Source organism: Pseudomonas sp. NFX15 (genome assembly GCF_049132105.1).
GTDB lineage: Bacteria > Pseudomonadota > Gammaproteobacteria > Pseudomonadales > Pseudomonadaceae > Aquipseudomonas.
In genome coordinates, this window is the sequence record NZ_JAFMPV010000029.1 from 1 (window position 1) to 56,591 (window position 56,591).

51 protein-coding genes and 2 pseudogenes are annotated in these 56,591 nt (G+C 61.4%); 21 read left to right on the forward strand and 32 right to left on the reverse strand.

The genetic code is table 11. The features are described from left to right. Positions 1–597: 597 nt before the first annotated feature. The gene (locus J1D76_RS23395; protein ID WP_421140701.1) at positions 598–1,458 is read right to left on the reverse strand and encodes a CAP domain-containing protein; all 861 of its coding nucleotides are present in this window, start codon (positions 1,456–1,458) and stop codon (positions 598–600) included. Positions 1,459–1,669: 211 nt separating this feature from the next. Further along, a complete protein-coding gene (locus J1D76_RS23400; RefSeq protein WP_421140702.1) occupies positions 1,670–2,458 on the reverse strand; it encodes an alpha/beta hydrolase in 789 nt (262 codons plus the stop codon). A gap of 108 nt (positions 2,459–2,566) precedes the next feature. On the opposite strand from J1D76_RS23400, the gene J1D76_RS23405 reads away from it, so the two are divergent. After that, positions 2,567–3,511, forward strand: a complete 945-nt coding sequence (locus tag J1D76_RS23405; RefSeq protein WP_421140703.1) for an aldo/keto reductase — start codon at positions 2,567–2,569, stop codon at positions 3,509–3,511. A 121-nt stretch (positions 3,512–3,632) separates the two neighbouring features. Next, positions 3,633–4,286, forward strand: a complete 654-nt coding sequence (locus J1D76_RS23410; protein ID WP_421140704.1) for a peroxiredoxin — start codon at positions 3,633–3,635, stop codon at positions 4,284–4,286. A 199-nt stretch (positions 4,287–4,485) separates the two neighbouring features. Here J1D76_RS23410 and J1D76_RS23415 read toward each other — a convergent pair whose 3' ends face one another. From J1D76_RS23415 to J1D76_RS23435, 5 genes are read right to left on the reverse strand one after another with little or no spacing between them, the layout of a single operon-like run. Continuing rightward, complete coding sequence (locus J1D76_RS23415) at positions 4,486–4,887, reverse strand: heme-binding protein (protein WP_421140705.1); 402 nt, start codon at positions 4,885–4,887, stop codon at positions 4,486–4,488. Positions 4,888–4,906: 19 nt separating this feature from the next. Then, positions 4,907–6,124, reverse strand: coding sequence for a glycolate oxidase subunit GlcF (gene glcF / locus J1D76_RS23420; RefSeq protein WP_421140706.1), 1,218 nt, complete (start codon positions 6,122–6,124; stop codon positions 4,907–4,909). Between the two features lie 3 nt (positions 6,125–6,127). Further along, positions 6,128–7,192, reverse strand: coding sequence for a glycolate oxidase subunit GlcE (gene glcE / locus J1D76_RS23425; protein WP_421140707.1), 1,065 nt, complete (start codon positions 7,190–7,192; stop codon positions 6,128–6,130). After that, entirely contained in the window at positions 7,192–8,691 is a 1,500-nt protein-coding gene (gene glcD, locus J1D76_RS23430) for a glycolate oxidase subunit GlcD (RefSeq protein ID WP_421140708.1), read from the reverse strand. Before glcD ends, glcE begins: the two co-directional genes overlap by 1 nt. Positions 8,692–8,696: 5 nt before the next feature. Then, positions 8,697–10,460 carry an L-lactate permease gene (locus tag J1D76_RS23435; protein WP_421140709.1) on the reverse strand — a complete coding sequence of 588 codons (1,764 nt, stop codon included), beginning with the start codon at positions 10,458–10,460 and terminating at the stop codon, positions 8,697–8,699. Positions 10,461–10,639: 179 nt separating this feature from the next. Here J1D76_RS23435 and J1D76_RS23440 point away from each other — a divergent pair, with 179 nt between their 5' ends. After that, positions 10,640–10,876, forward strand: a complete 237-nt coding sequence (locus J1D76_RS23440; RefSeq protein WP_160388183.1) for a hypothetical protein — start codon at positions 10,640–10,642, stop codon at positions 10,874–10,876. Positions 10,877–10,904: 28 nt separating this feature from the next. Here J1D76_RS23440 and J1D76_RS23445 read toward each other — a convergent pair whose 3' ends face one another. Beyond that, positions 10,905–11,165 carry a hypothetical protein gene (locus J1D76_RS23445; protein ID WP_421140710.1) on the reverse strand — a complete coding sequence of 87 codons (261 nt, stop codon included), beginning with the start codon at positions 11,163–11,165 and terminating at the stop codon, positions 10,905–10,907. Positions 11,166–11,580: 415 nt separating this feature from the next. Here J1D76_RS23445 and J1D76_RS23450 point away from each other — a divergent pair, with 415 nt between their 5' ends. Then, positions 11,581–12,645 (forward strand): hypothetical protein, encoded by a 1,065-nt coding sequence (locus J1D76_RS23450; RefSeq protein WP_421140711.1) that lies wholly within the window; start codon positions 11,581–11,583, stop codon positions 12,643–12,645. 17 nt (positions 12,646–12,662) lie between these two features. After that, positions 12,663–13,016: a DUF1428 domain-containing protein gene (locus tag J1D76_RS23455; protein ID WP_421140712.1), complete on the forward strand. Its 354-nt coding sequence runs from the start codon at positions 12,663–12,665 to the stop codon at positions 13,014–13,016. 14 nt (positions 13,017–13,030) lie between these two features. On the opposite strand, the gene J1D76_RS23460 is transcribed toward J1D76_RS23455, so the two are convergent. After that, positions 13,031–13,225, reverse strand: coding sequence for a hypothetical protein (locus J1D76_RS23460; RefSeq protein WP_421140713.1), 195 nt, complete (start codon positions 13,223–13,225; stop codon positions 13,031–13,033). Between the two features lie 123 nt (positions 13,226–13,348). Between J1D76_RS23460 and thpR the strand changes: the two genes are divergently transcribed. Next, entirely contained in the window at positions 13,349–13,891 is a 543-nt protein-coding gene (gene thpR / locus J1D76_RS23465; RefSeq protein WP_421140714.1) for an RNA 2',3'-cyclic phosphodiesterase, read from the forward strand. A gap of 223 nt (positions 13,892–14,114) precedes the next feature. On the opposite strand, the gene J1D76_RS23470 is transcribed toward thpR, so the two are convergent. The 5 genes from J1D76_RS23470 to J1D76_RS23490 all read right to left on the reverse strand — a co-directional run bounded on the left by J1D76_RS23470 (position 14,115) and on the right by J1D76_RS23490 (position 19,454). After that, positions 14,115–15,212 (reverse strand): polyamine ABC transporter substrate-binding protein, encoded by a 1,098-nt coding sequence (locus J1D76_RS23470; protein ID WP_421140715.1) that lies wholly within the window; start codon positions 15,210–15,212, stop codon positions 14,115–14,117. 209 nt (positions 15,213–15,421) lie between these two features. Continuing rightward, positions 15,422–16,306 (reverse strand): ABC transporter permease subunit, encoded by an 885-nt coding sequence (locus tag J1D76_RS23475; protein ID WP_421140716.1) that lies wholly within the window; start codon positions 16,304–16,306, stop codon positions 15,422–15,424. Continuing rightward, positions 16,303–17,217, reverse strand: coding sequence for an ABC transporter permease subunit (locus tag J1D76_RS23480; RefSeq protein ID WP_421140717.1), 915 nt, complete (start codon positions 17,215–17,217; stop codon positions 16,303–16,305). Before J1D76_RS23480 ends, J1D76_RS23475 begins: the two co-directional genes overlap by 4 nt. Continuing rightward, positions 17,214–18,356, reverse strand: coding sequence for a polyamine ABC transporter ATP-binding protein (potA, locus tag J1D76_RS23485; RefSeq protein WP_421140718.1), 1,143 nt, complete (start codon positions 18,354–18,356; stop codon positions 17,214–17,216). Before potA ends, J1D76_RS23480 begins: the two co-directional genes overlap by 4 nt. Positions 18,357–18,692: 336 nt before the next feature. Then, positions 18,693–19,454, reverse strand: a complete 762-nt coding sequence (locus J1D76_RS23490) for a gamma-glutamyl-gamma-aminobutyrate hydrolase family protein (RefSeq protein ID WP_421140719.1) — start codon at positions 19,452–19,454, stop codon at positions 18,693–18,695. Between the two features lie 283 nt (positions 19,455–19,737). Here J1D76_RS23490 and J1D76_RS23495 point away from each other — a divergent pair, with 283 nt between their 5' ends. The 5 genes from J1D76_RS23495 to J1D76_RS23515 all read left to right on the forward strand — a co-directional run bounded on the left by J1D76_RS23495 (position 19,738) and on the right by J1D76_RS23515 (position 25,606). After that, positions 19,738–21,114, forward strand: a complete 1,377-nt coding sequence (locus J1D76_RS23495) for a glutamine synthetase family protein (protein ID WP_421140720.1) — start codon at positions 19,738–19,740, stop codon at positions 21,112–21,114. A gap of 210 nt (positions 21,115–21,324) precedes the next feature. Then, positions 21,325–22,815 carry an aldehyde dehydrogenase gene (locus J1D76_RS23500; protein ID WP_421140721.1) on the forward strand — a complete coding sequence of 497 codons (1,491 nt, stop codon included), beginning with the start codon at positions 21,325–21,327 and terminating at the stop codon, positions 22,813–22,815. 53 nt (positions 22,816–22,868) lie between these two features. Next, entirely contained in the window at positions 22,869–24,167 is a 1,299-nt protein-coding gene (locus tag J1D76_RS23505; protein WP_421140722.1) for an NAD(P)/FAD-dependent oxidoreductase, read from the forward strand. A 399-nt stretch (positions 24,168–24,566) separates the two neighbouring features. After that, a complete protein-coding gene (locus J1D76_RS23510) occupies positions 24,567–25,115 on the forward strand; it encodes a cupin domain-containing protein (protein WP_421140723.1) in 549 nt (182 codons plus the stop codon). A 203-nt stretch (positions 25,116–25,318) separates the two neighbouring features. Then, a complete protein-coding gene (locus tag J1D76_RS23515) occupies positions 25,319–25,606 on the forward strand; it encodes a hypothetical protein (protein ID WP_421140724.1) in 288 nt (95 codons plus the stop codon). A 183-nt stretch (positions 25,607–25,789) separates the two neighbouring features. Here J1D76_RS23515 and J1D76_RS23520 read toward each other — a convergent pair whose 3' ends face one another. Further along, the gene (locus tag J1D76_RS23520; protein ID WP_421140725.1) at positions 25,790–26,008 is read right to left on the reverse strand and encodes a PLD nuclease N-terminal domain-containing protein; all 219 of its coding nucleotides are present in this window, start codon (positions 26,006–26,008) and stop codon (positions 25,790–25,792) included. Positions 26,009–26,087: 79 nt separating this feature from the next. Next, positions 26,088–26,996 carry an alpha/beta fold hydrolase gene (locus tag J1D76_RS23525; RefSeq protein ID WP_421140726.1) on the reverse strand — a complete coding sequence of 303 codons (909 nt, stop codon included), beginning with the start codon at positions 26,994–26,996 and terminating at the stop codon, positions 26,088–26,090. Between the two features lie 238 nt (positions 26,997–27,234). Between J1D76_RS23525 and J1D76_RS23530 the strand changes: the two genes are divergently transcribed. Beyond that, a complete protein-coding gene (locus J1D76_RS23530) occupies positions 27,235–29,154 on the forward strand; it encodes a tyrosine-protein phosphatase (protein ID WP_421140727.1) in 1,920 nt (639 codons plus the stop codon). Between the two features lie 482 nt (positions 29,155–29,636). On the opposite strand, the gene J1D76_RS23535 is transcribed toward J1D76_RS23530, so the two are convergent. Together J1D76_RS23535 and J1D76_RS23540 are read right to left on the reverse strand one after the other, a co-directional pair. After that, positions 29,637–30,581, reverse strand: a complete 945-nt coding sequence (locus J1D76_RS23535; RefSeq protein ID WP_421140755.1) for a helix-turn-helix transcriptional regulator — start codon at positions 30,579–30,581, stop codon at positions 29,637–29,639. 241 nt (positions 30,582–30,822) lie between these two features. Beyond that, the gene (locus J1D76_RS23540; RefSeq protein WP_421140728.1) at positions 30,823–31,275 is read right to left on the reverse strand and encodes a hypothetical protein; all 453 of its coding nucleotides are present in this window, start codon (positions 31,273–31,275) and stop codon (positions 30,823–30,825) included. A 298-nt stretch (positions 31,276–31,573) separates the two neighbouring features. Here J1D76_RS23540 and J1D76_RS23545 point away from each other — a divergent pair, with 298 nt between their 5' ends. Further along, positions 31,574–33,292, forward strand: a complete 1,719-nt coding sequence (locus J1D76_RS23545) for a SulP family inorganic anion transporter (protein ID WP_421140729.1) — start codon at positions 31,574–31,576, stop codon at positions 33,290–33,292. A 58-nt stretch (positions 33,293–33,350) separates the two neighbouring features. Continuing rightward, a complete protein-coding gene (gene ppk2, locus J1D76_RS23550; RefSeq protein ID WP_421140730.1) occupies positions 33,351–34,166 on the forward strand; it encodes a polyphosphate kinase 2 in 816 nt (271 codons plus the stop codon). Positions 34,167–34,209: 43 nt separating this feature from the next. Here the strand turns inward: ppk2 and speF are convergent, their stop codons facing one another. Together speF and J1D76_RS23560 are read right to left on the reverse strand one after the other, a co-directional pair. Then, positions 34,210–36,393, reverse strand: coding sequence for an ornithine decarboxylase SpeF (gene speF, locus J1D76_RS23555; protein WP_421140731.1), 2,184 nt, complete (start codon positions 36,391–36,393; stop codon positions 34,210–34,212). A 184-nt stretch (positions 36,394–36,577) separates the two neighbouring features. Next, on the reverse strand, positions 36,578–36,826 hold the full coding sequence (locus tag J1D76_RS23560) for a hypothetical protein (protein ID WP_421140732.1): 249 nt from the start codon (positions 36,824–36,826) through the stop codon (positions 36,578–36,580). A 14-nt stretch (positions 36,827–36,840) separates the two neighbouring features. On the opposite strand from J1D76_RS23560, the gene J1D76_RS23565 reads away from it, so the two are divergent. Further along, positions 36,841–37,611, forward strand: coding sequence for a DeoR/GlpR family DNA-binding transcription regulator (locus J1D76_RS23565; protein WP_421140733.1), 771 nt, complete (start codon positions 36,841–36,843; stop codon positions 37,609–37,611). Between the two features lie 165 nt (positions 37,612–37,776). Here the strand turns inward: J1D76_RS23565 and J1D76_RS23570 are convergent, their stop codons facing one another. The 4 genes and pseudogenes from J1D76_RS23570 to J1D76_RS23585 form a co-directional block, all read right to left on the reverse strand. Next, on the reverse strand, positions 37,777–39,060 hold the full coding sequence (locus tag J1D76_RS23570; protein WP_421140734.1) for an NAD(P)/FAD-dependent oxidoreductase: 1,284 nt from the start codon (positions 39,058–39,060) through the stop codon (positions 37,777–37,779). A gap of 471 nt (positions 39,061–39,531) precedes the next feature. Then, positions 39,532–40,890, reverse strand: a complete 1,359-nt coding sequence (chrA, locus tag J1D76_RS23575; RefSeq protein WP_421140735.1) for a chromate efflux transporter — start codon at positions 40,888–40,890, stop codon at positions 39,532–39,534. 194 nt (positions 40,891–41,084) lie between these two features. Continuing rightward, a pseudogene (locus J1D76_RS23580) lies at positions 41,085–41,180 on the reverse strand (bestrophin); the annotation flags it as partial. Between the two features lie 150 nt (positions 41,181–41,330). Continuing rightward, positions 41,331–42,182 (reverse strand): CAP domain-containing protein, encoded by an 852-nt coding sequence (locus J1D76_RS23585; RefSeq protein WP_421140736.1) that lies wholly within the window; start codon positions 42,180–42,182, stop codon positions 41,331–41,333. 142 nt (positions 42,183–42,324) lie between these two features. Between J1D76_RS23585 and J1D76_RS23590 the strand changes: the two genes are divergently transcribed. The 5 genes from J1D76_RS23590 (at position 42,325) to J1D76_RS23610 (ending at position 46,738) form a co-directional block, all read left to right on the forward strand. Continuing rightward, positions 42,325–42,945: a cell wall hydrolase gene (locus J1D76_RS23590; protein ID WP_421140737.1), complete on the forward strand. Its 621-nt coding sequence runs from the start codon at positions 42,325–42,327 to the stop codon at positions 42,943–42,945. Positions 42,946–43,143: 198 nt separating this feature from the next. Then, entirely contained in the window at positions 43,144–44,121 is a 978-nt protein-coding gene (locus J1D76_RS23595) for an NAD-dependent epimerase (RefSeq protein ID WP_421140738.1), read from the forward strand. A gap of 48 nt (positions 44,122–44,169) precedes the next feature. Continuing rightward, entirely contained in the window at positions 44,170–44,910 is a 741-nt protein-coding gene (locus tag J1D76_RS23600) for a glycosyltransferase family 2 protein (protein WP_421140739.1), read from the forward strand. After that, on the forward strand, positions 44,907–45,185 hold the full coding sequence (locus tag J1D76_RS23605; protein ID WP_421140740.1) for a lipid-A-disaccharide synthase N-terminal domain-containing protein: 279 nt from the start codon (positions 44,907–44,909) through the stop codon (positions 45,183–45,185). Before J1D76_RS23600 ends, J1D76_RS23605 begins: the two co-directional genes overlap by 4 nt. A gap of 2 nt (positions 45,186–45,187) precedes the next feature. Beyond that, the gene (locus J1D76_RS23610) at positions 45,188–46,738 is read left to right on the forward strand and encodes an ArnT family glycosyltransferase (protein WP_421140741.1); all 1,551 of its coding nucleotides are present in this window, start codon (positions 45,188–45,190) and stop codon (positions 46,736–46,738) included. Positions 46,739–46,793: 55 nt separating this feature from the next. On the opposite strand, the gene ahr is transcribed toward J1D76_RS23610, so the two are convergent. The 6 genes from ahr to J1D76_RS23640 all read right to left on the reverse strand — a co-directional run bounded on the left by ahr (position 46,794) and on the right by J1D76_RS23640 (position 53,781). Further along, positions 46,794–47,825, reverse strand: coding sequence for an NADPH-dependent aldehyde reductase Ahr (gene ahr / locus J1D76_RS23615; protein WP_421140742.1), 1,032 nt, complete (start codon positions 47,823–47,825; stop codon positions 46,794–46,796). Between the two features lie 418 nt (positions 47,826–48,243). Beyond that, positions 48,244–49,713 carry an aldehyde dehydrogenase family protein gene (locus tag J1D76_RS23620; RefSeq protein WP_421140743.1) on the reverse strand — a complete coding sequence of 490 codons (1,470 nt, stop codon included), beginning with the start codon at positions 49,711–49,713 and terminating at the stop codon, positions 48,244–48,246. Then, positions 49,706–50,533, reverse strand: a complete 828-nt coding sequence (locus tag J1D76_RS23625) for an ABC transporter permease (protein WP_421140744.1) — start codon at positions 50,531–50,533, stop codon at positions 49,706–49,708. The genes J1D76_RS23620 and J1D76_RS23625 overlap by 8 nt, the downstream gene beginning before the upstream one ends. Before the next feature lies 1 nt (position 50,534). Beyond that, on the reverse strand, positions 50,535–51,452 hold the full coding sequence (locus J1D76_RS23630) for an ABC transporter permease (protein WP_421140745.1): 918 nt from the start codon (positions 51,450–51,452) through the stop codon (positions 50,535–50,537). Positions 51,453–51,483: 31 nt separating this feature from the next. Further along, the gene (locus J1D76_RS23635; RefSeq protein WP_421140746.1) at positions 51,484–52,626 is read right to left on the reverse strand and encodes an ABC transporter substrate-binding protein; all 1,143 of its coding nucleotides are present in this window, start codon (positions 52,624–52,626) and stop codon (positions 51,484–51,486) included. 39 nt (positions 52,627–52,665) lie between these two features. Next, a complete protein-coding gene (locus tag J1D76_RS23640; protein WP_421140747.1) occupies positions 52,666–53,781 on the reverse strand; it encodes an ABC transporter ATP-binding protein in 1,116 nt (371 codons plus the stop codon). A gap of 254 nt (positions 53,782–54,035) precedes the next feature. Here J1D76_RS23640 and J1D76_RS23645 point away from each other — a divergent pair. After that, a pseudogene (locus J1D76_RS23645) lies at positions 54,036–54,200 on the forward strand (DUF6124 family protein); the annotation flags it as partial. 125 nt (positions 54,201–54,325) lie between these two features. Here J1D76_RS23645 and J1D76_RS23650 read toward each other — a convergent pair. Then, positions 54,326–55,150, reverse strand: a complete 825-nt coding sequence (locus tag J1D76_RS23650; protein WP_421140748.1) for a response regulator transcription factor — start codon at positions 55,148–55,150, stop codon at positions 54,326–54,328. A gap of 171 nt (positions 55,151–55,321) precedes the next feature. Further along, positions 55,322–56,542: an MFS transporter gene (locus J1D76_RS23655; protein ID WP_421140749.1), complete on the reverse strand. Its 1,221-nt coding sequence runs from the start codon at positions 56,540–56,542 to the stop codon at positions 55,322–55,324. Between the last annotated feature and the right edge of the window lie 49 nt (positions 56,543–56,591).

Consider the following 56,591-nt stretch of genomic DNA (forward strand, 5'->3'; position numbering starts at 1 on the left):
ATTACAACCACAGACGCTGTCACACCGCCTCGAACAACCTGCCGCCAGCCATCTTTGAAAAGCTAGCGGCGTAATACTCCTACAGAATGGTCTAAAAAAACTGGACCACTTCAAGCCAGCTCCTACAAGGTCATGTGGTGTTTCCGACTACGCGATCCCCTGTAGGAGCGGGCTTGCCCGCGAAGGCGGTGTGTCAGACGCTATCGATGCTGGATTTGGACCACGCTGCAGGCTTAGTTTTTTTCCGTCCTGCCAGATTTTTTGCTGGTCGAAATTGGTCTAAAAGCGCGGTTGGCATTTGCCTCTGTTTTGCTATCCTCAAACCTGTAGGTGAAGACGCAGACTGATGCGCAAAAGGATAGCTAGGAGACGTGGGGCGCGTTCCGAAGGGTACACGGTTAGAAAGATCCCCGCGCTGGGATCCAGCCCTTATGCCGTGTGAAGCAGAAGAGTTCCATTACAGTTTCACGACGCTTCTGTGGGAGGCCTGATAAACCTTGTAAGCCGGAGACCAGCACCGGCCACCTACTTATATTCACCCGCGAAGCCCGCCCAGTGCGGGCTTTTTAATGCCCGCACGGTTGGCTGGCCGGCGGCTCATGGCGCGCCAAACAGCATCGTCCAGTACACACCTTCGTCGCTGCGCGCGTTCGAGGCGTAGGCCGCGCCGACCTGGGTAAACATCGGATTCATCAAGTTGGCGCAGTGCCCGGGGCTGGCGAGCCAGCCGGCCATCGCCTTGCTCGGCGAACCTTGCCCAGCGGCGATGTTTTCGCCGATCTGTCGACCACGGTAACCGGCGGCCCTGGCACGGTCGGCGGGCATCTCGCCGTCGGGGTCCTGATGCGCGAAATAATTGCCGTAGGCCATGTCCTTGCTATGGCCTTGTGCTGCCGAGCCCAGGGCGGCACTCCAGGACAATGGTCGCGCCGCGGCGAAACGCTGGCGACCGCACAGTCGGGATTTGGCCCGGGCTGCGTTGACTTGCGCCAGCAAGGCTTGCGCGGCGCTGCGTGGATCGCCGGTTTGCCCGTCGAGTACCGGCTTGGCGAGTACCACTTGCCATTCGCTCCCGGCGCGACTGACGCCGATATCGGCGTATTGGTTGTCCAGCAGCGCGGCGCAGTGCTCGTCCTGGAACCTATCGAACGCTTCTTCGGCATCCCGAGCACCCACCACACGGATCGATCGCACCAGGGTGGCCTGATAGCCGGAGGCCTTCAACCGGTCCCGCAATCCACCGCCATAGCCAACGGGCAGGGCCAGGTTCGACTTGAGTGTCAGGGGCGATAACCGCTGCGTGGGTCGCAGTTGGCAGCCTTGCGGATGCGCGCGGTAGTCGTTGATCGCCGTCACCAATTGCCTTTGTGCATCGGCGTGGGCGGGGCTGGCGAAAACGGGGAGCAGGGTAGACAGGCACAGCGAAGTCAAGCGCAAGGCAACGGCGGTTTGGCGCATGGGACGGCAACTCAAAAGAGATGACAACGATAGGAGGGGGAAAACGCTGGGGTATGACTGGCGTTCCGGGACAAGGTTCACCGCGGTGTGAACCCGTTCAACCTCACCGCCGCCCAGCACACCGATTAATGCCAGGCGCGTGGGCAGTGCGGGGGACTACTTCGTAGTCCAACGGGGGCAAGCCCCCTCGCCACAAAGGTACGGGGTTTCGTTACAACCCTTCTTTCAGCAGCGGGAGATATTCAGGGCTGTCACTGATCGAGTTATGTCCCACGCCCTTGATCACCCGCATCGACGCGACGCCTTTGGCAAAATGACTTAACAGCCGCTCGGTACTCGAACGCGCAATCACTTCATCCTGTTCGGCCGCGATCAAGACTGTCGGCACGGTGATACGCGCGGCGTACTGCCAGGACTGGAATTTGTCCTTCAACAACCAGCGCACCGGAAACCATCGGAACTGCCGGGCGGCAAGTCCTTCGAGGCTGTTGTAAGGCGTGATCAGCACCAGTCGCTCGGCCGGGCGCTGGCTGGCCAGGCGCACGGCAACGCCCGAACCCAGGCTACGCCCGACCACCGCCACATGTGCGTGGCTGGCATGCACCGTGTCGAACAAGCTGATGGCATCGCGGGCAATGGCCTCTTCGGAAGGTGAGCCGGTACTCCCGCCATACCCCCGGTAGTGCAGCAGATACAACGCGTAGTCCGGGAATGCTTGCGAGAACGCCGGCAGATTGCGCGAGACGTCTTCGGCATTGCCGCCGAAATAGATCAGCGCATTGGGGCCGTCATGCGGCCTGACCGAGACCAGCACCTGCGCATCGGCCACCGGCAAGGTCAGCAGCGTGGCGGCGGTGCCGACCGTGCGCGGTTGTGGGTAATAGATCAGCGCCCGCTGGAAGACGAACAGCGCGACACACAGCGCCAGGTACAGCGCAGCGACGATGACGACAAGTAACACCAGGGTGCGCGACATTCGACTAACGTTAGTGGGCGGCATTGTCGGCTCAAGGGCGTGAAAGCGGCGGCTGCCGCCATGCTTGCAGAGTGTAGTCAATCGACCTTGGCGCGGGTGTTGCGCATCCGGGTGACTGGTGAGAAACGGTTTATGAGCCATCCTGTGGGTTACACCCGTAGAGAAATCCTCACGCTGGCTGCCGGTGCTTCGGCGGTCTTCACGTTCGGTTCGATCGGTGCGCAACCCGCGCCGGCGACGGGAACAGGAGGCAAGACCATGCAGACCCGTGTCATTCCTTCCAGCAACGAGGCCTTGCCGATCGTCGGCTTGGGCACCTATCGCGGGTTCGACGTCGACCCTTCGCAGACAGCCTACAAAGACTTGCCCGCGGTTCTCGATGCGTTGTTCGACAAGGGTGGCACGTTGATCGACAGTTCACCGATGTACGGTCGTGCGGAGCAGACCACCGGCGAGCTGCTGTCGATCCATGAGCCGCGCTCCCCGGCATTTCTCGCCACCAAAGTCTGGACCCGGGGCCGCGAGGACGGCATTGCGCAGATGGAAAAATCCTTCGCCTTGCTGCAAACCGATCGCATCGACCTGATGCAGATCCACAACCTGCTGGACTGGCAAACCCATCTGCCGACCTTGCGTCGCTGGAAAGAAGAAGGGCGCATTCGTTACATCGGCATCACCCATTACACGGCGTCGGCCTATGAAGAAGTGGAGGCGGTGCTCAAGGCCGAGGCACTGGATTTTCTGCAAATCAACTACGCCCTGGATGATCGCGGCGTCGAAAAACGCATCCTGCCGCTGTGTCGCAAGCGCGGCGTGGCGGTGATCTGCAACCGGCCGTTTGGCGGCGGTGGCTTGCTCGCCAGACTGAAAGACAAACCGCTGCCAGGCTGGGCGGCGCAGGTCGGGGTCAAGAGCTGGCCGCAACTGGCGCTGAAGTTCCTGCTGTCGCATTCGGCGGTGACCTGCGTGATTCCCGGCACCGGCAACCCGCACTATATGGCGGAAAATGCCGGGGCCGGTTTCGGCCCAATGCTGACCGACGCCCAGCGCCAGCAACTGATTGCGCTGGTGGGCTAGCCACTGACTACGCGGCCGGCGCTTTACCGAACCTCTCCTATACTTCTCGCGTCCATGCCGTTGAAGCGCATTCGTTGCCCTGACGGCGCCCCCCCTTTCCATCAACGCAAGGAGATCGAACATGGCAATCCGCATTGGCGACGAAGCACCGGATTTCACCGCCGACACCACCGAAGGCACGATCAATTTTCACCAATGGGTCGGCGATGGCTGGGCCATCCTGTTTTCCCATCCCAAGGATTTCACCCCGGTGTGCACCACCGAACTGGGCTACCTGGCCAAGCTCAAGCCAGAGTTCGACAAGCGCAACACCAAGGTCCTGGGCCTGAGCATCGACCCGGTCAGTGACCATAACCGCTGGGTCGGTGACATTGCCGAGACCCAGGGCACGGCGGTCAACTATCCGCTGATCGGCGATGAAAACCTGGTGGTTGCCAAGCTCTACGACATGATCCACCCCAATGCCAGCGGCGGCTCGCGCACGGCAGTGGACAATGCCACGGTGCGTTCGGTGTTCATCGTCGGGCCGGACAAGAAGGTCAAGGCCATGCTGATCTACCCGATGAGTGCCGGGCGTAATTTCGATGAAGTGCTGCGCCTGCTCGACTCGCTGCAACTCAATGCCAAGCACACCGTTGCGACGCCGGTGAACTGGAAACCGGGTGAAGACGTGATCATCCCGACGTCGGTGTCGGATGAAGACGCAAAGAAGAAATACCCCGATGGCTTCAAGACCCTGAAGCCGTATCTGCGGACCGTGGCTCAGCCCAAGTAATTTCCCCAGGGATACCGCCTTCGCGGGCAAGCCCGCTCCCACAGGGATTTTCGGTGAACACACAATCTGTGTTCGACAGCGATCCCCTGTGGGAGCGGGCTTGCTCGCGATGAGGCCAGCACATCCAACATCGCGGTCGCCTGACTCTCCGCCATCGCTGGCAAGCCAGCTCCCACGGGGAAACGGTAATGCCAGAATCTCATTTCACACACTGCGCCCCAGCCTTCGCCACCTGCGCATCCTGCTCCGGCTTGACCCCGGACACGCCAACCGCGCCAATCACCTGCCCATCGAACACCACCGGCACGCCGCCCGTCAGTGAAGTCAGCACTGGCGCCGACAGAAAAGCGTAGCGCCCGCCATTGACCATGTCCTCGTAGCTTTTCGATTCGCGCCGACCGAGGGCTGCAGTGCGCGCCTTTTCGGTGGCGATATACGCGCTGCTCGGCGCGCAGCCGTCGAGGCGTTCGAGGGCCAGCGGGTGACCGCCGTCGTCGACCACCACGATGGTCACCGCCCATTGATTGGCCTGTGCTTCGGCGCGGGCGGCGGCAAGGATCTGGCCGACTTCAATTTGGCTGAGCACGGCTTTGCTGTTCATGGGCATCTCCAGGGTTGACTTAGGGCAGGGCGGCCTCGACCAGTTCGATCCAGTGCCGCACCGGAGTTCGTCCGGCGCCGTCGAGGTGCGACTGGCAACCGATGTTGGCCGTGACAATAACCTCGGGATAGCCGCTTTCCAGGGCATTGAGCTTGTTGTCGCGCAGTTGCCGCGACAGTTCGGGCTGGGTCAGCGAATAGGTGCCCGCCGAGCCACAACACAGGTGCCCGTCGGGGACGTAGGTCAGGTTGAAACCGAGCCCGGTCAGCAGCGCTTCTACAGCACCGCCGAGCTTTTGCGCGTGCTGCAAGGTGCAGGGGCAATGGAATGCCAAGCGTTGCGAGGCGCGGATGCCGAGTTTGCCCAACGGTTCGTCGCGCAATACTTCCACCAGGTCCCGGGCCAGCGCACTGATTGTTTTCGCCTTGTCGGCATAGGCCGGGTCGCTGGCGAGCAGGTGGCCATAGTCCTTGATGAAGGCACCGCAACCGCTGGCGGTTTGTACAATCGCTTCGGCGCCTTTTTCGATACTCGGCCACCATGCGTCGATGTTGCGCCGGGCGCGGTCGAGGCCGGCGGCCTGGGCGTCCAGATGGTAGTCCACGGCGCCGCAACAACCAGCTTGGCGGCTCGCAATGACGCTGATCCCCAAGCGGTCCAGCACCCGCGCCGCTGCGGCATTGGTGTTGGGCGAGAGGCCGGGCTGCACGCAGCCTTCAAGCATCAGCACCTGGCGCTGATGCAGGGTCGTGGGCCGTGGCTTGGCCGGCGGGGCATGACGCGGCAATTTGCTTTGCAGGGGGCCGGGCAGCAATGCACGGAACACCTGGCCGCTGTTGACCAGGCGTTTGAACAACTCTGGGTGCGGCACGGTCTGGCGCAACCCTTCACGCAACAGGCGCTGGCCGAGCGGGCGCTGCACCGCCGCGTCGACCACCGCCCGGCCGATGTCCAACAGGTTGTGGTAGTCGACGCCCGACGGGCAGGTGGTTTCGCAGTTGCGACACGACAGGCAGCGGTCCAGGTGTTGCTGGGTCTTTTGCGTGACGTCGTTGCCTTCCAGCACTTGCTTGATCAGGTAGATACGGCCCCGCGGTCCGTCGAGTTCATCGCCGAGCAATTGATAGGTCGGGCAGGTGGCATTGCAAAAACCGCAGTGCACGCAGGTGCGCAGGATGCTTTCGGCTTCCTCGGCGCGGGGCAGTTGACGGGCACGTTCACTCAGGGTCGTCTGCATGGTTCAAAGTTCCGCGTACAGGCGTGCGGGGTTGAAAATGCCCCGTGGGTCGAGTTGTTGTTTCAGGTTGCGGTGATAGCGCATCAGCGCCGGGGGCAGTGGATAGAAGGGGGTGTCGGTCAGACCAAAGCTGAAGCAGGTGACATGACCGCCGACCTCACTGACCACCTGGCGGATAAACGCCGCTTCGGCATCGGATTTCAACCAGCGCTGAGCACCGCCCCAGTCGATCAACTGGCGTCCCGGCAGCGACAGGCGCGGCGTGTTGTTGGGCAGCGACAGGCGCCACAGCGGCTGGTCCTCATCGAAGAAACTCAAGCGCTGTTGGTTGAGGTCGTCCCAAAAGCAAGCGTCCAGCACTTCGCCACCGAGGCGGTCATGGGCCGCCGCCACCGAACCTTCGCCGCCCTCCAGCCGCAGGTGCAGGTGAGTACCGTCGTGGCAGGCCGCGCTGATCGGCAACGGCTGCTGGCTCCATTCGGCCAAGCGCAGCAAGGCCCGTTCAGTGTCCATTTCCAGGCTGATGCTCAGGCACTGCCGGGGTTTTGGCAGCACCTTGAGCGAGACTTCAGTGATCAACCCGAGGCAGCCATGACTGCCGGCCATCAACCGCGACACGTCGTAACCGGCGACGTTTTTCATCACCTCGCCGCCGAAGCGCAACAGCTTACCTTGCCCGGTGATGACCCGCGTCCCGAGCACAAAATCGCGCACCGAACCCGACCACGGACGCCGCGGCCCGGACAACCCGCTGGCAATCATGCCGCCGACAGTGGCGCCATCGCCAAAGGACGGCGGTTCGCAGGGCAGCATCTGTTGCGCGGCGTCCAGCACCTGCGCCAGCTCCGACAATGGCGTGCCGCAACGGGCCGTGATCACCAGTTCAGTCGGCTCGTAGCTGACGATGCCGCGGTGCGAGCGGGTGTCGAGGATTTGCCCGGCCGTGGTGCGCCCCAGGAAGGCCTTGCTGTTGGAACCCTGAATGCGCAATGGCGTGGTGTTTTCCAGCGCCTGATTGACCTGCTCCAGCAACGACGCGCTGTCATCGAAATCCTCAGGGCCGCCCATCAGAACCGCTCCAGCTCGGGGAAAGGCAATTGCCCGCCGTGCACGTGCATCGCACCGAACTCAGCGCAGCGGTGCAGGGTCGGAATGTTCTTGCCGGGGTTGAGCAGGCCGCTGGGGTCGAACGCGGCTTTGATGGCGTGGAACAGGGTCAGTTCATCGCTGTTGAACTGTGCGCACATCTGGTTGATTTTCTCGCGGCCCACGCCGTGCTCGCCGGTGATGCTGCCGCCAACTTTCACGCACAGTTCCAGGATCTTGCCGCCCAGGGCTTCGGCCCGATCCAGTTCACCGGGTTGATTGGCGTCAAACAGGATCAGAGGGTGCATGTTGCCGTCTCCGGCATGGAACACGTTGGCCACCCGCAGCCCGTATTCGTTCGACAGCTCGGCGATGGCGTGCAACACGCCGGGCAGTTCGCGCCGGGGGATGGTGCCATCCATGCAGTAATAATCCGGCGAGAGACGGCCCACCGCCGGGAAGGCATTCTTGCGCCCGGCCCAGAACCGCACGCGCTCGGCCTCGTCCTTGGCCTGGCGCAGCTCAATGGCGCCGGCCTGTTGCAGCGCCTGGCGCACCCGCTCACAGTCATCCGCGACGTCGGCTTCAACGCCATCGAGTTCGCACAGCAGGATCGCCTGGGCCTCCACTGGATAACCGGCATGGATGAAGTCTTCGGCAGCGCGGATGGCCAGATTGTCCATCATCTCCAGGCCACCGGGGATGATGCCGGCGGCAATGATGTCGCCGACGGCACGCCCGGCCTTTTCCACGGAATCGAACGCCGCCAGCAGCACTTTGGCGGTTTGCGGTTTGGGCAGCAGCTTGACCGTGACTTCGGTGATTACCCCGAGCAGGCCTTCGGAGCCGGTGAACAATGCCAGCAGGTCGAAACCGGGGGAATCGAGGGCGTGGGAGCCGAGGCTCAGGTACTCGCCGTCGACCGTGAGGATGTCGACCTTAAGCACGTTGTGCACGGTCAGACCGTATTTGAGGCAGTGCACGCCGCCAGCATTTTCCGCGACGTTGCCGCCGATGGAACAGGCGATTTGCGAGGAGGGATCCGGCGCGTAATACAGGCCGAACGGTGCCGCGGCCTGGGAAATCGCCAGGTTGCGCACGCCGGGCTGAACCCGCGCAGTTCGGGCGGCCGGGTCGATGTGCAGGATGTTGTTGAAGCGCGCCATCACCAGCAGCACGCCTTTCTCCAGCGGCAACGCACCGCCGGACAATCCGGTGCCCGCGCCTCGGGCCACGACGGGGACCTGCCGTTCATGGCAAACGCGCAACACACCTTGCACTTCGTCGATGTGCCGCGGCAGCACCACCAGCATCGGTGTGGTGCGATAGGCCGACAGTCCGTCGCATTCGTAGGGTTTGAGTTCCTCCTGCTGATGGAGGATTTCCAGACCCGGCAGTCGGGTCTGCAATGCCTCTAACAGGGCGTTTTTGTCGACATCGGGCAGGGCGCCGTCGACGCGTTCGTCGTAGAGAATGTTCATCGGCGTCAATCCCCACCGACCACCATGTGACTGAAAGGCGCGACGTAGGCCTGCAACGTCACCAGCCCGCCAACCAGGATCGCCAGCACAATCGAATGGAAGAACACGTAGCGCAGGATTTCGCCTTCATGGCCGTACCAGCGGGTGGCGGTGGAGGCGACCACGATCGATTGCGCATCGACCATCTTGCCCATGACCCCACCGGAACTGTTGGCTGCGGCCATTAATACCGGGCTGATGCCCAGTTGCTCGGAGGTCACCCGTTGCAAGCCGCCGAACAGTACGTTGGACGCCGTGTCAGAACCGGTCAGCGCTACGCCCAACCAACCGAGCAAGGTGCCGAACATCGGGTAGAAAATGCCCGTTGCGGCGAAGGCCAGGCCCATCGTCGCGTCCAGCCCCGAGTAGCGTGTGAGAAAGCCCAGCGCGAGCATCGCGGCAATGGTGATCAGCGAAAAACGCACCACCCACAACGTTCGCAAGTATTGGCGGATCAGTTGCGGGATCGAGTAGCCCATCAGCAAGCCGCCGACAATCGCCGCCAACAGGATGCCGCTGCCAGTGGCGGTGAACCAGGTGAACTTGTAGACCGCTTCTTCAGGTTTCGGCGCCGATACCACGGGCGGCACCTTGACCACCTGCAAGTGCAGGGTGCTGAAGGTCACGACCGGGGCGAACACCGGGCTGCCTTCGAACATCGGTTTACCTTGCGGGTCGAGTTTGGCGCTGCTGGTTTGCGGGTCGATGACCGGACGAATGTCGAAGGTATTCTTGAAGCTTTGGGTACCCCAGATGAACACGAAGATCGTCAGGATGACCCACGGCATCCACGCGCGCATCACCGCCGGTTTGGCCTCGTTGGCGAAGGTTGCAGTGGGTACGGGCTGTTCGTCGTGTTCGGCGTCGATCTTCGAATGGTCGACCCGGCCGGACAGGGCGGCGGAGGTATGCACTGTGGCGGGTTTCCAGACCTTGAGGAAACCGGTCAGGCAGGCCATGGAAATCAACGCGGCGATCACGTCCACCAGCATCGGTCCGTGATAGTTGGACACGAGGAACTGCGGTACGGCAAAACTGACCCCGGCCACCAGGATCGGCGGCCAGATCTCCAGCATCTTGCGCCATCCGGCAAAGGCCCAGATCAGCCAGAACGGCACCAGCACCGAGAAGAACGGCAACTGCCGGCCGACCATCATCGACAGCTCCATTTCATCCAGCCCGGTGACCTTGGCCAGGGTGATGATCGGCGTGCCAAGGGCGCCAAACGCCACCGGTGCGGTGTTAGCGATCAGGGCCAGGCCGGAGGCAGCGAGGGGCGAGAAGCCCAGGCCGATCAGAATCGCCCCGGTCACCGCCACCGGCGTGCCGAACCCGGCCGCGCCCTCGAAAAATGCCCCGAAGCAGAAGGCGATCAGCAGCAGTTGCAGGCGCCGGTCATCGGTAATACGTGCCAGGGAATCCTGCAGCACCTTGAACGAACCGTTCTCGGTGGTCAGGCGGTGCAGGAAGATGATGTTCAGCACGATCCAGCCAATCGGCAGCAAGCCGTTCGCTGCGCCGAACAGCGCCGCAGAACCGGCCATGTTCGCCGGCATGCCGAAGGCGAAGATCGCGATCAGCAAGGCCGAGGCCAGGGCGAGCAACGCCGCCAGGTGTGCCTTGACGTGAAAGAACGCCAGGGACGCCAGCATCACCACCACCGGTACGGCGGCCATAACCGTTGAAAGCACCGGGTTACCGAACGGATCGTAGACTTGCTGCCAGACCATGTTCCACCTCTGCTTTTTATTGTTGGACGTGCAGATCCCCTGGAGGGAGGTGGCCTTCAGTATAGGAGGCATTGCGCGGCTGTCAGGGCTGGCCTTCGGTCCTGCCAATCGGCGCGTTGCACAGGGCTGAGCTAGCATGGCCAGTAGGGTTTCAATCCAGCCAGGGGAGGAAAACAGTCATGACCGAGCGCCATCTGGAGCACAAGGAAACGCTGTCCAACGGATGCAATATCAAGGTCAAGGCCGAGATACTGAAAGACGGTTCGTTAGGCATGTTCATCGGGGTCTACCGGCCGGATGGCACGGCGATCGACGAAAACCACGACCCACGGCCGCACATGCTGGACATGGAGGCGGCGATGGATTGGGGGATCGATATTGCCAAGGGCATTGGTAATAGTCAGCGAACGCTGTGAGCTGTATCCGAGCGACAGGCGGTCGCCCTCAGAATCCGAACGACCGGCTCGCGCCTTTCGCCAGTTCTTCATCGAGCAAATGCTCGACCAGCACATCATTCAAAAACCGGAACTGATCGTTGAGCCCGACCACTTCGTTGCTGAAGTGATGATCGGCAGCCGGGATCAGCAATGCCTCGAAATTTTTGTCGAACATCAGAGTCAACTCTTTACGTGACTCGTATTTCTGCGCGTAGAAATTATTGCCGAACACCGGGAACCGCACGGCGAGTGTGACGGTGTGGATCATGATGTTTGCTCCTCGCTCAGGGCGTACCTGGCAAACACACCCAAGGTGAACGCCGTCAGGGCCAGGCAGGTCAGCAGATGGATCAGCATGATGTTCCCCTCCGATTCGCGGTTTCGTGTTGGCTTGGGATCGATCCTACGCTGACGGCAATGGGGCGGAAGGCGATTGCGGCGATGATGGATATCGACGCCAGTGATGGTGGGTTTTGCGCGGTTTTTACGGGCCCCTTCGCGGGCGAGCCCGCTCCCACAGGGTCGTGGTCGACCGAGGACTTGTGGGAGCGGACTTGCCCGCGAAGACGGCCTCAGAAGCACCGCCAACCGTCGGCCAGACACACGCCGCCACCTATACTCAAAACAGAGGGCTGCCAAACACCGAACGTCCTGTTCGATGAACACTTCAGGAACCCGCCATCGTGAACCTGCGTTCACTGATCGTCGCCGTGCTGGTGGTGTTGGCGGGATGCGCCACGTCGCCGCGTGCACCTGTGAACGTGGCGCCGGTGATCGTTCCGACCAGCACCTGGCAGCAAGTCGATCGAGAGATTGTCGAGGCCTCGCATTCGGCTACCGAGCAGACCAAGATCTACGCCCGTGGCGCCATGGACTATTGGCGCACGCGGGTCTATGAACTGACCGAGGAGAACTTCATTCCCTGGTTCAGCAGCTACTGGACGCAGGAATGGCTGTCGATGAAAGTCAGCTGGTACACCATCAGCGCCAAGGGCGAACAAGATGCTGCCGAGAAACGCCTGGCGTCCTACCTGCTCCAGGCCTATCAGGAGAAGGTCCTGGCCCCGGTGGCCGTGGAAATCGATCCCGATGCGATTCTGGGCCTGGCGATGTCGTTTTATGCCGACATCCTCAAGGAAGAGCTGCAGAAGATTTCCACCCGCCACGGCGTGCCGATGGCACAGCTTAACGGGCGCCTCCAGAAAATTCCGGCCATCGCCCTAGGGCCACCAGCGGCGCGCAATGCCTCGCTATTTCAGATCGTCCACACCGACCCGTTGAATACCTTGCCCGCCTACGCGGCACTGGTCGAAAAGGTCCATCAGGCCGGCGGTGACAAGGGCGTGGGCTCGACTGACACCGCGATGGCGCCGGTGGCCAAGCGCGCCAGCCAGCGCATGGAAGCCGAAATGGCGCCACGCGGGGCGGCCAGTGCCGTGGCCGCCGCCGCCGGGAAACTGGCCGGCGGCTTGATCACCGTGGGCGTGGCCGGTATTCGGGCGATCATCCAGGCCAACGACCGGCCCGACAGCGAGGCGTTGATTCGCAGCAGCCTGGGCAACACCTTCGACAAGGCCTGGACCAAACTGGTACAGAACCCGACCAGTGGCGTCATGGCCGGCACGTTGTACATGGCGGCGCAGATCGAAGGCAGCCTGGCGGATCACACGGCACCGCCGGTCGGTTTGAGCGCCGGGGCTGTCGATTGGACGCCCGCGCAACCGACTACCCAGCAGAACACCCCATGATCCAAGGAGAAACGCTCATGTCTTATGTCGATGGTTTTATCGCTGCTGTACCCACCGCTAATCGCGAGCAATACATCAAGCACGCAAAAGTCGCCGCCTCGATCTTCAAGGAAAACGGTGCCTTGAGCGTGGTCGAATGCTGGGGCGAGGATGTCCCGCCAGGCAAGGTCACCTCGTTTGCGCTGGCGGTGAAACTCAAGGAGGACGAAACCGTGGCCTTCGGCTGGATCATCTGGCCGGACAAGGCCACCCGCAACGCCGGGATGGACAAGATGATGCAGGACTCGCGCATGCAACCGGACGTCAACCCCATGCCTTTCGATGGCCAGCGCATGGTGTATGGCGGCTTTGAAGTACTGCTCCAGGCCTGAAGGCCAACGCAGGGTCACTCCGGCGTCGGGGTGATCCTGCAACTCTTGCGTTGGCGGATCTGGTCATCCGTCGGCCGCTCACGGATGAATTCGAAGCGCGGCTCACCTTCGCTGTAATGCACCAGCCAACCCCATTCCAGGTTGAGTTCATCCTGGCCGGGCTCGGGCGGTCTGGCCCACCATGGCTCTTTGCTGATGACCTGTCGCATGGCCCCCTCCGGTTTTTCGCGATGCTAGAACTATAACGCGCCTGCCCGGCAGCGCCAGAAATGCGCTGGCCGCTGGGGGGTGGTTGAGTAACACTCAAGCGGTCTTCTCACGAGGTGTACGGCATGAGCGACGAATCCCGCGAGCCGTTCAAGCGCCTGTTCTTTGCGCTGGACTGCGCCCCTGGCCCGCGCCGGGAAATCGCCCAGTGGCGCAGTGCGCTGCAATTGCGTAATGGCCGGCCGGTGCCAGCGGAAAATTTTCACCTGACGCTGCTGTTTTTGGGGGCGGTGGGGGTGGCGCAGATCGGCGAGATCTGCACGGCGGCAGCGGCCATCCGTGTCCCGGGCGAGCGCTTGGCGGTGCGCCTGGATCGGCTGGACGCATGGCGCCGGGCAGGGGCGCTGGTGCTGGCGCCCGAGCAAGCGCCACCGGCCTTGCTGCGACTGGTGTACGCGCTGGAGCAGGCGATGTTGCCGTTTGGACTGGAGGCAGAGCCGAGGGAATACCGTCCGCACCTGACGCTGGCGCGGGACTATCGGGCACCGGCGCCGGAGTCTGCCACGCCACCCGAGTTTGTCTTGCGGGCTGATCGCTTCATCCTGTTTGAATCGCACAAGGGACGCTATCGGGCGCTAGCCGAATGGCCGTTGTTGGACTCTCAATAAAAAAGGCGCCCGAGGGCGCCAACATTCACCTGAACCGAGGGAGCCAGGTGAGGCCGTTCTACTTGCAGGAGTGGCAGCGGTGGTAAGGCGCTGCGTGAACGGAAAAGGGTAGAGCTGAAGTTGGTATTGGGTGTCAGGGCCTCATCGCGAGCAGGCTCACTCCTACTTTGGAAGGCGTCTCCCTGTAGGAGCGAGCCTGCTCGCGAAAGCATTTCAGAGTGAATTACTGACCCAGTTTCACCTTGGTCCAGCCACGGGTCATGATCCGCTGGATCGCAATCGGCTGGTCCGGCACCGCGTAGAGCGTGGCCATCACCGCTTCCGACGGGTAGGAACCCGGATCGTTGCGAATCGCTTCATCGACCAACGGCGTGGCTGCCGAGTTGGCGTTGCTGTAGCCGATGTTGTTGGTGATGTCGGCAATCACATCCGGACGCATCAGGAAGTTCATGAACAGGTAGGCGTTGTCGACGTTGGCGGCATCACGCGGGATGGCGAGCATGTCGTAGAAACTGGCGGCGCCTTCTTTCGGGATGCTGTAGTCGATCTTCACCTTGTCCCCGGCTTCCTGGGCTCGGGCCTTGGCCTGCAGCACGTCGCCGGAGTAACCGACGGCCACGCAGATATTGCCGTTGGCCAGGTCGGAGATGTATTTCGAGGAATGGAAGTACGCCACGTTCGGGCGAATCTTCATGAACAACGCTTCGGCTTCGGCGATGTGCTGTTTGTCCTGATCGTTCACCGGGTAGCCCAGGTAGTGCAGGGCGGTCGGGATCATCTCAGTCGGCGAATCGAGGAAACTGATGCCGCAGGCCTTGAGCTTCTCGGCGTTTTCCGGCTTGAACAGCAGGTCCCAGGAATAGGTCGGGGCATTGGCACCGAGGACTTCCTTGACCTTCTGCGGGTTGAAACCGATACCGATCGAGCCCCACATGTACGGGATCGCGTGGGCGTTGTCCGGGTCGCTCGCGGAAGCGTTTTTTAGCAGCACCGGGTTGAGGTTTTTCCAGTTCGACAGCTTGGACTTGTCCAGCGTCTGGTAGACGCCGGCCTTGATCTGCTTGGCCAGGAAACTGTTGGACGGCACGACGATGTCGTAGCCGGATTTACCCGCCAGCAGGCGCGCTTCAAGGGTTTCGTTACTGTCGAAGACATCGTAGGTCACTTGGATGCCGGTCTCGTCTTCGAACTTCTTGACGGTGTCCGGGCCAATGTAATCCGACCAGTTGTAGACGCGCAGAACCTTGTCATTGGCCTGGGCGCCAGTGGCGATTGCGCCCAATAAGGACAGTGTCAGCAGAGTCCTGCCAAACATTTTCATCGGTACAACTCCATTTCTTTTTTATTCAAAAACACAAAACAAAAATCAGAACACAGAACCTGTGGCGAGGGGGCTTGCCCCCGTTCGGCTGCGAAGCAGTCGTAAAACAGGTGAACGCGGTGTATCTGAAACACCGCGGTTTCCGGTTTTGGGGCCGCTTCGCGACCCAACGGGGGCAAGCCCCCTCGCCACAGTTAACTGAGCAACGATCAGGCCGTCGCTCCTGCCATTTGCTTTACAGGTTGCTGCCAGGATTCACTGGCCGTCTGGTCCATCGCTTCCTGGATTGCGCGTTTACGGTTGGCTTCGGCGCGGCGGCTGAAGTACCAAACCATGAATGTCACGATCGAGACCGCCAACAGAATCAGGCTGGCCACGGCGTTGATCTCGGGCTTAACCCCAAGGCGTACCGCCGAGAATACTTCCATCGGCAGGGTGGTCGAACCCGGACCGGACACGAAGCTGGCCAGTACCAGGTCATCCAGCGACAGGGCGAACGACATCATGCCGCCGGCCGCCAGTGACGGCGCGATCATCGGAATGGTGATCAGGAAAAACACCTTGAAAGGCTTCGCCCCCAGGTCCATGGCCGCTTCTTCGATGGACAGGTCCAGCTCGCGAAGGCGGGCGGAGACTACCACCGCAACGTAAGCGGCACAAAACGTGGTGTGGGCAATCCAGATGGTGACGATGCCACGTTCCATCGGCCAGCCGATCAACTGCGCCATCGCTACAAACAGCAGCAACAACGACAGACCGGTGATCACTTCAGGCATGACCAGCGGCGCGGTGACCAGGCCACCGAACAGCGTGCGGCCCTTGAAGCGGGTCACGCGAGTCAGCACGAATGCTGCCAGCGTGCCCAGTGCCACTGCCGCCACAGCGGTGTAGCAAGCGATTTCCAGCGAGCGCCCCACCGAGCCCATCAGTTGGGTGTTATCGAGCAGGCCGGCGTACCACTTGAACGACCAGCCGCCCCACACCGTCACCAATTTGGAGGCGTTGAACGAGTAGATCACCAGGATCAGCATCGGCAAGTAGATGAACGACAGGCCGAGCACCAACATCATTTTTGAAAAACCGAAACGCTTCATCCCCGTGCCTCCATCTCTTTGGCCTGGCTGCGGTTGAACAGCAGAATCGGCACAATCAGGATCAACAGCATCACCACCGCCAGGGCAGACGCCACCGGCCAGTCGCGGTTGTTGAAGAACTCTTGCCACAACACACGGCCGATCATCAGGGTTTCCGGGCCGCCCAGCAGTTCCGGAATCACGAACTCACCGACCACTGGAATGAACACCAGCATGCAACCGGCGATGATGCCGTTCTTGGCCAGCGGCACGGTGATTTTCCAGAAGCTGTTGAAGGTGCTCGAACCCAGGTCCGAGGCGGCTTCCAGCAGGCTCTGGTCGTGCTTGACCAGGTTGGCGTACAGCGGCAGCACCATGAACGGCAGGTACGCATACACCACGCCGATATACACCGCGGTGTTGGTGTTGAGGATCTCGATCGGGTGCGACGTCAGCCCGGTCCACATCAGGAACGCGTTGAGCAGGCCGTTGTTGCTGAGGATGCCCATCCACGCATACACGCGGATCAGGATCGCGGTCCAGGTCGGCATCATGATCAGCAGCATCAGGACGTTCTGTGCTTCCTTGCTCGCCTTGGTAATGGCGTAGGCCATCGGGAAACCGATCACCAGGCACATCAGCGTGCTGAAAAACGCCACCTTCAACGACCCCAGGTAGGCGGACAGGTACAGATCGTCCTGGCCCAGCAGGGAATAGTTGCCGATGTTGAGCATCAGCTGGAATTTCTGCTCGGCGAAGGTGTAGATCTCCGAGTAGGGCGGAATGGCCAGGGCCGCTTCGGAGAAGCTGATCTTCATCACCAGAAAGAACGGCAACATGAAGAACAGGAACAGCCAGATGAACGGAATCCCGATGACGAACTTGCGCCCGCTGGGGACCCACCTCAGGAATTGCTGATTGAAGGTTTTCATCCGCGCAGTACCACGCCGCTGTCGTCTTCCCACCACACGTAGACCTGATCGTCCCAGGTCGGACGTGCACCGCGGCGCTCGGCGTTGGCCATGAACGACTGGACGATCTTGCCGCCAGGCAGCTCGACGTAGAACACCGAGTGGCCGCCAAGGTAGGCGATGTCATGCACCTTGCCGGCGGACCAGTTGTAGCGGTTCTCGGGCTTGACGGTGCTGACCAGCAGTTTTTCCGGGCGGATCGCGTAGGTGATCGACTTGTCCTGCACCGAGGTGCTGACGCCGTGGCCGACGTAGATCTTCTGCTCCAAATCCGGACTGTGGATGATCGCGTGACCTTCCAGGTCTTCTACAACGGTGCCGTCGAAGGCGTTCACGTTGCCGATGAATTCGCAGACCATGCGGCTGACCGGTGCTTCATAGATGTCGACCGGGCTGCCGATCTGGGCGATCCAGCCCAGGTGCATGATCGCGATACGCTGGGCCATGGTCATGGCCTCTTCCTGGTCGTGGGTCACCATCACGCAGGTCACGCCGACGCGCTCGATGATTTCCACCAGCTCCAGCTGCATCTGCGAGCGCAGCTTTTTATCCAGTGCGCCCATCGGTTCGTCGAGCAGCAGCAGTTTCGGGCGCTTGGCCAGGGAACGGGCCAGGGCCACGCGCTGGCGCTGGCCGCCGGACAGTTGGTGTGGCTTGCGCTTGGCGTATTGGGTCATGTGCACCAGGCGCAGCATCTCCTGTACGCGGGCTTCGATCTCGGCTGCTGGCAAACGGTCCTGCTTGAGGCCGAAGGCGATGTTCTGCGCCACCGTCATGTGCGGGAACAGGGCGTAGGACTGGAACATCATGTTGATCGGTCGTTCGTACGGCGGCATGTCGGTGATGTCGACACCGTCGAGCATGATCCGGCCTTCGGTCGGGCGTTCGAAACCGGCGAGCATGCGCAGCAGGGTCGATTTGCCGGAGCCGGAGCCACCGAGCAGGGCGAAGATTTCACCCTGGTGGATTTCCAGGGACACATCGTCCACGGCGGTGGTTTCGTCGAACTTCTTGGTGACGCGATCGATTTTCACCAGGACCTTTTTCGGTGCCTGGTGACCCTCAAGAGCCTTCCTGTAGATGCTGGAGGCGTTTGCCATGTGAAACTCCCAACAGGTTTCAGTCGCCAGGCCAACGCGGCCCGGCTTAATAGTGGATTGCAAACCCGGGGCAGGTCCGCGCAACCCTTTGTAGGAGCGAGCCTGCTCGCGATGGTGTATCAGCTACGTGGGTGTCGACTGACACCCCATCGCGAGCAGGCTCGCTTCTACAGGAGATCGCGCTGGCTCATACCGGCCGGGTTAATTCGGCGCCGCCGTCCTGGCTGCCTGGTAGTACTTGTTGTTATCGCAGTGTGTTGTTGTCGCGAGCGGCACACGCAAAAGCGCCTGCCCGCTCGCGGGGGCAGTTAATCGTTGAATGTGGGTATCAGGTGCTTAGCGGGTGTGACGCAGGGCCGCCCGTTGCCGGCAGGCTTCGCCGAACGCCTGGAAAATACTCAAATAAGGAGGGTTATCCAGTACTCGCCATTCCGGGTGCCATTGCACGCCGAGGGCGAAGGCCTTGCTGTGTTCGACCGAGACCGCCTCGATCAGGCCATCGGGCGCGACGGCTTCGGCGCGCAGGCCGGGAGCGAGGCGGTCGATGCCTTGGCTGTGAATCGAATTGACCTGGAACACCGGTGGCAGGTCCAGTGCTTCGAACACGCCGCCAGGCTGCACATTCACCGCATGGGCGGGAGCGTACTGCACGGCCAGGTCCGGGTGGTTGGCTTCGCGATGATCGAGATAGCCCGGCAGTTCATGGACTTTCTGATGCAGGCTGCCACCGAACGCCACGTTCATTTCCTGGAAACCACGGCAGATGCCGAGCACCGGGACGCCGGCCGCGATGGCGGCGCGGATCAGTGGCAGGGTGGTGCGATCCCGTTGTGGGTCGTGCTCTGTGCCGGGGGCGCTGTCGGGGCCTTGATAGTGGAAGGGTTCCACGTTCGACGGCGAGCCAGTCAGCAATAGACCGTCGAGCTGCGGCAGCAGGTCTTCGATTTCGGTCAGTTCGGCCAGGGAAGGAATAACGACAGGCAGCCCCAATGCCGCGACGCTGACAGCACGCAAGTACTTGTCGCCGCTGATGTGGTAGGGGTGCAGGCCAATCTGTTTGACGCAGGCAGTAACGCCGATCAATGGCTTGAATGCCATTTTTATCACCTCGAAGTTTGACACTTGAACGAGCTTTTCCGGAGCTTAGCCTTGTTGATTTTAATTAACAACTCTCATGTAAAAAATTCTAAACGCCGCACGTCCGATCATTAGGATTTACGGGCGTTTTGTGGCGTATCTGGCACTCTCGTGCCGCTGAAGTGCCCGAAAATAAACGTTGAAAGGCCAGATGTTCGCTATTGACTTCACTTTGCCTTTCGGATTGACTGGGCTCGTGAAAGGGCGGTGAACATAATAATTAACAGTAAAAAATAGGTGCATCATGTCGGTCCCTCTGCGTACCGTTCAACTCAACGAAGCAAACGCATTCCTTAAGAAATATCCTGAGGTTTTGTACGTCGACCTTCTGATTGCGGATATGAACGGTGTGGTGCGCGGCAAGCGCATCGAACGCACCAGTCTTCATAAGGTTTACGAGAAAGGCATCAACCTGCCGGCGTCTCTGTTCGCTCTGGACATCAATGGTTCTACGGTGGAAAGCACCGGCCTGGGTCTGGACATTGGCGACTCCGACCGGATCTGCTACCCCATCCCGGGCACCCTGAGCATCGAACCCTGGCAGAAGCGCCCGACTGCGCAACTGCTGATGACCATGCACGAACTCGAAGGTCAGCCGTTCTTCGCTGATCCGCGCGAAGTGCTGGCCAATATCGTGCGCAAGTTCGACGACATGGGCCTGACCATCTGCGCAGCCTTTGAGCTTGAGTTCTACCTGATCGACCAGGACAACGTGAACGGTCGTCCGCAATCGCCACGTTCGCCGGTCTCGGGCAAGCGTCCGATGTCGACCCAGGTCTACCTGATCGACGACCTCGACGAATACGTCGACTGCCTGCAAGACATCCTCGAAGGCGCGAAAGAGCAGGGCATCCCGGCTGATGCCATCGTCAAGGAAAGTGCACCGGCGCAATTCGAAGTCAACCTGCACCACGTGGCTGACCCGATCAAGGCGTGCGACTACGCTGTCCTGCTCAAGCGTCTGGTGAAAAACATCGCCTACGACCATGAGATGGACACCACCTTCATGGCCAAGCCATATCCGGGCCAGGCGGGCAACGGTCTGCACGTGCACATTTCGATCCTGGACAAAGAAGGCAACAACATCTTTGCCAGCGAGGATCCCGAGCAGAACGCCGCGCTGCGTCACGCGATCGGCGGTGTGCTGGAGACCCTGCCGGCGCAGATGGCGTTCCTCTGCCCGAACGTCAACTCATACCGTCGTTTCGGCGCACAGTTCTACGTGCCGAACTCGCCGAGCTGGGGCATCGACAACCGCACCGTGGCCGTGCGTGTACCGACCGGTTCGCCGGACTCGGTGCGCATCGAACACCGCGTAGCGGGCGCCGACGCCAACCCGTACCTGTTGATGGCTTCTGTATTGGCGGGCGTGCACCACGGCCTGACCAACAAGATCGAGCCGGGCGCACCGGTGGAAGGCAACAGCTACGAGCAAAACGAGCAGAGCCTGCCGAACAACCTGCGCGACGCCCTGCGCGAACTGGACGACAGCGAAGTCATGGCCAAGTACATCGACCCGCTGTACATCGACGTGTTCGTGGCGTGCAAGGAAAGCGAGCTGGCCGAGTTCGAGAACTCTATCTCCGATCTTGAGTACAACTGGTACCTGCATACCGTTTGACGGCGTTGGCGGCACACACCAAACCTGTGTCCGCCGCCGACCCCTGTAGGAGCCGGCTTGCTGGCGATGGCGTCATGACAGTCAACATGGATGGCGTCTGATCCACCGCCATCGCTGGCAAGCCAGCTCCTACAGGGATCGCATTTCATTTTTTGATTGGGCGGGCGTTCGTCCGACGATCACTCAATTCCCCTGCGTCGAGTCACAACAATGACAAACACTCGCAGCGACTGGGAGCAACGCTTCCAGTCCCTCACCATCGAAGGCCGCGCCTTCATCGATGGCCAATACCGCGCGGCCGCCAGCGGCGCCACGTTCGAATGCCTGAGCCCGGTCGACGGTCGCTTCCTGGCGAACGTTGCCAGCACCGACGAAGCCGATGCCAACGCTGCGGTTGAAGTGGCACGGCGCACCTTCGAATCCGGCATCTGGGCCAACCTCGCCCCGGCCGAGCGCAAGCGCGTGCTGATCCGTTTCGCCGACCTGATCCTGGCCAACCAGGAAGAACTGGCGCTGCTCGAAACCCTCGACATGGGCAAGCCGATCAGCGACTCCATGAGCATCGACATCCCGGCGACTGCCAACGCGATCCGCTGGACCGCCGAAGCCATCGACAAGATCTACGACGAAGTCGCCGCCACGCCCCACGATCAGCTGGGCCTGGTGACGCGCGAAGCGTCCGGCGTGGTCGCGGCCATTGTGCCGTGGAACTTCCCGCTGATCATGGCCAGCTGGAAATTCGCCCCGGCCCTGGCGATGGGCAACTCGTTCATCCTCAAGCCGTCGGAAAAATCGCCGCTGACCGCGATCCGTATCGCCCAACTGGCACTCGATGCCGGTATCCCGAAAGGCGTGTTCAACGTGCTGCCGGGTTACGGTCACACCGTGGGCAAGGCGCTGGCGCTGCACATGGACGTCGACGTGCTGGCCTTCACCGGCTCCACGGCAATTGCCAAGCAACTGATGATCTACGCCGGCCAAAGCAACATGAAGCGCGTCTGGGCCGAAGCCGGTGGCAAGAGCGCGAACGTGGTGTTTGCCGACGCGCCGGACCTGCGCGCTGCCGCTCAGGCCGCGGCCAGCGGCATCGCTTTCAACCAGGGGGAAGTCTGCACCGCTGGTTCGCGCCTGCTGGTGGAACGTTCGATTCGCGAGCAGTTCATCCCGCTGCTGGTCGAAGCCCTGCAAGCCTGGAAACCGGGCCATGCACTCGATCCGGCGACGACCGTGGGCGCAGTGGTCGACCAGCGTCAACTGGACAACGTGCTGCGTTACGTCGGCATCGGCAAAGCGCAGGGCGCCGAACTGATCGCCGGCGGTAGCCGCACCCTCGAAGACACCGGTGGCCTGTACGTGGAACCGGCGATTTTCGACGGCGTGACCAACGCCATGACCATCGCCCAGGAAGAAATCTTCGGCCCGGTGCTGTCGGTCATCACCTTCGACACGGCTGAAGAAGCCCTGGCGATTGCCAACGACAGCATCTTCGGCCTCGCCGCTGGTGTCTGGACGCGCAACCTGAGCAAGGCCCACACCTTCGCCCGTGGCTTGCGTGCCGGCAGCGTCTGGGTCAACCAATACGACGGCGGCGACATGACGGCGCCGTTCGGCGGGTACAAGCAGTCGGGTAACGGTCGGGACAAATCGCTGCACGCGTTCGACAAGTACACCGAACTCAAAGCGACCTGGATCAAGCTCTAACACCTTTAAAGCGACGGTCGCCTGCACGTTGCCGGCGACCCTCGGAGAAACGTATGAAACACAGCACTGATAAACAAACGCACGTAAACAGCTACTACGCGGCCACCCGCAACTTCACCGGCGACTTCCCGGTGCTGGAAGAACTGGTCGAATGCGATGTCTGCGTGATCGGCGCCGGCTACACCGGTTTGTCTTCGGCCCTGTTCCTGGCCGAAGCCGGTTACAGCGTCACCGTGCTCGAAGCCGCCAAAGTTGGTTTCGGTGCCAGCGGTCGTAACGGCGGCCAACTGGTCAACTCCTATAGCCGCGACGTCGATGTCATCGAAGAGCGTTATGGCGACAAGACTGCAGAAGTCCTGGGCAGCATGATTTTCGAAGGCGCCGACATCATCCGTCAGCGCATTCAGCATTACGACATCCAGTGCGACTACCGCCCCGGCGGCATCTTCGCGGCGATGAACAAGAAGCAACTCAAGGGCCTGGCCGAGCAGAAGAAGAGCTGGGAACGCTACGGCAACAAGAACCTGAAGATGCTCGACGCAGCCGACATCAAGCGCGAAGTCGGTTCCCAGGCTTACGTCGGCGGCCTGCTGGACATGCAGGGCGGTCACATCCACCCGCTGAACCTGGCGCTGGGCGAAGCTTCGGCCATCATCGGCCTGGGCGGCAAGATCTACGAGCAGTCGGCGGCGCTGGAAATCACTTACGGCGAGCCGATCACCGTGCGCACCGCCAAGGGCGTGGTCCGCGCCAAGTACCTGCTGATCGCCGGTAACGCCTACCTGCCGCAAGGCCTGGATAACCGCGTGACCAGCAAGAGCATGCCGTGCGGTTCGCAGATCGTCGTCACCGAGCCGTTGTCGGAGCAGCAAGCGCGTAGCCTGATCAAGAACAACTACTGCGTCGAAGACTGCAACTACCTGCTCGACTACTACCGCCTGACTGCCGACAATCGCCTGCTGTACGGCGGCGGCGTGGTCTACGGCGCACGCGAGCCGGACGACATCGAGCAACTGATCCGCCCGAAAATCCTCAAGACCTTCCCGCAATTGAAGGACGTGAAGATCGACTACCGCTGGACCGGCAACTTCCTGCTGACCATGTCGCGCATGCCGCAATTCGGCCGTATCGAGAAAAACGCCTACTACATGCAGGGCTACAGCGGCCACGGCGTCACGTGCTCGCACCTGGCCGGCAAGTTGATCTCGGAAATGATTCGTGGCGATGCCGAGCGTTTCGACGCGTTTGCTTCCTTGCCGCACATGCCAATGATCGGCGGGCGCACGTTCTCGGCACCGCTCACCGCGATGGGCGCCGTGTACTACTCGCTGCGCGACCGTTTCGGCATCTAAGCTTTACCTCCCCGGCGGTTGCTGTGTCACAGCAACCGCCGGTTTTTTTTCTGAAACACCGCTGTCCCCTGTAGGAGCCAGCTTGCTGGCGAAGAGGTCATATCGGCCAAAATGGATGTCGCCTGACACACCGTTTTCGCGAGCAGGCGCGCTCCTGCAGTTTGTTTTAATCTGCCGTCTATCGAACCTGCTGAGCATTACCAGCAAACGTGATTTAATAGCCGCCTTTCACGTTTCCGGGACCGGAAAACGGCGTGATTTACGCCTGTCTCCACCCCTCCATTATCCTTGTAGGAGCAAGTTTGCTCGCGACAGCGTTGGTTCAGACAACCACTGTGTTGAAGGTCAGATCGCCATCGCGAGCAAGCTCGCTCCTACAAGTTGGCACATAAGGCTGTCATGGATACGGGCTCACGACTCAAATTAGTACGCGAAAGCTACAAACTGTCCCAGCGCGAGCTGGCCCGGCGTAGCGGCGTCACCAATGCCACCATCTCCCTGATCGAACAGAATCGAGTCAGTCCCTCCGTCAGCTCGCTGAAAAAGCTGCTGGAAGGCATTCCCATGTCCCTGGCCGATTTTTTCACCTTCGATCAGCCGCCCCGCGAGCACCAATACGTCTTTCGTGCCAATGAACAGCCCGACCTCGGCCGCCATGGCCTGCGCCTGCTGCTGATCGGCGCCTCCGTGCCGAGCCGGCAAATGCGCCTGCTGCGCGAGCAATACGCGCCGGGTGCCAGTTCCGGCGAAGAGCCAATCGTGCATGCCGAAGGCGAGGAATGCGGTCTGGTCACCCGTGGCACGGTCGAACTGACCGTGGACGGGCAGGTCAGCGTCCTCGGCGCCGGCGATGGCTATTACTTCCCGACCACCTTGCCGCACCGGTTTCGCAACATCGGCGCCGACGAAGCCGAAATCATCAGCGCCAACACCCCGGCCAACTTCTGATGTAAAAGCAAATCCTGTAGGGGCGGGCTTGCCCGCGAAGACGGCATTAACTTCAACCTCACAGTTGACTGATCTACCGCGGTCGCGAGCAAGCTTGCTCCTACAGATTTGATGGGCTCAAGCCTGACCGTTCATCTGTTGCCCCGCACCTTCCCGATCCCGATTCTTCCAATGCGTAACAACCCCACGCAGGAGGAATCAACATGATCAATCACAAAATAGTGGTTCTGGCCCTCGCCGCGATCCTGTCCGGCGCTTCTGTCCAGGTCATGGCTGCCAGCAACACCGGCACCAGCGAAACCAACGCCGACGGCACCAGCCAAACCCGTGAACCCGCGCCAAAAGCCACCAACGCCGACCCGGATGCCGCCTCGCTGCCCAGAGGCGCGGACGGCGGCAAGACCGATAACGGCCCCGTCCCGGCCGGGTCGAAGCCTGCTGGTGGTGGTCAGACGGGTAATAGCGGTGGTGGCAATGCGGGGGGCGGTTAGTTCGCTGATTTCGCTTGCCCGGCATCCGGGGCTTACGTAGCCATGGCAGTAAGAACCCGCTCAAATGCGTAATGCTGTTCACTTAACCGATAGAGCAAACAACCGAAAAACCTGTGGCGAGGGAGCAAGCTCCCTTGCCACAGGGGTGAATTCCTACATGATTTTCGGAAGCCCAGGGGTCGATCAATGCCGGGCCTGGACCGACTGCGGGTCATGCGCGATGTGCTTGGGGCCTGCCAAGGCCCAGAGGATCAAGCCAATCAGTGGCACAAACACGATCACCACCATCCACACCCCCTTGGTGCTGGCCTTGCCTTCGCTTTTGCGCAGCCGGTTGATTGCCCACAATTCAATCAGTACCAGCACGGCCGTCAGCGCGATCCACGTCGTTTCGTTTTGCATGGTCCACCTCCTGAATAGTCATTCAGTTAGGCGGACGCTCAGGGTCAGGGTTCATTAAATTTGTGCCACCCACACCGGATCACGGCGCCATAAACCCACGAACGGCCGCGATGGTGGGCGTCGGCGCTTCTTCCATCAGCCAATGCCCAGCCCCTGGAATCACCACTTCGGTGACCTTGTCTGCGGCATTGCGCATCACAATGGCTTCATTGGCACCGAAGGATTTTTCACCGCCAACCGCCAGCACCGGCATGCCCAGTTTTTTGCTCATCGACGCTTCGTTGTCCACGGCATCCTGGCGAATGCTGCGGAACTGGGCGAAGGCGGCGTGCATGGCGCCAGGGCGGGCGTAGAGCTTGGCGTAGTGTTGGCGGGTGCCTTCGTCTACCTTGGCCGGGGTGCCGGCGAATTCGTTCCAGAAGCGGTCGAGGTAGATGCGTTCGCGCCCGTCCACCAGACGTTCCATGTCTGGCCCGCCGAAGTCGAAATGCCACAGCATGGGTGAGCGCACGATGTCGTTCCACGGTGGTATGCCCGGCACGGGTGCGTCCATCACCACCAGTTTGTCGGTCATTTGCGGGTAACGCGAGGCGTAGGCAAAGGCGACCATGGTGCCGATGTCGTGGCCGATGACTACGCAGTGCTCGATCTTCAACGCGCTCAACACGCCACGAATATCAGCCGCCTGGGTCTTCTTGTCGTAGCCATTTTCCGGGATCGACGACAGACCCATGCCGCGCAAGTCCGGCACCACCACCGTGTGGTCCCGTGCCAGGTCGGTCGCCAGCGGCGCCCACATGTCACCGGTATCGCCAAAGCCATGCAACAACACCACCGCCGGGCCCTTGCCACCGACGCGCACGTGCATCGTAACGCCGTCGACCGGGATGTCCTGGGTCTTGAACGAGGCTGGGAACGGTGTCACGTCTGCCTGGGCGGCGAAGCTCAGGGTCAGCAGGGTCAGGGCGGTCAACAGGGAGCGGGTCATAGGGGAATCTCCAGGGTTGGCGATGACGCGGTTCGCTGAGCGTAGACGCATCTCAAGCGGTTGAAGGATCTGTTTTGAGCGGGGATTTCTGGCCGGACGGCACGATTTGCGGACAGAAAACGAACCGTGCGGACGCATCGCGCAGTGATTTCCCTGCGCAGGCGATTTGTCATATTCAGCATCATTTGAATGTAGATAGTGGACAGCCCAACGCTATTGAAAATAATGAGGCTGCACCGTGTTTCAACGTCTTGTGTGTTCACTGTCCGTTCTAAGCCTGTCCATCGCTGCCGCCCAGGCGGCCGAGACTGTCCAGCTCAATACGCCGCGCCTGCAGAGCATCGATAACTTTCGCGATGTCGCCGGGCTCACCACTGCCTACAACACCGCCAATGACGGCACTATGCGTGGCGGGGTGTTCTATCGCTCCAACGCGCTGACCCCGTCGGCGGCGGACCTCGCGACCCTCAACAGCCTGGGGATCAAGGCGGTGTACGACCTGCGCACGCCGAGCGAGATCGCCGCTACGCCGGACACGTTGCTCACCGGGGCGACCTACACCAACATCGACATCATCGGCGGCTCGACTTCCGGTGCGAACGTGACCAACATTTCGTTCCGCAGCGCTGCCGACGCCATCGCCATGATGGAAGACACCAACCGCGATTTCGTGCGTAACGCCGGTATGCGCAGCGAGTTCAACCAGTTGTTCAATGCGCTGGCCTCGGTCGATGGCGCCGAGCTGTTCCATTGCACCGCCGGCAAGGACCGCACCGGTTGGACCGCCGCGGTGTTGCAGAGCATCGCCGGCGTCGACAACGCGACGATCATGAGCAACTACCTGGCCACCAACGACTACACCGCCGCACGTGTAGCGGCGACACTGGCGGCGATGCCGGCGAGCATGCGCGCTATTTATGAGCCATTGATTGGCGTGCAGGCCAGCTATCTGCAAGCTGGCCTGGACGAGGTGACCGCGCAGTACGGCACCATGGACAACTACCTCAAGCAAGGCCTTGGCCTGTCCCAGGAAACCATCTACGTGCTGCGCGGCAAGATGGTGTTCTACAACACCTTGCCGGGTGAAGCGGGGTTGGCCGGTAACTCGGCGGCCGGTGCGCGGTTGTTGGGGCAACTGCAGAACAGCAATCTGTCGGGCACCTACAGCGCCTACAACTACTACCTGCAATCGGCCATCGATGCACACAGCCTCGGCGGCGTCGAGTCCACCGTTGGCGGTCAGGTGCACGCCGACGCCGCCAGTTATCTGTTGCGCCAGGGCGCGATGATCGATCAGGCCGCGGCACCGTTCACCAGCGGCATCGACCTCAAGGCAGGGCAATATCGGCTGTGGAGCACCGCGCTGGCGGGGTATCTGGGCACCGACGGTTCGTCCCAGGCCTCCAGCAGCAACGAGCACAGCCAGGGCATGATGATTGGCCTGACCCAGCGCTTTTCCGAACAGCTCAGTGCCCATGCCGGCTTCGGCTACAGCAGTGGCAACGTTGGCGGCGCCGGTGGCGAGGCCGATACCGACCTGACCTTCTTCAGCGCGGGCGCACGCTATGCACCGAACGGTCTGGAACGTGGCCTGTTTGTCGATGCCGATGCCAGCGCCGGTTATCTCGATTACTCAAGCAAGCGCGAATTGGGCGCAGGCCTGGGCACGGCCAAGGGCGACAGCCATGGCAACCTGACGGGCGCGACCCTGGCGTTGGGTTACCGGGTGCCGGTCAATAGCGTGACGCTGGAACCGAGCCTTGGTGTGCGCATCAGCCACGTCAACCTGTCGGGCTTCCAGGAAAAGGGCAGCGAGTTGGCCCTGGATGTCGACAGCATCCATGAGACGCGCAAGAGCGCGGTGGCCAACCTCAATGCAGCTTTTGCACCCGTCAGCCTCGGCGCCTGGCAAGTGGTGCCGGGCGTGCAAGTGGGTTATGAGCACGTACTGGGCGATTCTGAAATCGACAGCCAAGGGCATTTGCTGGGTCTGGACGTCGAGCAGCAAGCTGCGTTCGACAATCGTGACCAGTTCACCGGTGGCGTCAACGCCATGGCCCGATTGGGTGCGTGGAGCGTCGGCGCAGAAGTCGGTGCCAGTGGTGGCGGCGACAGCCACGGCTTCAATGGCGGCCTGAAGGCCAGTTACCTGTTCTGACGTGTATGAGCTGGCTTGCCAGCGAAAGCGGTGGGTCAGCAGCGTGAATGTTGGCTGATACGACGCCTTCGCTGGCAAGCCAGCTCCTACAGTTTTTGTGGTGAAGCCAGCATTGTGAGTATCCCCAAATTCCTTGTGGGAGCTGGCTTGCCAGCGAAAGCGGTGGGTCAGCTGCATGAATGTTGGCTGGTACGACGCCTTCGCTGGCAAGCCAGCCCCCACAGTTTTTGTGGTGATGCCAGCATTGTGAGTATCCCCAAATTCCTTGTAGGAGCTGGCTTGCCAGCGAAAGCGGTGGGTCAGCAGCGTGAATGTTGGCTGATACGACGCCTTCGCTGGCAAGCCAGCTCCTACAGTTTTTGTGGTGATGCCAGCATTGTGAGTATCCCCAAATTCCTTGTAGGAGCTGGCTTGCCAGCGAAAGCGGTGGGTCAGCTGCATGAATGTTGGCTGGTACGACGCCTTCGCTGGCAAGCCAGCTCCTACAGGGTGTTGAGTGGCGATCGTTGGCCTTTTCTCACGTCGGCGGGGCTGACGCCGTAGGCGTTCTGGAAATATTGGCAAAACCTGCCGACATTGCTGAAGCCATGTTGCAAGGCCACGTCCGTCACCGACGGCGACAGCCCTTGGGACAACACCGCGTGCGCGCGCTCCAGGCGTACCTGGCGTTGGTAGGCGGCGATCGATGTGCCCATGAATCGCTGAAAACCTTCCTGCAAGGCGCGCAGGCTGACGTTGCTCAAACGGGCCAGCTCCGTGCCGCTGACCAGGTTGTCGGGGTGTTCCTGAATGTACTCGGCCGCCAGCTTCACGTGGCGTGGCGCGATGAGCGGGGAAGGGCGGCGCAGGGCCTCGGTGAAGTTGTGTGGCCAGGCCTCCAGTACCGCATCGACGAGCATTTCCCGAAGCCGCGAAGGCATCAGCGAACCGGCGTTGATCAGCACATCAAACTCGGTGCCCGTGGCCAGGTCGACCAACGCCTTGATGGCCTGCAAGGCGGTGACGTTCAGGTCCACCACAGGCTCGAAACAGACTTTTTGCAGGATCGGCTTGCCCAGCAACGTCGCCAAGCGTTCGGTGATCAGCGCCCGGCTGATCGAAATCCCGTGATGCGCATGGTTGTCGAGGAAGCACGTCGAGTGAATCTCGGCCTTGTCGATGGCCAGGCCAACCTGGGCATGCCCCACCGATTCGGTGCCGTGGTTGAAAATGATCTTGCCCGCCGTGGGAATCACGAAAGTGATCTCGTCCAGGGGTTCGGGAAACGTCACGGTAAAGTCGCCGTGGTAATGCATGCGGCGAAAACTTACCCCTTCATGACGGCCGTAGACCCCGCCGATGATGATGTTGCCGGGCGGTGGTGCGGAGTCGGCATACAGGTTGCCGAACATCTTCGAGAACAGCGCGCCAAAGTCGTCGCAGCGCATATCGTTGGATCGGATGATGATTTGCTTGCGCGTCGTTGAGTACACCTGACGTGTCACCTTGAGCGGGTGGGCAGAGCCCTGGAACCGGGAGCGGACGATCGGGAAAAGCGCTAGGACGTTATCAGCCAGTAGTGACAGGTTTGTGACGTTCGTCCATTTAGTGCGAGATGGTTTCTGGCGCCACCGCCCGACCGGAGCAACGCAGGTGCGAGCGGTACAGAGGCGCAACAGCGAGGCGACGCTATTTCGCGGGCGCTGGCGGCTTGATGTCGCCGCAGAAAAGATCAACGTTGCCATCGGTTGCCGCCGAGCGCACGACCACCGAGTACTCGCCTGACAGCAGCGTTTTGAGTGGCACCGGGGCTGTCCTGTTGAAGGTCCAGCCGCGTACGGGTTGGCGTTCGGTGTTGACCTGATCGTTCAGCGCATAGGCCACGGAGCCGGGTTCTGCGCAGCTGCGATTATTGATGAAGGAATACAGGCGCAAGGGCAGGGATGCGCCGCTTGGAACGCCACTGATGAAAAAACTCAGCCCGGTCTTGTTGTCCCAGTCGGTCAACGCGACATTGCCGATCTGCCCGGTGTTTTGTCGTGTGGCGGTCAAGGTCACGTTCACGTCCTGACTCGGCGACGTGCTGCAACCGAAAAGGCTTGTGGCAACCATGAGTGCTGCCAGTGAGGTTCTGAGCTTCATTGCCAAACTCCTGAGTTGAAGAACTGCAACGGGGGAATTAGCGGGTATAGCTCATTAATCGGCTTTATGGCGTCGTCCGAATGGGGCTTTCCTTTTTTTACGCGGTGATGCCGGAGTGTTTGGCGCATTTGGCCGGTAGTTAATGCGCAGTGCCGGTTCTGCGCAACGCCTGACAACGCCCGTCGCTGCGGCGCAAACCGGCTACATTACAGAAGGGCTACACGTGCAGTTAAAGGATTGTGCCGTGCGTCGCGCCTGCTCATCATCGGCACGGGACGAATTGCGACTGGAGTAATACATGAATCAACACGGCAGCCATCCGCATGAGCGGATTTCAGGCACCCCGCGCCAGGGTGCCGTTCGCAGCCTGTTGGTCCCGGAGTGGCTTGGCAGTTATCGGCCCGACTGGCTCAGGGGCGATGTGATCGCCGGGCTCACGGCTGCCGCGGTGGTGATTCCCAAGGCGCTGGCCTACGCCACCATTGCCGGGTTGCCGGTGCAGGTCGGGTTGTACACGGTGCTGGTGCCGATGGTGATTTATGCCGTGCTCGGCACCTCGCGCCCACTCAGTGTCAGCACCACCACCACACTGGCGATCCTGGCCGGCTCCGCACTGGGGCAGATCAGCCCCGATGGCGACGCGGCAACCTTGCTGGCCGGCTCCGCCACGCTGGCGCTGATGGTCGGGGCGATCCTGATTGTGGCGGGGTTGCTGCGATTGGGTTTTGTGGCCAACTTCATTTCCGAACCGGTGCTGGTGGGCTTCAAGGCCGGGATCGGCGTGGTCATCGTGCTCGACCAATTGCCCAAGCTGCTGGGCACGCACATCGACAAGGGTGGTTTCTTCCACAACGTGGTGGCCACGTTCCAGAGCATCGGCCACGCCTCGCTGCCGACCGTGGCGCTGGGCGCGTTCATGGTGTTGCTGCTGATCGGTATGAAGCGTTTTACACCCCGGCTGCCGGCACCGTTGATTGCAGTGGCGCTGGGCATTCTCGGCATGAGCCTGTTGGGCCTCGAGCGCTTTGGCGTATCCGCCGTCGGCGTGGTGCCGATTGGCTTGCCTTCGCCGACGCTGCCGGTCTGGTCGATGGCGGAGCTGATGTGGCCATCGGCGATGGGCATCGCGCTGATGAGTTTCACTGAAACCATCGCGGCGGGACGCGCCTTCGCTCGCAATGACGAGCCCGCGCCACAACCGAACCGCGAACTGCTGGCCACCGGCGTTGCCAACCTGGGCGGCGCGTTCCTCGGGGCCATGGTCTCTGGGGGCGGCACCACCCAAACGGCGGTAAACCGCCTGGCCGGTGCGCGTTCGCAACTGGCCGCACTGGTCACTGCCGCACTGGCGCTGGGCACCTGCCTGCTGCTGGCGCCGCTGATTGGGCAGATGCCCAATGCCACGCTGGCGGCGGTGGTGATTGTGTATTCGGTGGGGCTGATCGAGCCGGCGCAGTTTCGCGAAATCCTCGCGGTGCGCCGCACTGAATTTGCCTGGGCCGTGGTGGCCATGATCGGCGTGATGCTGCTGGGCACGCTGCAAGGGATCGTCGTGGCGATCATCGTTTCGTTGCTGGCCTTGGCCTATCAGGTGTCCGATCCGCCCGTGCACGTGCTGGGACGCAAGCGCGGCACCAACGTCTTTCGCCCGCACGCTACAGGCAACGATGACGAACAATTCGACGGGCTGCTGTTACTCAGGCCCGAAGGGCGAATTTTCTTTGCCAACGCCGAGCGTATTGCCGAGAAGATTCGCCCGCTGATCGATGCGGCAACGCCCAAGGTGGTGATCTTCGACCTGCGCAGCGTATTCGACCTCGAATACACGGCGCTGAAAATGCTCACAAGCGCCGAGCAACGTATGAGTGAAAAAAGCATTTCGTTGTGGCTGGTCGGGATGAGCCCGGGCGTCTGGGCCATGGTGGCGAAGGCGCCGCTGGGCTACACGCTGGGCGAGGCGCGGATGTTCCTGAACCTGGAATTGGCCGTTGACCATTACCAGCACAGCCGAACGTGAGTGGTCTGCCCAGGGCCGCTGGCGGCGCTGTTTTGAAGTACCAAGCGAGGTAACGACGATGTCGAAAAAAAAGGCTGCACCAAAGAAGCCGGTTGAAAGTGAAAAGCTGAAAAACAAGGCCTACCTCAAGGAACTGGCTCGCCTGCATGTGGAACTGGTCAAGCTGCAGGAGTGGGTGCAGCACACCGGTGCGAAGGTGTGCATCATCTTCGAGGGCCGCGATGGCGCCGGCAAGGGCGGGACCATCAAGGCGCTGACTGAGCGGGTCAGCCCGAGGGTATTCCGGGTCATGGCGCTGCCGGCCCCGACCGAGCGGGAAAAAAGCCAGATGTATGTGCAACGTTATCTGCCGCACTTGCCCGCGGCTGGCGAAGTGGTGATCTTCGATCGCAGTTGGTACAACCGCGCCGGTGTGGAGCGGGTCATGGGTTTTTGCACCGACGAGCAGGTGCGCAGTTTTCTCAACGTAGTGCCGCGCGTCGAGCATGCGCTGGTCGAGTCGGGCATCATCCTGATCAAGTATTGGCTTGAAGTCAGCCAGGACGAGCAAACCCGGCGCCTCAAGGAGCGCATCACCGACGGGCGCAAGATCTGGAAATTGTCACCGATGGACCTCAAGTCCTATAACCGCTGGTACGACTACTCCCGTGCCCGGGACGACATGTTCGAAGCCACCGACACCGACTTCGCCCCCTGGCGCGTGGCCAATTCGAATGACAAGCGGCGGGCGCGGCTGAACATCATCAGCGACGTGCTGGGCAGCATTCCCTACGAGGAAGTGCCGCGGGCGAAAGTGGTACTGCCGAAACGGCAGAGCCCGGGCAACTATCGGGATCCGAACTACCCGTTCAAGTTCATCGTGGAAAAATTCTGACAGGTGCGGCCGCAGGCGCCAGTGCGGCGCCTGCGGCCTGACCTCAGGCCTTGATCACGTACCCATATGCCCGGGTACGACCCCCTTCCTGCTTGAGGTACACGCCTTGCAGTTCCGGCGTGAATCCCGGCAAGCGGTTGATGCCTTCTTCCAGTGCCAGGAAATATTTCAGCACCGCACCGCCCCAGACTTCGCCCGGGATTATGCAGAGTACGCCCGGTGGATAAGGCAGTGCGCCTTCGGCGGCAATCCGGCCATCGGCATCCGCCAGCGCCACCAGTTCGACATTGCCGCGGATGTACTCGATTTGCGCCTGCTGCGGGTTCATGGCCTTTTTCGGGAAATGGTCCTTGCGGAACATCTCTTTCTGCAATTGCTGCACGTTATGGTGGCGGTACAGGTCGTGCATTTCCTGGCAGAGCTGGCGAATGGTGTAGTTGTTGTAGCGCTCCTGATGCTGCGTGTAGATGGCCGGCAATACCCGGCTCATGGGCGCGTCATCGCTGATGAAACGTTCGAAGCGGGCGATTTGCGCCGCCAGATGGGTCATCTTCGCCCAGTCTTCGGCCGGGGTGAGCAGGAACAGAATCGAGTTCAAGTCGCACTTCTCCGGCACGATGCCGTTCTCGCGCAGGAAGTTGGCGAGGATGCCGGCGTGAATGCCGAAATCGGTGTAGCTGCCATCCACCGGGTCAATGCCCGGCGTGGTGAACAGCAACTTGCACGGGTCGATAAAGTATTGCTTCTCGGCATAGCCGCCAAAGGCGTGCCAGCGGTCCTTGGGATGGAACTCGAAGAACCGCAGGTCGTTGGCAATTTCTTCCGTGGGGTAGTCTTCCCACGCGCGACCTTCAATGGTGTATGGCACGAACGGACGGACCATGGTGCAGGCTTCGAGGATCAACTTGCGCGCCTCAATGCCGAACTTCACGCAGTCCTCCCACAGGCGCAAACCGCTGCGGCCCGAGTGAATGCGGGCGTTGACGTCTAGCGAGGCGAACAACGGATAGAACGGACTGGTGGAAGCCTGGGCCATGAACGCATTGTTCAACCGGTGATGGTTGCAATAGCGGGCCTGGCCCTTGATGTGGCGGTCTTTCTTGTGCACCTGCGAGGCCTGGGAAAAACCCGCCTGCTGCTTGTGCACCGATTGGGTGACGAATATACCGGGGTCGTTCTCGTCCAGATCGAGCAACAGCGGCGAGCAGTCTTTCATCATCGGGATGAACTGCTCGTAACCGACCCACGCCGAGTCGAACAGAATGTAGTCACACAGCTTGCCGATGCGGTCGACCACTTGCCGGGCGTTGTACACGGTGCCGTCGTAGGTGCCCAGTTGAATGATCGCCAGGCGGAATGGCCGGGGCAGTTGCGCCTTGTCCGGGGCCACCTCGGCAATCAGTTCACGCAGGTAGTCTTCTTCGAAACAGTGGGCATCGATGCCGCCGATGAAGCCGTAAGGGTTGCGCGCGGTTTCCAGGTACACGGGCGTGGCACCGGCTTGCAGCAACGCGCCCTGGTGGTTGGACTTGTGGTTGTTGCGATCGAACAACACCAGGTCGCCCGGGGTCAGCAAGGCGTTGGTCACCACTTTGTTGGAGGCCGAGGTGCCGTTGAGCACGAAGTAGGTCTTGTCGGCGTTGAACACTTTCGCCGCGTGTTTTTGCGCCAGCAGCGCCGGGCCTTCATGGATCAGCAGGTCGCCGAGCTTGACGTCGGCATTGCACATGTCGGCACGAAACAGCGTCTCGCCGAAAAAATCAAAAAACTGCCGGCCAGCCGGGTGTTTGCGGAAAAACTGGCCGCCCTGGTGGCCGGGGCAGGCGAAGGTTGCATTGGCGGCTTGGGTGTACTTCTTCAGTGAGTCGAAGAACGGCGGCAGCAGGCTGTCTTCATAGGCTCTAGCCGCTGTTTCCAACTGGTTGCCATGGTATTCGGCGTTGGCGCGAGTCAGGTCGAAAATACCGTTCACCTGCAACAGCACGTCCGTCAGGTGCTTATAGACTTCCCGCGGATGGCTGGCGGAATCCGGCGAGGCCACCAGGAAAATCGGAATGTCGAAACCAGTGCGCTGAATGGCACCCAGGGCACCGGCCATGACGTCATTGACAGACACCACCGCCACGGCGACGTTGGTGAAATCGGTCTGGCTGAGCGCTACCACTTCCCGAGCGTTCTTGAAGCTTGCAGCAGCGCCGTCACTGGCGGCTATTTTCAGGGGTTTCATCGTGGCGTCTCCAGGCGGGCAGTCAATTGTCCGCAGCTTTTAAAGAGTTCAATTTCCGAGGGCGCCTTCCAGTTCCCCTGATCGGAATCATGTCACCACTGGTTATAGAGCAAATTGCACATCTGTCAGCTTTTTACCACTGGCTTGCACATCTTGACTCCCCGGGTGCCTCACGGCTGGCCGGTCAGGCATGCACCAGCGCGATCGTGAACGAGACGACGATCATGCAGGCAAAAGCGAAATTGATATTCATGACGTTTCCATCCAAAACATGAGTGACGGCGTCATCTTGGACAGGGCGCAGGGAAATAAAAAATTCGGCGTAATGATTTGAAAGATCAAAAAAAATGATACTTGCGAGGGTTGGCCTTGCGGCCGGTTTGTGTTTGCCCGGCGCTTTGGCTAATCTCGCACAGCACGCAACTTCACGCATAAACGAGCACAAACATGCATGAGCCAGAATTACCTTCGGTACGTCGGCAAAAAATCCTGTTGATCCTCGAACGTGACGGCCAAGTCATGGCGTCGGACTTGAGCCAGCATTTCGCGGTGTCCGAAGACACCATTCGCCGCGATCTCGCAGAGTTGGCCAGCGCCGGCCTGGTGCAAAGGGTGCACGGTGGCGCCTTGCCGCGGCCCAAGGACACGGGCAAGGACTATTTCACCCGGATCAGCGAAACCGACGAAGTGAAAACCCATCTGGCGCAACTGGCGGCGCAACGGGTGCAGGACGGTCAGATCGTGGTGTTCGATGCCGGCACCACCACCTTGCAGATTGCGCGTTCGCTGCCGGCGGATATCGCCATCACCGCGATTACAGCGTCACCCATGACCGCCATCATTTTGTCCGAATACAAAGGCATCAAGGTGATCCTGGCCGGCGGCCAGCTCAACCCGGCGACGATGTCGGCCAGCGGCCACGAAACCCTGCGCCTGCTCGCGGGGATCAAGGCCGATCTGTTGTTTACCGGGGTTTGCGCGTTTCACCCGCAAGTGGGCCTGAGCTCTTTGCATTTCGATGAGGTGCCCGTGAAACAGGCAATGCTCGACTGCGCTTCTCACGTCATTGCCGTCACCACGGCGGACAAGCTCGGCGCGGTGGAGCCTTTTGTCGTCGCGCCTTGCAGCCGCGTGCACACGCTGATCACCGAACGGCATGTGGCGTCGGGGAATGTAGAGGACTATCGGGGATTGGGGATCGAGGTGATCCAGGCTTGATCAATGTTGGCTGGCTGATTTATTGAATCTGCCGACCCCTTCGCGGGCAAGCCCGCTCCTACAGGGTTGGCGTCGTACACAAAATCTGTGACCGACGCGGTCACTGTAGGAGCGGGCTTGCCAGCGAAGGGGCCCGCCCGAACACTTTCAATCCGAGGCAATGACTTAGCGCAAACGCTCAAGCATCTGGTAATACCACATGCCCGCCGCGAGCATCGGGTTGCCCAGTAAATCGCCCATCGGCACGCGGATGTGCTGGCAGGCGGCGAAGGTGTCGAATTGTTCCAGTTGCCCGGTGATCGCCCGGCCCATGATCTCGCCCATGATGTGGGTGGTGGCGATGCCGTGGCCGGAGTAGCCCTGGCAATACCAGACGTTGTCCGACAGCTTGCCCAGTTGCGGGATGCGGTTGATCACGATGCCCATCGCGCAACTCCACTGGTAATCGATCTTCACACCTTTGAGCGCCGGGAAAGTCTGCTCGATGCACGGGCGCAGTTCGGCGGCGATGTCGCGTGAATCCTTGCCGCTGTAGTTGGCGCCGCCTCCGAACAACAGGCGACCGTCAGCGGTCAGGCGGTAGTAATCGAGCACAAAGCGGCAGTCGTACACCGCGAGGTCCTCGGGGTTGATCTGTCGGGCCAGGTCGCCCAGCGGCGCGGTGGTGACGATGCCGCCCATGGCCGGGAAAATCTTGCCCTTGAGCTTGCCCGGCTCCAGTTTGTGGTAGACGTCGCCAGCCAGCAGCACCTGGTTGGCGTCGATGTGTCCGTGGGCCGTGCGCACGCCAGGCGAGTCGCCATGGATGATCTCCAGCACTTCGCTGTTCTCGAAGATCAAGGCACCGAGGCTTTCGGCGGCGCGGGCCTCGCCGATGCACAGGTTGAGCGGGTGCAGGTGCATGTTGCGGGTGTTCTTGATCGCGCCGTGGTAGAGGTCGCTTTGCAGCAGGTCGCGCACCTGGCTGCGGTCGAGCAGGCTGACTTCGTCGCCCATGCCACGGTGCACCGCTTCGTCGTAATCCTTGCGCAAGCCGTCCATGTGCGCCGGTTTGTACGCCGCGTGCAGGTGGCCGTGCTTGAGGTCGCAGGCGATGCCGTATTTTTCCACGCGCTGCTGGATGATCTGATGCCCGCGCCAGCGCAGGTTCCAGATGAAATCGTCGACCTCGTCGCCAATGCTGCGGCGCATCTGTTTGCGCATGGCTTCGTCACCCGACAGGCTGCCGGTCACCTGGCCACCATTGCGCCCGGTGGCGCCCCAGCCGATCTTGTGGCTTTCGACGATGGCGACCTTCAGGCCTTTCTCCGCCAGCTCGACAGCGGTGGCCACGCCCGTGAAACCGCCGCCGATGATCACCACGTCGACCCGGTGCCGGCCTTGCAGCGTCGGGTAATCGGTGTCCTGGTTGAGGGTGGCGGTGTAGTAGCAATTGCAACGATTAGTCATGACGATGTCCACGCGAATTTGGGAGAACCCAATGCCAGCCAGTCGCAGTGCGCAACCTGTAGCAGCTGGCTTGCCAGCGAAGGCGTCGTGTCAGTTGCCATGGTTGTTGGCAGCTACACCGCATTCGCTGGCAAGCCAGCTCCTACAGGGATTGCATACGCTGAGCAAAGCAGGGATAGCGAAAGGAGGGGCTCGCCAGTCAGGCGAGCTGGGCGCTATCCGGCGGACGGGCGGAGTGACGCAATTTAGAGCGGCGCAGGGCCATGGGCAGGTTGACGATGCGCTTCATGCAATGCCGTCCACGGCCAACAACGAGGTGGCCTGGAGTGAGAGGTTCAGCAGGTGCTGTTCTGACGGCAAAGTACGCATGGCGCAGGTTTCCAGCGTTGGAAATCGTCGGTGGCGAAAAAAACACGCCCTCCGGGGATGGCTGGATACTAGGGAGGATTGCGGCGCGTGTAAACGTTTGATTCAGAACATCAGGTGCACAGCCAGGCCGATCAACCCGCAGCCGATCAGCACCTCGATCACCCCGCGCTTGAAACGCAGCAAGGCCATGCCCGCGACGATGGCAATCAGCAGCGAAGGCCAGTCCAGTCGTCCTTCGAAGCCTTTGGGCCAGAGCACGTGATAGGCGAAGAAACAGGCCAGATTGAGAATCACGCCCACCACCGCGGCGGTAATGGCCGTCAGTGGTGCGGTGAACTTGATTTCGTTGTGTGTCGACTCCACCAGCGGTCCGCCGGCGAGGATAAACAGGAACGAGGGCAGGAAGGTGAACCAGGTCACCAGCGTGGCGGCCACGGCGCCGGCGAGGAACGCTTGATCCGGCCCGAAGACCTGATGCACGTAGGCACCGATAAAACCGACGAAAGCAACGACCATGATCAACGGTCCGGGCGTAGTTTCACCGAGCGCCAGGCCGTCGATCATCTGTGTCGGCGTCAGCCACCCGTAGTGACCGACCGCGCCCTGGTAGACATACGGCAGCACCGCGTAGGCACCGCCAAAGGTCAGCAGCGCGGCCTTGGTGAAGAACCAGGCCATTTGGGTCAGCGTGCCTTCCCAGCCGAACAGTGCAGTGAGCAGGGCCATGGGCAGCGCCCACAAAATCGCACCGATAGCGGCCAGGTGTGCCAGTTTCCAGCCACTGAAACGGGCGTGTTCAGGGGTGGGCGTGTCGTCGTCGATCACGGCTGGGCCGAAAGTTTTTTGCGCGGCGCTGTGGCCGCCGGTCCTGAATTTTTCCGGCGCCAGTCGCCCGCCGACATAACCGATCACCGCCGCGCCGAGCACGATCAGTGGAAACGGCATGTTGAGCACGAAGATGGCCACGAAGGACGCGGCGGCAATGCCCCATAACCAACCGTTCTTCAGCGCACGCGAGCCGATCCGGTGAGCCGCCTGCACCACAATTGCCGTGACCGCGGGCTTGATCCCGTAGAACACTCCGGCGACCACGGGCACTTCGCCAAAGGCGATGTACACCCAGGACAGCGCAATCAGAATGAACAACGACGGCAACACGAACAGCACGCCAGCGATCACCCCACCCCAGGTCCGGTGCATCAGCCAGCCGATGTAGGTCGCCAATTGCTGGGCTTCAGGCCCGGGCAACAACATGCAGTAGTTGAGGGCATGCAGAAAGCGCCGCTCGGAAATCCAGCGCCGGCGTTCGACCAGCTCCTGGTGCATGATCGAAATCTGCCCCGCCGGCCCGCCAAAACTGATGAAGCCGAGCTTGAGCCAGAACAGGAAGGCTTCGCGCAGGCTGACGGCCTGGGGTTTGGGCAACGCCTGTTGTGTGTCCGGGGCCGGCGTGAGGCTCAAGCGCAGGTTCCTTTTTGGCAGCGGGATCTTGAGGCCGAGACTCTAGCCATCAGCTCAGCACGAAGTCCACCGGTTCCAGCAGCGGTGGCAGCGGCGTCACACCTTGGGCCGCCAGCACGTCGCGCTCGATGATGCGTACCAGGGCGTCGATCGGCAGTTGGTTTTCATCGCGACTGAACGGGTCTTCCAGCGCACGTCACCATCAGCGCGCGCCAGGCGATTCGCTTGGCAATCGAGCCCTTGAGTGACGTGAGGATGCCGATCAGGTTGGGCTTGGGTCTGACGATCATGGTTTCGGCCTGGAGAGGGCGGTGATCGATCTGCCGATCGCCGCGCAGGTTCAGCAAGCGGCGCAGGCTAGAAACATCCGGGCGCGACGTCCAATCACTGTTAATGACCGTGTCATCGATCCGGTCTATGACGGACGCCGTTGCTTGCCATCACTGAGCGCCAAACATCGCCGTCCAGTAGATCCCCGCGTCGCTTTTCGGGTCGGTCGCGTAGGCCGCGCCCATGTCGCGGAACTGCGGGTTCATCAGGTTGGCGCAATGGCCGGGGCTGCTCAGCCAGCCCTGGACAACCGTGCTGACGCTGTCCTGCCCGGCGGCGATGTTTTCGCCGATCTGCTGGAAGTCGTAGCCGGCAAGCTCCGCGCGGTCACCCGGGGTGCGTCCGTCGCGGTCCTTGTGGTCGAAATAGTTGTTGTTGGCCATGGACCGCGAGTTGACTTCGGCGGCGCTGGCCAGCGTGGCGTTCCAGGTCAGCGGTGGCGCGGCGGCGAAAGACTGCGCGCCGCACTGGCGTGGCCGGGTGCGTGCGGTGTTGAGTTCGGCGAGTAATCTCTGGCCTTCGGTCTGCGTGTCACCCAGGCGTGCGCTCAACAACGGGCGCGCGACCACGATGCGCCAGTCACGGTCTTGGCGGCTGACGCCGATATTGACGAATTGCGGGTCGAGCACGATCTGGCAAAAACTCTCCTGGATCGCCTTCATCGCCGAGGCCGCATCACGCGGGCCGGACAGGCTGATGACCTGCACGTTCTTCATCGGGTAACCCGCAGTGGCCATGGCCTGTTGCAGGTTGCCGATGCTCGGCGCGGACAGCACCAGGCGCGGGTCGGCCGACAACGGCGGCAGTTCCGACGAGACCTGGCCTGCGCAGCGCTGCAACTGGCTGCGGTAGGTGTTGATCGACTCGATCAATTGCAGCTCATCGGCGGCCACGGCGTTGGCGGCGAATGCAAGGCCCGCGCAAAAAACGGCGAAACGCAGAGCGGATGAAATCAAACCCATGAAAGTCCCCTTTGAGCAGATGGCGCCCATGATGCGCGAAGTTGCCCCGTGTAAGACAACGCAATTATCCAGAGTGTAGTGGGGTGGGTGAAATCATTTCACTACTACACTGAGTCGATCGGCTCACTGAGTGACCCCAACCATGCGCCTCGACTGGATCGCTACCTGCCTCGCCATTACGTTGTTTGCGGCCCCCGCAGGGGCGTCGGACCAGGAGCAGAAAAAGCAAACGGCCGAGAACAAGGCCGAAGTGCTTGAGCAAAAAGCCGCCGAGAACAAAAGTTCCGCCCCGGCCCCCAAGGCCGAAGCCATAACCCAGTCCGAAGTCCAGGCCGTGGACCCGGCTGGCGCTGCGCCACTGGACGATGCGATTACCTGCCTGGCCCGTTCGATTTATTGGGAGGCCAAGGGCAAGGACTCCGCCGACATGGAAGCGGTGGCCAACGTGGTCATGAACCGTCTGGGCCACAAGGGTTTCCCCGACACCGTGTGCAAAGTGGTCAAGCAGGGCTCGGAAACCAAGAGTTGCCAGTTTTCCTGGTGGTGTGACGGCAAGTCCGACTCGGTCCAGGAAGAGGTGCCCTACGCGATGGCCAAGGAGATTGCACGCAAGGCCTTGAACAAGGAATTGCCCGACCGCACCCAGGGCGCGTTGTATTTCCATGACCGTACGGTCAAGCCGGGTTGGGCCAGGGACTACGTCAAGACCGTGGATATCGGTTTGTTCCGGTTCTACAAGCCGCATGATGGATCGGCCAAGTAGAGCAGGGATTTCGGCCAAATATTTTATTTTTGCTAAGGTCATGGCAGGCGTTATCGAAACTGAAATGTTTCTGTTTTATAAGTTTCATAACGTAACGGCGCTTGAACGACGCCATAGGCAGGAGCGACACATGAAGCTGACGAGGAACTGGGCTGGGTATCTCGCGCCGATCACGGTGCAATTCAAGGCGTGCGCCCAATGACCGTCCTGGTCACCGGTGCGGCCGGTTTCATTGGTTTTCATACGGTCCAGCGTTTGTGCCGCGAAGGTCAGGACGTCATCGGGATCGACAACCTCAACGACTATTACGATGTGCAGCTCAAGTACGCACGCCTCAAGCAACTGGAGACGTTGCCGGGTTTTCGCTTCCTCAAAATGGACATCGTCGATAAACCGGCGCTGATGACCCTGTTTCATGAGCACCGGTTTACCGAAGTCGTGCACTTGGCTGCTCAGGCGGGGGTGCGCTATTCGCTGGATAATCCCGATGCCTATGCGCAATCAAACCTGGTGGGTTTCCTCAATGTGCTGGAAGCCTGCCGCCATCATCGCCCCGAACACCTGATCTACGCCTCGAGCAGTTCGGTGTACGGCACCAACAGCAAGATGCCGTTCAGTGTCGAGGACCCGGTCGAGCACCCGGTTTCGTTGTACGCGGCCAGCAAGCGCGCCAATGAACTGCTGGCCGACAGTTACTGCCATTTGTATGGCCTGAAAGCCAGTGGCCTGCGCTTTTTTACCGTCTACGGTCCATGGGGCCGCCCGGACATGGCGCTGTTCAAGTTTACCGACGCCATCCTCCACGACCAGCCCATCGACATCTTCAACCAGGGGCAAATGTCGCGCGATTTTACCTATGTCGATGACATCGTCGAAGGGATCGCCCGACTGCGCCTTCGTCCTCCGGTGACCGAAGATTGCGCGACCGGGGCCAACCGACTGTTCAACATCGGGCGCGGCAAGCCCGTGGCATTGCTGGATTTCATCGAGTGCCTGGAATCGGCCCTGGGCCTGAAAGCCCGGCGTAACTACCTGCCAATGCAGGCCGGTGACGTGGTCAAGACCTGGGCCGATGTCTCGGCGCTGGCCGACTGGGTGGGCTTCTGCCCGCAAGTAACGCCGCAAACCGGTGTCGGTGAATTTGTGAAGTGGTACCGGCAGTACTATCAGATTTGACGCATTCGCCTCTGATCTCGGAAAAATCAAATAGGCGAGAGAGACTCCATGAGCCAAGACATTTTTGTATCCGTACTGATTCCCGCCAAGAACGAAGCGAACAACCTCAAGCCGCTGCTTGAGGAAATTCGTGTGGCACTGGCCGATGAATCCTACGAAATCATCGTCGTCGACGACGGCAGCACCGACGCCACCCTGCAGGAACTGCGGCAGATCCGCCACAACGGCCTCGACACCCTGCGCATCCTTCATCACGAGCGTTCGCTGGGGCAGAGCACTTCGCTGTACCACGCCGCGCGCGAAGCCCGCGGCCAATGGCTGGCGACCCTCGATGGCGACGGCCAGAACGACCCGGCGGACATCCCCGGCATGCTCGCGCTGGTGCGCGGTGAACCGAGCCAGGCCGATGTGCAACTGGTGGCCGGGCACCGGGTCAACCGCCGTGACACCGCGAGCAAGCGTTATGCCTCGCGGTTCGCCAACAACCTGCGTCGACGCCTGCTCAAGGACGCCACGACGGACACCGGCTGCGGCCTGAAGCTGATCGAGCGTGCGGCGTTCCTGCGCCTGCCGTACTTCGACCACATGCACCGTTTCATTCCGGCGCTGATCCAGCGCCACAACGGACGGATGATCGTGCACCCGGTCAACCACCGGCCACGCACCGCGGGAGTTTCCAAGTACGGCAATCTCGACCGTGCGCTGGTCGGCATTCTCGATTTGTTCGGCGTCTGGTGGCTGATCAAGCGCACGCGGCTGAACACCACTGCCCAGGAGTTCGAAGGATGATGCTGACCCGTGAGTCCCTGTGGCTGGTGATCGGCTTTCTTGGGCAGATCGCCTTTACCGGGCGCTTTGTCCTGCAATGGTTGTACAGCGAGTACCAGAAACGCAGCGTGATCCCGACCAACTTCTGGTACCTGAGCATCGTCGGCAGTACCTTGCTGCTGGCCTATGCCATCTACCGCCAGGACCCGGTGTTCATTGCCGGGCAGGCCTTTGGCTCCCTCGTGTATTTTCGCAACCTGCAATTGATTGCCAAAAGCACAAGCGTGAAGGAATAAACATGCGTAGATCGCTTTCGCCCAGGGTTGAGTGCCTGGGCCTGATGCTGCTTGCCCTGTTGTTGATTGGCGCGGGGCTGGGGTTGCGCCAGGCGCAGAATGTCGACGAAGAGCGCTTCCTCGGTGTCGCACTGGAGATGCTGCAAAACGGTTCCTGGCTGATCCCGCACCGCGCCGCTGAAATCTACGGCGACAAGCCACCGATTTTCATGTGGATGGTCGCGTTCTTCACCTGGTTGACCGGCAAGCCGAACATCGCCCTGTACATCCCGGGGCTGTTTTCGGCGGTGACGGTCACGGCGATGGTCTATGACCTGGGCCGTCGACTGTGGACCCAGCGTACCGGGCGCAACGCCGCGCTGTTGTACCTGGCGACGTACCAGACCTTCAGCATTTTGCGCACCGGCCAGATCGACAGCCTGTTGATCCTGTTCACCACCCTGGGCCTGTACGGCCTGGCGCGGCACTTACTGCTGGGCCCTGCATGGCGCTGGTTTTATGTGGGCTGCGCGGCGATGGGCATTGGCGTCATCACCAAAGGCGTGGGGTTCCTGCCGGCGCTGGTACTCATACCGTACGCCTATGCGGTGCGCAAGGATTGGCGCGGCGTGGTGGCCATGCCCGGCCAGGCACGCAAGTGGTGGCTGGGATTGGCGGTGATGCTGGCGGCGATTGCGATCTGGCTGTTGCCGCTGGCCGTGTCCATTATCGTCAATGGCAACGCTGACGAAATCGCCTATGCGCGGGAAATCCTCCTGCACCAGACCGCCGGCCGTTATGCCGCGGCCTGGCATCACCGCGAGCCGTTCTGGTACTTCTTCACCAATGTGATTCCGCAGTATTGGCTGCCGTTGGTGCTGGTGCTGCCATGGCTGGTGCCAGCGTGGCGCCGTCAGTTGCAAAAACGCGATGGGCGAATCCTGGTACTGCTCGGCTGGGTGGTGCTGGTGGTGCTGTTTTTCTGCTTCAGCACCGGCAAGCGCAAGTTGTACATCTACCCGGCACTGCCCGGCCTGGTGTTGATCACGGCCCCCTTGATCCCGTGGCTGCTCAAGCGTTGGTTCAAACGCCTACCGCGCCTGCGCCGGGTGTTCCCGGCGCTGGTGGCGGCCTGGTTCGCGCTGTGGTTCGCCCGTGGTTTCATCGAACCGATCAAGGAAGGTACCAACATCGATCAGGTGCTGATGACCCAGGCGGCAAGCATGACCCAAGGCGCCGACCTGGTGCTGGTCAACTGGGAAGAAGGGCACTGGTTGTTTGCGCGTCAGCCGATCGTGCATTTCGGCATGGATTATTCCTCCATCGAAAAGGCTGCGCTGTACTTGCGCGAACATCCAAAGGCCTATGCGTTGGTACCGGATGACGTGCTGGGCCAATGCTTCAAAGCCGAAGCGGCCCGCGAACTGGGGGAAAATACCCGGGCGAACTGGTCGATCGTCGGCGCGGACGCCGACAACGGCAAATGTCTCCCGCAGGAGGCCAGCAAAGCCTATCGGTTCAGCTGGGCTGACCCGCACATGCCGGCGGCGCCTGTTCAGGCAGCCAACCGCTGAGGACAATAACAAGGGGCCGCTTGAACCAGCGGCCCTTTTTTTCATGCGTTAACGGTCACTGGCTGGCGTCCAGCACCACTCGGTAGCGCGCCTTGCCGCTGCGCAAGTGATCGACAGCCTCGTTGATCCGGCTCATGGGAAACATCTCGACCTGCGGCACGATCTGGTGGCGTGCGCAGAACTCGAGCATGGTCGCAGTGTTGGCGGGTGAGCCAACCGGTGAGGCGGACAGGGTTTTTTGCTGGGGAATCAACTCGAACACGTGCATCGGAATCGCGTCGGGCACGATCCCCACAAAGTGCAGGCGCCCTTTGCCGCGCAGGGTGGCGAGCATGGCGCTCCAGTCGAGGTTGGCGTTGGCGGTGATCAGCAGGAAATCCAGGGTCCCGGCAATCGCCTTGAGCGCATTGGAATCGGTCGAGGCCACCACCTTGTGGGCGCCCAGGCGCTTGGCTTCGTCCTGCTTGCTCAGTGATGAAGTGAACGCGGTGACTTCGCAGCCCCAGGCATTGAGAAAACGCAGCGCCAGGTGACCGAGACCGCCAATGCCCACCACGCCGACCCGATCGGTGGGCTTGATGCCGAACTCCACCAACGGGTTGAACACGGTGGAACCTGCACAGAACAACGGTCCGGCCAGCGCCGGATCGAGCCCGGCCGGAATCGGCAACGCCCAGGCCCAGTGCGAGCGGACACGGTCGGCAAAGCCACCGTTGCTGCCGATGATGGTTGGTTGCACGGTGCGACACAGGTTGTGCGAGCCTTCGATGCACGACGAACAGTGCATGCAACTGCCTTTGTACCAACCGATGCCCACCCGTTGCCCCATCTCCAGGCCGCGCACCTGATCGCCCATTCGCACGATACGGCCGACCACCTCGTGGCCTGGAATGAACGGGTATTGGCTGATGCCCCAATCGTTATCGATCAGCGACTGGTCGGAATGGCAGACGCCGCAATATTCCACGGCGACTTCCACTTCAGCACTGCCCAAGGCGCCTGGGTCATAGCTGTAGCGTTCCAGTGGCGCGCCGGCTGCCGTGGCGGCCCAGCCGGTAAAAGTAGTGAGTACGCTGCTATCGCTCATGGGATACCTCCAGATCAGAAGTCAGGGTTGAAGCCGCTGGGGTACAGCGGCGCAGCGAAGAGAGTGTAGCGGGTCATGGGCGTTCCATTGGGCGCGCCGCCGGATACTTGAAAATGCAGGCGCACCCGTGGCTGGCTCCCCTGTGGCACGTATTGCCCTTGGGAACAGGTCAGTGATCAACACCAGGGTCGGCACGGTAATCAACACCAGCACTTGAGGTGGCGGCGGATGTAGATGCCGACCGGAATCACCAGCATGCCCAAGGCAAACGGCACTCGCCAACCCCTACAGTTTTTGTGGTGATGCCAGCATGGTGAGTTTCGCCAAATTCCTTGTAGGAGCTGGCTTGCCAGCGAAAGCGGTGTGTCAGGCGCCATCAATGCTGGATGTGCCGGGCTGTTCGCTGGCAAGCCAGGGCCTACAGGTACCAGCCCCAAGGCTGGTCGCTGATGTACTCGGTGACCTGTTTCACCTCCAGATAATTGTGCATCCCCCATTGCCCGAGTTCGCGGCCGATGCCGCTGTGTTTCATGCCACCCCAAGGCGCTTCGACGAAGGTCGGTTGCGAGCAGTTGACCCAGACGATCCCGGCGCGCAGCTGGTTGGCGACCCGTGCGGTGCGCTGCAGATCGGCGCTCATCACCGCAGCGGCGAGGCCGAAGCGACTGGCATTAGCCATTTGCACCGCTTGCTCTTCGGTCTTGAAGCGCTTGATGCACAACACCGGGCCGAACACTTCTTCGCGCCACAGAATGCTGTTGTGCTCCGGTTCATCGAAAATCGCCGGTTCGACGAAGTAACCTTCGCTCAAATGCGCCGGTCGCCGTCCGCCGGTGAGCAAACGGGCGCCGCTGGCCAGGCCTTGGTCGACAAAACCCAACACCTTGTCGTACTGGCCCTGGCTCACCAGCGGCCCGAGCAACACACCGGGCTGCATGCCGGGGCCGATGCTGATCTTGCGGGTTACCTCCACCAGCCGTTCGATCAGACGCGCAGCGATGGATTCCTGCACCAACAGGCGTGACGTCGCGCTGCACACCTGGCCCTGATTCCAGAAAATCCCGAACAAAATCCACTCCACCGCGGCGTCGACATCGGCGTCATCGAACACGATGAACGCAGACTTGCCGCCCAATTCCAGGCTGATGTTCTTGATGTCCCGCGCCGCCGCGGACATGATTTTCGCCCCGGTCGGCACGCTGCCGGTGAAGGCCAGCTTGTCCACGCCCGGATGCTCGGTGAGCGGGCCGCCGGCGTCGACACCAAGGCCCGTGACCACGTTCAACACCCCGGCTGGCAGGCCGATGCGGTCGGCAGCAGCGGCCAGTTCCAGTGCTGTCATCGGCGTCAGCTCGGACGGTTTCAACACCACTGTCGCTCCGGCGGCCAAGGCTGGCGCGACCTTCCACGCGGCCATCAGCAGCGGGTAGTTCCAGGGGATGATCTGCCCGGCGACACCAATCGGCTCGTGGCGGATGCGGCAGCGAAAACGCGCGTCCGGCAAGGCCAGCGGCTGATCCTGCTGTTGGTCCAAATCACGGGCCAACCCGGCGTAGTAACGAAAGCAACCGATGGCATCGCCAATGTCCCACTGCGCTTCCGGTAGGGGCTTGCCGTTGTCGCGCACTTCCAGTTCCGCCAACGCCTGTTGGCCACTTTCCAGCTCATCGGCCAGCGCCTCCAGCCACTGCGCACGCTCGGCGCCGCTGGTCTGGCCCCAGCCATTGTCGAAGGCGCGACGGGCCGCGCGTACGCCATGGTCGACGTCTTCTTCAGTACCCGCCGCCACGCGGTGGAAGGCTTGCTCGGTGGCCGGATCGATCACATCCAGATAACCGCCCAGGTCCGGGCTGACCCATTCGCCGTTGATGTAGAGCTGATCACGCATGGTGCGACTCCTGGACGCCGGTGCGGCGGTTTTGCAGATGGCGGGAAGTGAACAGCAGGGCCAGCGACACGCAAATGATCACCGTGGAAATTGCGTTGATCTCTGGCGTCACGCCGCGGCGGATGGAGGAAAAGATGTAGATCGGCAACGTGGTTTCCGAGCCAGCGACGAAGAACGCGATGATGAAATCGTCAAAGCTGAAGGTGAACGCCAGCAGGAACCCGGCCATGATCGCCGGGCTGATCTGCGGCAGGGTCACCCGCCAGAAGGTATCCATCGGCGGCGCGTAGAGATCCGCAGAAGCTTCGAGCAAGGCCTTGTCCAGCGAGTCGACGCGGCTGCGCACGATCACCATCACCAGGGCCATGGTGAACAGCGAGTGAGCGGCGATCACCGTGAAGAAGCCCATGTTCAACGTGGGCACCGTCGGCAACCAGCTCGCCAGCACAGGGTTGATCAGGTCGAACAGACTGATGAAGGCAATCAGCGTCGAGATGCCGATGACGATGCCCGGCACGATGATCGCACAGTAAGTCAGGGCATCGAACAGCAGGCGCACTTTGGCGCCGCAGCGCTGCAAGCCGAATACCGCCAGGGTGCCGAACAGCGTGGCAATCACTGCCGAGCTCAAGGCAATCAGCGCGCTGTTGCCCAAGGCCTCCATGATGAACGGGTTGCCGAACGCGGTGCCGAACCATTGCACCGAGCAGCACTGGAACGCCAGGCCACTGCGCCCGGCGTTGAAGCTGAACAGCACGATCAGGGCAATCGGCGCATAGAGGAACAGGTACAGCGAGGTCGAATAACTGCGCAGCCACATGTCACAGCCCTCCGTCGGCAGGGCGGCCGCCGTAGCGCGCCACCAGTTTCAAGTACACGCCGATGATCAGCAGCATCATCGCCACCAACGTCATGGCCAGCGCACTGCCGAAGGGCCAATTGCGCGATTGCAGGAACAGGTCGACCAGCGCGTTGCCGACAAAGAACACCTTGCCGCCACCGAGAATGGCCGGGATCAGGAACTCGCCCATCAACAGGATGAACACCAGCATCACCCCAGTGATGATCCCCGGTGCCGACAGCGGCAGGGTGATCCGCCGCAAGCTTTCAAAGGCACTGGCACCCAGGTCCGCCGAGGCTTCGAGCAGGCGCTTGTCGAGTTTTTCCAGGCTGACGTAGATCGGGAACACCATCAGCGGCAGGTAGCCGTAGACAATGCCGATCAGCACCGCCCACGGCGTGTTGATCAGCCGCACATCTTCAAGTCCGAGGCTGGCCAGCAACGCCGGAATGCACTTGCCGCTGAGGATGAAAATCCAGGCGTAGGTGCGGATCAGGAAACTGGTCCAGAACGGCACGATCACCAGGGTCAGCAACAGCGAACGGTTTTTGCTGACCTTGACCGCCAGGAAGTACGCCAGCGGATACGCCGCTACCAGGCACACCAGGGTGCCCAGCGGCGCGAGCATCAGCGTGTTGCTGAACGCCGCGCCGCGAGAGCCGAGGTTCAGGTAGTTGGCCAACGTGAAGCCACCGGCGTAACCGCCCACGGCGCTGCGCTCGCCGAAACTGAAAACCAGGATGATCACCAGCGGCATCAACAACAGCAGCAGGAACCACAGGGTCGAAGGCAAGAGCATCAGCAACGTGATGCGCCGGCCGAGACTGCGCCGCTGGCGAACCTCGACCGACAGGGCATGGCCCGGCTGCACCGTTTGCGGGTGGGCGGCGGCATTCATGGGTGACTCCTCATTGGCCATGGTCAGGCGATCAGGCGGACTTGAAACGCGCCATCAGTTCGGCGCGGGCCGGGCTGGTCAGCGTTGCGGCGGCACCGAATTCCAGCGGACTCAGGGCCTCGGCGGCCGGGTACATGATCGGGTCGTTGAGCATCGCCACCGGCAGCAGCGCGTCGACACGCTTGTCACCGCTCGGGTAGCCGTGGCTCAGCACTTCCAACTTGTTGTGCTGCGGGTCGAGCAGGTAATTGATGAACGCGTAGGCGGCGTCTTTGTGCGCCGAGCTTTTCGGAATCGCGAAGAAATCGCTCCACAGTTCGCCACCTTCCTTGCCCAGTTCGAACTGCATTTGCGCGTTGTCACGGTGCAGTTGCGAGGCGTCGCCGGTCCACGACATCGCCAGCCAGGCATCGCCGCTGCGCATCGATGGCTGGATGTCGGAGTTGATCGCGAACAGGTGCGGCTTGACCTCGATCAGCAGTTTCTCGGCGTCGGCCAGTTCTTTCGGGTCCAGGGAATTGAAGCTGTAGCCGAAGCTTTTCAGGGCGTTGCCGATGGCAGTCAGCTGGTAGTCGTGAACCATCGTTCGACCACTGGCCGGGCCTTGGGCGGCGGCCCAGAATTCCTTCCAACTGGTCGGGCCGTTTTTCAGCTTGCCGGTGTCGTAGAGCATGCCGGTGGTGCCCCAGTTTTTCGGCACCGCGTAGACCTTGCCGTCCACCGTGCCCTGGGCCATGAACTTCTGCTGGAACGCCGAGGCGTCGAAGTTCGGAATGCGCGACAGGTCCAGCGGCTCGATCAGGCCCAGGCCGACGTAGGTGCTGATGGTGTAGTTGGTCGGCACCAGCACGTCCCAGCCACTGCCGCCGGCCTGCAACTTGGCGAGCATTTCTTCGTTGGAACCGAACACGCTCATCGACACCCGGGCGCCGGTGGTCTTGGCGAAGGTGTCGAGGTTTTCCTGGCTGTGGTAGTTCGGCCAGGTCGCCAACGACAGGCGATCACCGAGCTTGGCTTGCTCAGCGGCCTCAGCCGTGGAAGTCAACAGACCCGGCATGTTGGTGGCGACCACGGCGGCGGCGATACCGAGGCCGGTGCGACCAAGGAACTCGCGGCGGCTGATCGAGCCGTTCTGCCAGCTGCGCAGGGTTTTTATAAAGGTCTTCTGGTCCATAGCACGCTCCCCATCCGGTTGATGAAACGAATCGATGATTTACAACGCCATGGCCAACCCATTGGCGTGATCCCAGCCGACGCGAACCGCTGCGCCGTGTTCGAATGCATTGGCGCCGTGATCCTGCTGGCGCGGTACCCGCACGCAGACCACGCCAAAGGCCTGGGTGCGCACGCGGTACTCGGTGGAATTGCCCAAATAGATGCGATCTTCGACACAACCCGGCAGTTTCACTTCGCGGGTCATCTCGACATTGGCGCTGGCGATGCTGATCAGCTCCGGCCGCACCGCAATGCACCCGGCGACGTTGGCGCTGAGGCCTTTGCCGGTGGGTGTCAGCGGGCTGGTCAGTTCCAGCCCTTGCTCGGTGCGCAGCACCACTGAGTTGCCGTTGAGCTGGCGCACGGTGCCGTCGAACAGGTTGGACTCGCCAATAAAGTCCGCCACGTAGCGGCTGGCGGGCGCTTCGTAAAGCTGTTCCGGGGTGGCGGTCTGGATGATCGAGCCGTTGTGCATCACGCTGATGCTGTCGCTCATCGAAAGGGCTTCTTCCTGGTCGTGGGTGACCAACACGAAGGTGATGCCGACTTCCCGTTGCAGGCGCAGCAATTCCGATTGCATTTCCTTGCGCAGCTTGCGATCCAGCGCGGCCAGTGGCTCGTCGAGCAGCAACACCGTCGGCTTGTTGACCAAGGCGCGGGCGAGGGCGACGCGCTGTTGCTGGCCGCCAGACAATTCGCTCGGCTTGCGCTGGCCGAAGCCACTCAGGCGGACCATCTCCAGTGCTTCATCGGCCATGCGCAGTTGCTGTTTTTTGTCCGGGCGCGGATTGCGATAGCGCAGGCCGTAGGCAATGTTCTGCGCCACGGTCAGGTGCGGGAACAGCGCGTAATGCTGGAACACCATGTTCACCGGTCGCTCGAACGCCGGCACGCCTGCCACGCTTTTGCCGGCCAGGCGCACCTCACCGCTGGTGGGCTGTTCGAAACCGGCAATCATGCGCAGGGTGGTGGTCTTGCCACAGCCAGAACCACCGAGAAAGGAATGAAACGAGCCACGTCGCACCGCGAAATTCAGACCGCTGACGGCCTGTACCTCACCATAGCGTTTGACCACATTGCAAAATTCGATATCGCTTGGCGGGGTGTCGTTCACGAGGTGGGCTCCCTTGCAGTGATGAATCAGTGCGCCGGGGGCCAAATTAGCAATGGGGGTTTTGGGGTGTATATATCCCTTGGGGGATAGGAACAGCTTGTTGTAGGGGCGAGCCTGCTCGCGAGCGCTGCTTTCAGCCAGTCATCATGCGTATTCGTTAACGTCCATCGCGAGCAGGTTCGCTCCTGCAAAATGCAGATGCGTGTTTAAAGACACCCGGAGTTACTTCGCGAAGGCTACACCACCTTGCGCCGTTGCCTACAGGTACGCCAGAATCCGCCGGCTTGTGCGGCCCCGGCATCAAGGCCACGCCGCGTACACCAAGTAGCATGTTCATCGTCAATCCCGAACTCAGTACCGAAACCTTGCTGGTGCACGCCTGCGAATCCCTGGCGTCGGCCAATGTCATGGCCAACGATCACCGATCAACCTGTAGGAGCTGGCTTGCCAGCGAAAGCGGTGTGTCAGGCAACTCGTTTGTCGGCTGGATAACCACATTCGCTGGCAAGGCAGCTCCTACAGGTGGGCGGATAACCGATGGGCATCAGGCTTGCAGCCTGAGGCCAGGCGACTGCAACGGATCCTCGGTCAACTCGCGAATAAACAACCCCAGCAATTCCGACTGGCTGCCAATCCCCAACTTCGCGTAAATATTCTTGCGATGAATCTTCACCGTGCCGGGGCTGATGTTCAATTGTTCGGCCACCGAAGCACTGGAGTGGCCGCGCAATAACAACTGCACAATTTCCTGCTCACGCCCGGTGAGGATGTGCGCGCCGAACTGGTCGAACGCTTCGCGAATCTTGAAGTCCAGGTCTTGCGCCGGGCGCGGCTCCTGGGCTTGACGCAAGCGCCAGGCTTCATTGATGACTTGCTCGACCACTGCCTGCGCGCACTCGACCAGTTGCATTTCATCCCGGCTGAAGGCGCAACTGGCGCTGGAGCGCATCAGCGACAGCACCGCCGTGGCGCCGTTGCCGAGGTCGACGAAAAACGCCACTTCCTCGGCCAGTCCGGTTTGCTGGTAATAGGTCAGGAAGTACTCGCCGAGGTAGAAGTGGTCCGGCGCAAACTGGCGCAAACGCCACAGCCCCGGCGCCTGCCCGCGTGTACACGCGAGGTAGAACGGATCGAGCAGGTAAGGCCCGCACTGGTAGTCATCGACATACACCGCCCGCTTGTCCGCCGAGAACGTGTCGAACAACGCCAGTGGCCGGTGATTGCCCTCGTAGACGAACAACACGAAATGATCGACCGGGCAGATTTGCCGAAGCCAATGGCTCAACCCCGACAGTCGCCCATGCCCGGCAGGCAGGTCGAGCAGGTGGGCAACACCGGTGGTCCAGAGTTTCAGTTCCTTGGGGCGCATGGTGGCTACAGGCAGAAGAGGATGGCCTGAGGATGCACAAAGTACGCCATGGCAGGTTTGCCCGTATGGCGTGGGGCTGGTGGCGGTGCGTCGTGGAAAAGACGCACCGCAACAGGGCCGGGTGTTACCGAGTGCTACAGGACGGGTAGCAAAAGTGATCGGCTGAACCCTTCAGTCAGCACGTCGGGTCGACGGCAACACAATCGTCAAAACCCCCAGCAGCGGCAGGTACGAACACAACGTGTACACGTACTCAATGCCATGGATATCCGCCAGGTGCCCGAGCAACGCCGCTCCAATCCCGCCGAAACCGAACATCAGGCCGAAGAACACCCCGGCAATCATGCCGACGTTGCCCGGCACCAGTTCCTGGGCGAAGACCACGATGGCCGAGAAGGCCGACGCGAGGATGAAGCCGATGATCATGCTCAGCACGCCCGTCCAGAACAGGTCGACGTAGGGCAGGGCGAGGGTGAAGGGCGCGGCGCCGAGGATCGAAAACCAGATCACTCGCTTGCGGCCGATGCGATCACCAATCGGCCCGCCAAAAAAGGTACCCGCTGCGACGGCGCCCAGAAACAGGAACAGATACAGCTGCGAACTGGCCACCGACAGGTCGAATTTCTCGATCAGGTAGAAGGTGAAGTAACTGGTGAAGCTGGCCATGTAGAAGTATTTCGAGAACACCAGCATCGCCAGCACCACCAGGGCGAAGGTCACTCGGCGTTTCGACAGGCCGTGGGCGGCCTTGCTGCCTTGCTTGAGCTTGAACAAGTTCAGGTGGTTGCGGTACCAGCGGCTCAGGCCGTATTGAACGAGGATGGCGAACACCGCGAACAGGCCGAACCAGGCGACGTTGCCCTGGCCGTAGGGAATGATGATCGCGGCGGCCAGCAACGGGCCGAAGGCGCTGCCGGCGTTGCCGCCGACCTGGAAGGTCGATTGCGCCAAACCATAGCGGCCACCCGAAGCCAGCCGTGCCACACGCGAGGTTTCGGGGTGAAAGGTCGACGAACCGACACCCACCAGCGCCGAGGCTACGAGAATCGCCGGGAAGCTGCCGACCATCGACAGCATCAGAATACCGATCAGGGTGCAGACCATGCCCGCCGGCAGCAACCATGGTTTGGGATGGCGGTCGGTGTAGAAACCGATCCACGGTTGCAGCAATGAGGCCGTGAGCTGGAAGGTCAGGGTGATCAGCCCGACCTGGGTGAAGCTCAGGCCATAGCTGGCCTTGAGCATCGGGTAGATCGACGGCAACACGGCCTGGATCAGATCGTTGATCAGGTGCGCCAGTGCACAGGCGCCGATGACGCGCATGACCAAGGGGCTGGCCTGGCTGGCCACCGACGCGGTGGGTGAGGGTGAACTGAGGGTGGTGGTCGACATGGGCGATCTTCCGGATAAAAACACGAACTGCGAACGCAAGGCGCAGCCA

Excerpts from the sequence above, each read along its gene's own strand:
- J1D76_RS23650 (WP_421140748.1), bottom strand. The coding sequence starts at position 55,150 with ATGCGCCCCAAGGAACTGAAACTCTGGACCACCGGTGTTGCCCACCTG.
- glcD (WP_421140708.1), bottom strand. The coding sequence starts at position 8,691 with ATGAACATTCTCTACGACGAACGCGTCGACGGCGCCCTGCCCGATGTC.
- J1D76_RS23400 (WP_421140702.1), bottom strand. The coding sequence starts at position 2,458 with ATGCCGCCCACTAACGTTAGTCGAATGTCGCGCACCCTGGTGTTACTT.
- J1D76_RS23655 (WP_421140749.1), bottom strand. The coding sequence starts at position 56,542 with ATGTCGACCACCACCCTCAGTTCACCCTCACCCACCGCGTCGGTGGCC.
- J1D76_RS23445 (WP_421140710.1), bottom strand. The coding sequence starts at position 11,165 with ATGATCCACACCGTCACACTCGCCGTGCGGTTCCCGGTGTTCGGCAAT.
- J1D76_RS23590 (WP_421140737.1), top strand. The coding sequence starts at position 42,325 with ATGCGCCTCGACTGGATCGCTACCTGCCTCGCCATTACGTTGTTTGCG.
- J1D76_RS23500 (WP_421140721.1), top strand. The coding sequence starts at position 21,325 with ATGACAAACACTCGCAGCGACTGGGAGCAACGCTTCCAGTCCCTCACC.
- ahr (WP_421140742.1), bottom strand. The coding sequence starts at position 47,825 with ATGAGCGATAGCAGCGTACTCACTACTTTTACCGGCTGGGCCGCCACG.
- J1D76_RS23470 (WP_421140715.1), bottom strand. The coding sequence starts at position 15,212 with ATGAAAATGTTTGGCAGGACTCTGCTGACACTGTCCTTATTGGGCGCA.
- speF (WP_421140731.1), bottom strand. The coding sequence starts at position 36,393 with ATGAAACCCCTGAAAATAGCCGCCAGTGACGGCGCTGCTGCAAGCTTC.
- J1D76_RS23515 (WP_421140724.1), top strand. The coding sequence starts at position 25,319 with ATGATCAATCACAAAATAGTGGTTCTGGCCCTCGCCGCGATCCTGTCC.
- J1D76_RS23435 (WP_421140709.1), bottom strand. The coding sequence starts at position 10,460 with ATGGTCTGGCAGCAAGTCTACGATCCGTTCGGTAACCCGGTGCTTTCA.
- J1D76_RS23410 (WP_421140704.1), top strand. The coding sequence starts at position 3,633 with ATGGCAATCCGCATTGGCGACGAAGCACCGGATTTCACCGCCGACACC.
- thpR (WP_421140714.1), top strand. The coding sequence starts at position 13,349 with ATGAGCGACGAATCCCGCGAGCCGTTCAAGCGCCTGTTCTTTGCGCTG.
- potA (WP_421140718.1), bottom strand. The coding sequence starts at position 18,356 with ATGGCAAACGCCTCCAGCATCTACAGGAAGGCTCTTGAGGGTCACCAG.
- J1D76_RS23475 (WP_421140716.1), bottom strand. The coding sequence starts at position 16,306 with ATGAAGCGTTTCGGTTTTTCAAAAATGATGTTGGTGCTCGGCCTGTCG.
- J1D76_RS23395 (WP_421140701.1), bottom strand. The coding sequence starts at position 1,458 with ATGCGCCAAACCGCCGTTGCCTTGCGCTTGACTTCGCTGTGCCTGTCT.
- J1D76_RS23625 (WP_421140744.1), bottom strand. The coding sequence starts at position 50,533 with ATGTGGCTGCGCAGTTATTCGACCTCGCTGTACCTGTTCCTCTATGCG.
- J1D76_RS23545 (WP_421140729.1), top strand. The coding sequence starts at position 31,574 with ATGAATCAACACGGCAGCCATCCGCATGAGCGGATTTCAGGCACCCCG.
- J1D76_RS23600 (WP_421140739.1), top strand. The coding sequence starts at position 44,170 with ATGAGCCAAGACATTTTTGTATCCGTACTGATTCCCGCCAAGAACGAA.
- J1D76_RS23610 (WP_421140741.1), top strand. The coding sequence starts at position 45,188 with ATGCGTAGATCGCTTTCGCCCAGGGTTGAGTGCCTGGGCCTGATGCTG.
- J1D76_RS23460 (WP_421140713.1), bottom strand. The coding sequence starts at position 13,225 with ATGCGACAGGTCATCAGCAAAGAGCCATGGTGGGCCAGACCGCCCGAG.
- J1D76_RS23455 (WP_421140712.1), top strand. The coding sequence starts at position 12,663 with ATGTCTTATGTCGATGGTTTTATCGCTGCTGTACCCACCGCTAATCGC.
- glcE (WP_421140707.1), bottom strand. The coding sequence starts at position 7,192 with ATGGGCGGCCCTGAGGATTTCGATGACAGCGCGTCGTTGCTGGAGCAG.
- J1D76_RS23440 (WP_160388183.1), top strand. The coding sequence starts at position 10,640 with ATGACCGAGCGCCATCTGGAGCACAAGGAAACGCTGTCCAACGGATGC.
- glcF (WP_421140706.1), bottom strand. The coding sequence starts at position 6,124 with ATGCAGACGACCCTGAGTGAACGTGCCCGTCAACTGCCCCGCGCCGAG.
- J1D76_RS23560 (WP_421140732.1), bottom strand. The coding sequence starts at position 36,826 with ATGCGTGAAGTTGCGTGCTGTGCGAGATTAGCCAAAGCGCCGGGCAAA.
- J1D76_RS23535 (WP_421140755.1), bottom strand. The coding sequence starts at position 30,581 with ATGCGCTGCGACGACTTTGGCGCGCTGTTCTCGAAGATGTTCGGCAAC.
- ppk2 (WP_421140730.1), top strand. The coding sequence starts at position 33,351 with ATGTCGAAAAAAAAGGCTGCACCAAAGAAGCCGGTTGAAAGTGAAAAG.
- J1D76_RS23620 (WP_421140743.1), bottom strand. The coding sequence starts at position 49,713 with ATGCGTGATCAGCTCTACATCAACGGCGAATGGGTCAGCCCGGACCTG.
- J1D76_RS23405 (WP_421140703.1), top strand. The coding sequence starts at position 2,567 with ATGAGCCATCCTGTGGGTTACACCCGTAGAGAAATCCTCACGCTGGCT.
- J1D76_RS23490 (WP_421140719.1), bottom strand. The coding sequence starts at position 19,454 with ATGGCATTCAAGCCATTGATCGGCGTTACTGCCTGCGTCAAACAGATT.
- J1D76_RS23540 (WP_421140728.1), bottom strand. The coding sequence starts at position 31,275 with ATGAAGCTCAGAACCTCACTGGCAGCACTCATGGTTGCCACAAGCCTT.
- J1D76_RS23525 (WP_421140726.1), bottom strand. The coding sequence starts at position 26,996 with ATGACCCGCTCCCTGTTGACCGCCCTGACCCTGCTGACCCTGAGCTTC.
- J1D76_RS23585 (WP_421140736.1), bottom strand. The coding sequence starts at position 42,182 with ATGGGTTTGATTTCATCCGCTCTGCGTTTCGCCGTTTTTTGCGCGGGC.
- J1D76_RS23630 (WP_421140745.1), bottom strand. The coding sequence starts at position 51,452 with ATGAATGCCGCCGCCCACCCGCAAACGGTGCAGCCGGGCCATGCCCTG.
- J1D76_RS23520 (WP_421140725.1), bottom strand. The coding sequence starts at position 26,008 with ATGCAAAACGAAACGACGTGGATCGCGCTGACGGCCGTGCTGGTACTG.
- J1D76_RS23495 (WP_421140720.1), top strand. The coding sequence starts at position 19,738 with ATGTCGGTCCCTCTGCGTACCGTTCAACTCAACGAAGCAAACGCATTC.
- J1D76_RS23510 (WP_421140723.1), top strand. The coding sequence starts at position 24,567 with ATGGATACGGGCTCACGACTCAAATTAGTACGCGAAAGCTACAAACTG.
- J1D76_RS23505 (WP_421140722.1), top strand. The coding sequence starts at position 22,869 with ATGAAACACAGCACTGATAAACAAACGCACGTAAACAGCTACTACGCG.
- J1D76_RS23415 (WP_421140705.1), bottom strand. The coding sequence starts at position 4,887 with ATGAACAGCAAAGCCGTGCTCAGCCAAATTGAAGTCGGCCAGATCCTT.
- J1D76_RS23595 (WP_421140738.1), top strand. The coding sequence starts at position 43,144 with ATGACCGTCCTGGTCACCGGTGCGGCCGGTTTCATTGGTTTTCATACG.
- J1D76_RS23570 (WP_421140734.1), bottom strand. The coding sequence starts at position 39,060 with ATGACTAATCGTTGCAATTGCTACTACACCGCCACCCTCAACCAGGAC.
- J1D76_RS23480 (WP_421140717.1), bottom strand. The coding sequence starts at position 17,217 with ATGAAAACCTTCAATCAGCAATTCCTGAGGTGGGTCCCCAGCGGGCGC.
- J1D76_RS23635 (WP_421140746.1), bottom strand. The coding sequence starts at position 52,626 with ATGGACCAGAAGACCTTTATAAAAACCCTGCGCAGCTGGCAGAACGGC.
- J1D76_RS23605 (WP_421140740.1), top strand. The coding sequence starts at position 44,907 with ATGATGCTGACCCGTGAGTCCCTGTGGCTGGTGATCGGCTTTCTTGGG.
- J1D76_RS23565 (WP_421140733.1), top strand. The coding sequence starts at position 36,841 with ATGCATGAGCCAGAATTACCTTCGGTACGTCGGCAAAAAATCCTGTTG.